Source organism: Buttiauxella sp., from assembly GCF_049686335.1.
Classification (GTDB): Bacteria; Pseudomonadota; Gammaproteobacteria; order Enterobacterales; family Enterobacteriaceae; genus Buttiauxella.
This window is the reverse complement of sequence record NZ_JBAVHX010000015.1, coordinates 115,344-173,014: the sequence shown is the minus strand read 5'-3', so window position 1 is coordinate 173,014 and position 57,671 is coordinate 115,344. Positions and strand designations below refer to the sequence as shown.

The 57,671-nt window shown below is 51.1% G+C and carries 55 protein-coding genes, 1 pseudogene and 1 other annotated feature (2 of these 57 cut by a window edge); of the genes and pseudogenes, 20 read left to right on the top strand and 36 right to left on the bottom strand.

What is annotated here, in order from left to right:
• Positions 1 to 442, bottom strand: the 5' portion of a protein-coding gene (gene dapB / locus WBL83_RS13160; RefSeq protein ID WP_424589571.1) for a 4-hydroxy-tetrahydrodipicolinate reductase. It extends 380 nt beyond the left edge of the window; 442 of the gene's 822 nt are visible here — the first part of the coding sequence; the start codon lies at positions 440 to 442; the stop codon falls past the left edge of the window.
• Positions 443 to 590: 148 nt separating this feature from the next.
• Complete coding sequence (locus WBL83_RS13155; RefSeq protein WP_424589570.1) at positions 591 to 1,646, bottom strand: LacI family DNA-binding transcriptional regulator; 1,056 nt, start codon at positions 1,644 to 1,646, stop codon at positions 591 to 593.
• A 214-nt stretch (positions 1,647 to 1,860) separates the two neighbouring features.
• On the opposite strand from WBL83_RS13155, the gene WBL83_RS13150 reads away from it, so the two are divergent.
• The 5 genes from WBL83_RS13150 (at position 1,861) to WBL83_RS13130 (ending at position 7,833) form a co-directional block, all read left to right on the top strand.
• A complete protein-coding gene (locus WBL83_RS13150) occupies positions 1,861 to 3,036 on the top strand; it encodes a Gfo/Idh/MocA family protein (RefSeq protein ID WP_424589569.1) in 1,176 nt (391 codons plus the stop codon).
• Positions 3,033 to 4,103, top strand: a complete 1,071-nt coding sequence (locus WBL83_RS13145) for a Gfo/Idh/MocA family protein (RefSeq protein ID WP_424589568.1) — start codon at positions 3,033 to 3,035, stop codon at positions 4,101 to 4,103. The genes WBL83_RS13150 and WBL83_RS13145 overlap by 4 nt, the downstream gene beginning before the upstream one ends.
• Positions 4,103 to 5,119 carry a Gfo/Idh/MocA family protein gene (locus WBL83_RS13140; protein ID WP_424589589.1) on the top strand — a complete coding sequence of 339 codons (1,017 nt, stop codon included), beginning with the start codon at positions 4,103 to 4,105 and terminating at the stop codon, positions 5,117 to 5,119. The genes WBL83_RS13145 and WBL83_RS13140 overlap by 1 nt, the downstream gene beginning before the upstream one ends.
• A gap of 85 nt (positions 5,120 to 5,204) precedes the next feature.
• Positions 5,205 to 6,746: an MFS transporter gene (locus tag WBL83_RS13135; protein WP_424589567.1), complete on the top strand. Its 1,542-nt coding sequence runs from the start codon at positions 5,205 to 5,207 to the stop codon at positions 6,744 to 6,746.
• Positions 6,747 to 6,756: 10 nt separating this feature from the next.
• Positions 6,757 to 7,833: a cellulase family glycosylhydrolase gene (locus WBL83_RS13130; protein WP_424589566.1), complete on the top strand. Its 1,077-nt coding sequence runs from the start codon at positions 6,757 to 6,759 to the stop codon at positions 7,831 to 7,833.
• On the opposite strand, the gene WBL83_RS13125 is transcribed toward WBL83_RS13130, so the two are convergent.
• On the bottom strand, positions 7,828 to 8,838 hold the full coding sequence (locus tag WBL83_RS13125) for a LacI family DNA-binding transcriptional regulator (RefSeq protein WP_424589565.1): 1,011 nt from the start codon (positions 8,836 to 8,838) through the stop codon (positions 7,828 to 7,830). The genes WBL83_RS13130 and WBL83_RS13125 overlap by 6 nt on opposite strands.
• Before the next feature lie 198 nt (positions 8,839 to 9,036).
• Here WBL83_RS13125 and WBL83_RS13120 point away from each other — a divergent pair, with 198 nt between their 5' ends.
• From WBL83_RS13120 to WBL83_RS13100, 5 genes are read left to right on the top strand one after another with little or no spacing between them, the layout of a single operon-like run.
• Complete coding sequence (locus WBL83_RS13120) at positions 9,037 to 10,785, top strand: class I mannose-6-phosphate isomerase (RefSeq protein ID WP_424589564.1); 1,749 nt, start codon at positions 9,037 to 9,039, stop codon at positions 10,783 to 10,785.
• Positions 10,786 to 10,787: 2 nt separating this feature from the next.
• Positions 10,788 to 11,216 (top strand): PTS sugar transporter subunit IIA, encoded by a 429-nt coding sequence (locus WBL83_RS13115; protein WP_424589563.1) that lies wholly within the window; start codon positions 10,788 to 10,790, stop codon positions 11,214 to 11,216.
• A gap of 9 nt (positions 11,217 to 11,225) precedes the next feature.
• A complete protein-coding gene (locus tag WBL83_RS13110) occupies positions 11,226 to 11,720 on the top strand; it encodes a PTS system mannose/fructose/N-acetylgalactosamine-transporter subunit IIB (protein WP_424589562.1) in 495 nt (164 codons plus the stop codon).
• Between the two features lie 11 nt (positions 11,721 to 11,731).
• The gene (locus tag WBL83_RS13105) at positions 11,732 to 12,529 is read left to right on the top strand and encodes a PTS mannose/fructose/sorbose/N-acetylgalactosamine transporter subunit IIC (protein ID WP_424589561.1); all 798 of its coding nucleotides are present in this window, start codon (positions 11,732 to 11,734) and stop codon (positions 12,527 to 12,529) included.
• On the top strand, positions 12,529 to 13,344 hold the full coding sequence (locus WBL83_RS13100) for a PTS system mannose/fructose/sorbose family transporter subunit IID (RefSeq protein ID WP_424589560.1): 816 nt from the start codon (positions 12,529 to 12,531) through the stop codon (positions 13,342 to 13,344). Before WBL83_RS13105 ends, WBL83_RS13100 begins: the two co-directional genes overlap by 1 nt.
• Before the next feature lie 81 nt (positions 13,345 to 13,425).
• On the opposite strand, the gene WBL83_RS13095 is transcribed toward WBL83_RS13100, so the two are convergent.
• The 8 genes from WBL83_RS13095 to ribF form a co-directional block, all read right to left on the bottom strand.
• The gene (locus tag WBL83_RS13095; protein WP_424589559.1) at positions 13,426 to 14,208 is read right to left on the bottom strand and encodes a glucose-6-phosphate isomerase family protein; all 783 of its coding nucleotides are present in this window, start codon (positions 14,206 to 14,208) and stop codon (positions 13,426 to 13,428) included.
• Complete coding sequence (locus WBL83_RS13090) at positions 14,201 to 14,764, bottom strand: glucose-6-phosphate isomerase family protein (protein ID WP_424589558.1); 564 nt, start codon at positions 14,762 to 14,764, stop codon at positions 14,201 to 14,203. The genes WBL83_RS13095 and WBL83_RS13090 overlap by 8 nt, the downstream gene beginning before the upstream one ends.
• A 104-nt stretch (positions 14,765 to 14,868) precedes the next feature.
• Entirely contained in the window at positions 14,869 to 15,786 is a 918-nt protein-coding gene (gene rihC, locus WBL83_RS13085; RefSeq protein WP_424589557.1) for a ribonucleoside hydrolase RihC, read from the bottom strand.
• Between the two features lie 76 nt (positions 15,787 to 15,862).
• A complete protein-coding gene (gene ispH, locus WBL83_RS13080) occupies positions 15,863 to 16,813 on the bottom strand; it encodes a 4-hydroxy-3-methylbut-2-enyl diphosphate reductase (RefSeq protein ID WP_424589556.1) in 951 nt (316 codons plus the stop codon).
• Positions 16,794 to 17,264: an FKBP-type peptidyl-prolyl cis-trans isomerase gene (fkpB, locus tag WBL83_RS13075; RefSeq protein WP_424589555.1), complete on the bottom strand. Its 471-nt coding sequence runs from the start codon at positions 17,262 to 17,264 to the stop codon at positions 16,794 to 16,796. Before fkpB ends, ispH begins: the two co-directional genes overlap by 20 nt.
• 3 nt (positions 17,265 to 17,267) lie before the next feature.
• Positions 17,268 to 17,774 (bottom strand): signal peptidase II, encoded by a 507-nt coding sequence (gene lspA, locus WBL83_RS13070; RefSeq protein ID WP_424589554.1) that lies wholly within the window; start codon positions 17,772 to 17,774, stop codon positions 17,268 to 17,270.
• Entirely contained in the window at positions 17,774 to 20,590 is a 2,817-nt protein-coding gene (gene ileS / locus WBL83_RS13065) for an isoleucine--tRNA ligase (RefSeq protein WP_424589553.1), read from the bottom strand. Before ileS ends, lspA begins: the two co-directional genes overlap by 1 nt.
• Positions 20,591 to 20,618: 28 nt before the next feature.
• On the bottom strand, positions 20,619 to 21,551 hold the full coding sequence (gene ribF / locus WBL83_RS13060; RefSeq protein WP_424589552.1) for a bifunctional riboflavin kinase/FAD synthetase: 933 nt from the start codon (positions 21,549 to 21,551) through the stop codon (positions 20,619 to 20,621).
• Positions 21,552 to 21,877: 326 nt separating this feature from the next.
• Between ribF and rpsT the strand changes: the two genes are divergently transcribed.
• Complete coding sequence (gene rpsT / locus WBL83_RS13055; protein WP_034459390.1) at positions 21,878 to 22,141, top strand: 30S ribosomal protein S20; 264 nt, start codon at positions 21,878 to 21,880, stop codon at positions 22,139 to 22,141.
• Positions 22,142 to 22,210: 69 nt separating this feature from the next.
• Here the strand turns inward: rpsT and nhaR are convergent, their stop codons facing one another.
• From nhaR to WBL83_RS13030, 5 genes are all read right to left on the bottom strand, one after another.
• Entirely contained in the window at positions 22,211 to 23,104 is an 894-nt protein-coding gene (nhaR, locus tag WBL83_RS13050) for a transcriptional activator NhaR (RefSeq protein ID WP_424589551.1), read from the bottom strand.
• 65 nt (positions 23,105 to 23,169) lie between these two features.
• Entirely contained in the window at positions 23,170 to 24,348 is a 1,179-nt protein-coding gene (gene nhaA / locus WBL83_RS13045) for a Na+/H+ antiporter NhaA (protein ID WP_424589550.1), read from the bottom strand.
• 220 nt (positions 24,349 to 24,568) lie between these two features.
• A complete protein-coding gene (gene dnaJ / locus WBL83_RS13040; protein ID WP_424589549.1) occupies positions 24,569 to 25,708 on the bottom strand; it encodes a molecular chaperone DnaJ in 1,140 nt (379 codons plus the stop codon).
• A gap of 85 nt (positions 25,709 to 25,793) precedes the next feature.
• Positions 25,794 to 27,713 (bottom strand): molecular chaperone DnaK, encoded by a 1,920-nt coding sequence (gene dnaK, locus WBL83_RS13035; RefSeq protein WP_424589548.1) that lies wholly within the window; start codon positions 27,711 to 27,713, stop codon positions 25,794 to 25,796.
• A gap of 14 nt (positions 27,714 to 27,727) precedes the next feature.
• Positions 27,728 to 27,886 (bottom strand): hypothetical protein, encoded by a 159-nt coding sequence (locus WBL83_RS13030; RefSeq protein WP_424589547.1) that lies wholly within the window; start codon positions 27,884 to 27,886, stop codon positions 27,728 to 27,730.
• Positions 27,887 to 28,009: 123 nt separating this feature from the next.
• On the opposite strand from WBL83_RS13030, the gene satP reads away from it, so the two are divergent.
• Positions 28,010 to 28,579, top strand: coding sequence for an acetate uptake transporter (gene satP / locus WBL83_RS13025; RefSeq protein WP_424589546.1), 570 nt, complete (start codon positions 28,010 to 28,012; stop codon positions 28,577 to 28,579).
• A 56-nt stretch (positions 28,580 to 28,635) separates the two neighbouring features.
• On the opposite strand, the gene WBL83_RS13020 is transcribed toward satP, so the two are convergent.
• From WBL83_RS13020 to tal, 3 genes are all read right to left on the bottom strand, one after another.
• Entirely contained in the window at positions 28,636 to 29,961 is a 1,326-nt protein-coding gene (locus WBL83_RS13020) for an MFS transporter (RefSeq protein ID WP_424589545.1), read from the bottom strand.
• Between the two features lie 125 nt (positions 29,962 to 30,086).
• Entirely contained in the window at positions 30,087 to 30,674 is a 588-nt protein-coding gene (gene mog / locus WBL83_RS13015) for a molybdopterin adenylyltransferase (RefSeq protein WP_424589544.1), read from the bottom strand.
• Between the two features lie 110 nt (positions 30,675 to 30,784).
• A complete protein-coding gene (gene tal / locus WBL83_RS13010; RefSeq protein WP_424589543.1) occupies positions 30,785 to 31,738 on the bottom strand; it encodes a transaldolase in 954 nt (317 codons plus the stop codon).
• Positions 31,739 to 31,954: 216 nt separating this feature from the next.
• Between tal and WBL83_RS13005 the strand changes: the two genes are divergently transcribed.
• Both WBL83_RS13005 and yaaA read left to right on the top strand, forming a co-directional pair.
• The gene (locus WBL83_RS13005; RefSeq protein ID WP_424589542.1) at positions 31,955 to 33,400 is read left to right on the top strand and encodes an alanine/glycine:cation symporter family protein; all 1,446 of its coding nucleotides are present in this window, start codon (positions 31,955 to 31,957) and stop codon (positions 33,398 to 33,400) included.
• A gap of 86 nt (positions 33,401 to 33,486) precedes the next feature.
• On the top strand, positions 33,487 to 34,260 hold the full coding sequence (yaaA, locus tag WBL83_RS13000; RefSeq protein WP_424589541.1) for a peroxide stress protein YaaA: 774 nt from the start codon (positions 33,487 to 33,489) through the stop codon (positions 34,258 to 34,260).
• Positions 34,261 to 34,349: 89 nt separating this feature from the next.
• Here yaaA and WBL83_RS12995 read toward each other — a convergent pair whose 3' ends face one another.
• The 7 genes and pseudogenes from WBL83_RS12995 to yjjY form a co-directional block, all read right to left on the bottom strand.
• Positions 34,350 to 34,646 carry a DUF2502 domain-containing protein gene (locus WBL83_RS12995; protein WP_424589540.1) on the bottom strand — a complete coding sequence of 99 codons (297 nt, stop codon included), beginning with the start codon at positions 34,644 to 34,646 and terminating at the stop codon, positions 34,350 to 34,352.
• A 270-nt stretch (positions 34,647 to 34,916) separates the two neighbouring features.
• A complete protein-coding gene (thrC, locus tag WBL83_RS12990) occupies positions 34,917 to 36,203 on the bottom strand; it encodes a threonine synthase (RefSeq protein WP_424589539.1) in 1,287 nt (428 codons plus the stop codon).
• Between the two features lie 3 nt (positions 36,204 to 36,206).
• On the bottom strand, positions 36,207 to 37,136 hold the full coding sequence (gene thrB, locus WBL83_RS12985) for a homoserine kinase (RefSeq protein ID WP_424589538.1): 930 nt from the start codon (positions 37,134 to 37,136) through the stop codon (positions 36,207 to 36,209).
• 1 nt (position 37,137) lies between these two features.
• Entirely contained in the window at positions 37,138 to 39,600 is a 2,463-nt protein-coding gene (gene thrA / locus WBL83_RS12980) for a bifunctional aspartate kinase/homoserine dehydrogenase I (RefSeq protein WP_424589537.1), read from the bottom strand.
• A gap of 26 nt (positions 39,601 to 39,626) precedes the next feature.
• Positions 39,627 to 39,744: a sequence feature (Thr leader region), on the bottom strand.
• A complete protein-coding gene (thrL, locus tag WBL83_RS12975) occupies positions 39,683 to 39,751 on the bottom strand; it encodes a thr operon leader peptide (protein WP_072009468.1) in 69 nt (22 codons plus the stop codon). (Overlaps the previous feature by 62 nt.)
• Before the next feature lie 184 nt (positions 39,752 to 39,935).
• A complete protein-coding gene (locus WBL83_RS12970) occupies positions 39,936 to 40,637 on the bottom strand; it encodes a tRNA/rRNA methyltransferase (RefSeq protein WP_424589536.1) in 702 nt (233 codons plus the stop codon).
• Between the two features lie 403 nt (positions 40,638 to 41,040).
• Positions 41,041 to 41,182: pseudogene (gene yjjY / locus WBL83_RS12965) on the bottom strand (protein YjjY).
• A gap of 96 nt (positions 41,183 to 41,278) precedes the next feature.
• On the opposite strand from yjjY, the gene arcA reads away from it, so the two are divergent.
• Entirely contained in the window at positions 41,279 to 41,995 is a 717-nt protein-coding gene (gene arcA, locus WBL83_RS12960) for a two-component system response regulator ArcA (RefSeq protein WP_034459438.1), read from the top strand.
• A 70-nt stretch (positions 41,996 to 42,065) separates the two neighbouring features.
• On the opposite strand, the gene creD is transcribed toward arcA, so the two are convergent.
• The 4 genes from creD to creA form a co-directional block, all read right to left on the bottom strand.
• Entirely contained in the window at positions 42,066 to 43,424 is a 1,359-nt protein-coding gene (gene creD, locus WBL83_RS12955) for a cell envelope integrity protein CreD (RefSeq protein WP_424589535.1), read from the bottom strand.
• A gap of 87 nt (positions 43,425 to 43,511) precedes the next feature.
• Positions 43,512 to 44,939: a two-component system sensor histidine kinase CreC gene (gene creC, locus WBL83_RS12950; protein WP_424589534.1), complete on the bottom strand. Its 1,428-nt coding sequence runs from the start codon at positions 44,937 to 44,939 to the stop codon at positions 43,512 to 43,514.
• Entirely contained in the window at positions 44,939 to 45,634 is a 696-nt protein-coding gene (creB, locus tag WBL83_RS12945; RefSeq protein WP_424589533.1) for a two-component system response regulator CreB, read from the bottom strand. Before creB ends, creC begins: the two co-directional genes overlap by 1 nt.
• 13 nt (positions 45,635 to 45,647) lie before the next feature.
• Positions 45,648 to 46,118, bottom strand: coding sequence for a protein CreA (creA, locus tag WBL83_RS12940; RefSeq protein WP_424589532.1), 471 nt, complete (start codon positions 46,116 to 46,118; stop codon positions 45,648 to 45,650).
• 207 nt (positions 46,119 to 46,325) lie between these two features.
• Here creA and robA point away from each other — a divergent pair, with 207 nt between their 5' ends.
• Positions 46,326 to 47,195, top strand: coding sequence for an MDR efflux pump AcrAB transcriptional activator RobA (gene robA / locus WBL83_RS12935; protein ID WP_424589531.1), 870 nt, complete (start codon positions 46,326 to 46,328; stop codon positions 47,193 to 47,195).
• A 142-nt stretch (positions 47,196 to 47,337) separates the two neighbouring features.
• On the opposite strand, the gene gpmB is transcribed toward robA, so the two are convergent.
• The gene (gene gpmB, locus WBL83_RS12930) at positions 47,338 to 47,985 is read right to left on the bottom strand and encodes a 2,3-diphosphoglycerate-dependent phosphoglycerate mutase GpmB (protein ID WP_424589530.1); all 648 of its coding nucleotides are present in this window, start codon (positions 47,983 to 47,985) and stop codon (positions 47,338 to 47,340) included.
• A gap of 51 nt (positions 47,986 to 48,036) precedes the next feature.
• On the opposite strand from gpmB, the gene yjjX reads away from it, so the two are divergent.
• Entirely contained in the window at positions 48,037 to 48,552 is a 516-nt protein-coding gene (gene yjjX, locus WBL83_RS12925) for an inosine/xanthosine triphosphatase (RefSeq protein ID WP_424589529.1), read from the top strand.
• Here yjjX and trpR read toward each other — a convergent pair.
• Positions 48,549 to 48,878: a trp operon repressor gene (gene trpR / locus WBL83_RS12920; RefSeq protein WP_424589528.1), complete on the bottom strand. Its 330-nt coding sequence runs from the start codon at positions 48,876 to 48,878 to the stop codon at positions 48,549 to 48,551. The two genes, yjjX and trpR, sit on opposite strands and share 4 nt — an antisense overlap.
• 178 nt (positions 48,879 to 49,056) lie before the next feature.
• Positions 49,057 to 50,991, bottom strand: coding sequence for a murein transglycosylase (sltY, locus tag WBL83_RS12915; RefSeq protein WP_424589527.1), 1,935 nt, complete (start codon positions 50,989 to 50,991; stop codon positions 49,057 to 49,059).
• 231 nt (positions 50,992 to 51,222) lie between these two features.
• On the opposite strand from sltY, the gene ettA reads away from it, so the two are divergent.
• The gene (gene ettA, locus WBL83_RS12910) at positions 51,223 to 52,890 is read left to right on the top strand and encodes an energy-dependent translational throttle protein EttA (protein WP_424589526.1); all 1,668 of its coding nucleotides are present in this window, start codon (positions 51,223 to 51,225) and stop codon (positions 52,888 to 52,890) included.
• A gap of 97 nt (positions 52,891 to 52,987) precedes the next feature.
• On the opposite strand, the gene nadR is transcribed toward ettA, so the two are convergent.
• From nadR to serB, 3 genes are read right to left on the bottom strand one after another with little or no spacing between them, the layout of a single operon-like run.
• The gene (nadR, locus tag WBL83_RS12905) at positions 52,988 to 54,220 is read right to left on the bottom strand and encodes a multifunctional transcriptional regulator/nicotinamide-nucleotide adenylyltransferase/ribosylnicotinamide kinase NadR (protein WP_424589525.1); all 1,233 of its coding nucleotides are present in this window, start codon (positions 54,218 to 54,220) and stop codon (positions 52,988 to 52,990) included.
• 36 nt (positions 54,221 to 54,256) lie between these two features.
• Positions 54,257 to 55,648, bottom strand: a complete 1,392-nt coding sequence (radA, locus tag WBL83_RS12900; protein ID WP_424589524.1) for a DNA repair protein RadA — start codon at positions 55,646 to 55,648, stop codon at positions 54,257 to 54,259.
• Entirely contained in the window at positions 55,648 to 56,625 is a 978-nt protein-coding gene (serB, locus tag WBL83_RS12895; RefSeq protein ID WP_424589523.1) for a phosphoserine phosphatase, read from the bottom strand. Before serB ends, radA begins: the two co-directional genes overlap by 1 nt.
• A gap of 178 nt (positions 56,626 to 56,803) precedes the next feature.
• Between serB and WBL83_RS12890 the strand changes: the two genes are divergently transcribed.
• Entirely contained in the window at positions 56,804 to 57,454 is a 651-nt protein-coding gene (locus tag WBL83_RS12890) for a YtjB family periplasmic protein (RefSeq protein WP_424589522.1), read from the top strand.
• Positions 57,455 to 57,473: 19 nt separating this feature from the next.
• Positions 57,474 to 57,671, top strand: the start of a protein-coding gene (gene lplA, locus WBL83_RS12885) for a lipoate--protein ligase LplA (protein WP_424589521.1). It continues 819 nt past the right edge of the window; only the first 198 of its 1,017 coding nucleotides appear in the window; it begins with the start codon at positions 57,474 to 57,476; its stop codon lies beyond the right edge, outside the window.

The window sequence follows — 57,671 nt, the reverse complement described above, 5'->3', positions numbered from 1 at the left end:
CCATCACCTTCGCCGCTTTTTCTAATAGTTTGAGCATCACGTTCACGCCCACGCTAAAGTTTGCTGCGAAGACAATCGGAACCTCTGCGGAAGCATCCGTAATCGCCTGCTTGCCCGCATCATCAAAACCAGTGGTACCGATAACCATCCCTTTACCGTGTTGACGGCAAAAGGCCAGGTGATTGAGCGTGCCTTCCGGACGAGTGAAATCAATAAACACATCGAAATCGTTCACCACCGCTTCCAGGCTATCGCTAACGACGACACCTGTTTTAGCCACGCCAGCTAATTCACCCGCATCACTTCCCACTAAGGATGAACCCGTGCGTTCAAGCGCTGCACCCAGTTGTACACCATCCATCTGTAATGCTGCCTGAATCAGTTGTCGCCCCATGCGACCACCCGCACCCGCGATTGCTACACGGACTTGTGACTCATCCATATTCACTCTCTTTATTAATTAATCTGTATTTAAAACATTCTCAGGTTAACCAGCCCTGCTCAGGGCCGCCACTCGAAAACACCGATAATAAGAAATTTATGACAAAACGGGGGAATTATCAGTAAAAGACATTATTCCCATAAAAGAATCATGGAATTGTATGGGATTGATACAGTTCTCTGCGCCGCCAGTTCACATCGGCGACCGAACTCCCTAACTCAATGGACCCCTGGAGCAATAAATTAAATCGGGAGCTAATGTTGCGCGTTAAGCGACTTTGCAGGATACAAACGGCCTCACTCCCCAGCTCGCGGCACGGCTGAAAAGCGGCGGTTAATCCCAACGATTTTATTTCGTCCATTTCATGTGAATAAGCACAACTCATGACGGAAATATCTTCTGGCACCTGGAGCTGAAGGTTTTTCAGTTCACTAAGTACAGCTCGCGCAATCGCTCCTCCTCCACATAAAATGGCCGAAGGCAGTTGTTCTCTGGAACGCTGCTCAAGGTATTTTTTGAAATTCGCCCGCGCTTCTGGCTCGCCGTAACCTTTTGTGACCAGCAAATGTTCCGACTCATCAAAAACAAGATGGTGATCCTGGCAGGCCCGTTTAAACCCTTCGAGGCGCTGGATCATGGTTTCCCGGCGCAAATCGGTAAATAACAGTACCTGTCGATGGCCTTTTTCTAACAAATGTTTTGCCGCACTATAACCAATGGAAGCATGATCTGGCGAAACACAATCAAGCCGCATCTTTTTATCTCTGCCATTAATGGTCACGACCGGTTTATTGCTTTCTGCCGCCAGGCGATACAAAGACTCATCATCAATACCAATAATTATTACGCCATCGACATCTTCCTGGTTGATGTGCTTCATAAATAAAGTTGTGTCCGCTTCGTTAATATCCAGTGAGCACTTTTTAACATGAATATCGTAATGTGAAATTTCTGAAATAATCCCCTGAATCACTTCGTAATAATAATGATCGCCATGTGATGAAAAGGCAGCAGCCGGAGCACAGACTAATAATGAATTCATCAGTAAACGGCTGGCAGGGATGTCACGTAAAATACCCATATAACGTGCGTGGTAAAAAACTTTTTCTTTTGCCTGCGGGCTGACATTATTTTTACCCGCCAGCACTCTTGAGACCGTGCTCGGCGAGAGTCCTGTCAGCCCGGCTATCTCTTTGATTTTCAACTTCCCCGTCATTTTGTGATCGATGCCTCATTAGCGTTTTGACATTATTTTCATGACTAACTCTTTCTCATCACATGCATTTTTCTTTCATCGCTACAGCGCTATTTATACTGTGCAATTCCTGTCATAAATAGCGGTTGTGTGCAAAAAAAACCATAACTATGCTCTCAAAAATGATTCTTGATAAAAATAAACCGTAATAAGGGAGAGCAAAATGCAACGAATCGCTATTATTGGAACCGGTAATATTTCCCACAACCATATCCAGGGCTATCTGGAATTTCCTGATCGCTGCCAGATTGTCGCACTGGTAGATATCTACCCGGAAAAAGCCGAGGCAAAGAAAAAACAATACGGGCTGACTGAAGCAAAAGTTTACAGCAACCATAAAGATATTCTGAATGACCCTTCCATTGATGTGTTTGATATCTGCACCCCGCCGTATGTCCACGCCGCTATATCTATTGATGCACTGAATGCGGGTAAGCATGTTCTGTGCGAAAAACCGATGGCCGCTTCGCTTCAGGAATGTGACGCGATGATTGCCGCCGCGCAAACGAGCGGAAAAACGCTGTCTATCATTGCGCAAAACCGCTTTACCGACGCGTTCTGGCGTTTAAAGAAATTGCTCGAAAGTGACCAAATCGGCAAAGTTTGCCATGCGCAGGTGGATTCATTCTGGTGGCGCGGGCATTCCTATTACGACCTGTGGTGGCGCGGGACATGGGAAAAGGAAGGCGGCGGTTGCACGCTAAATCATGCGGTACACCATATCGACGCCATTCAGTGGATGCTCGGCTTCCCGACTGAAGTGGTGGCCATTACCACCAACGTTTCCCACGACAACGCAGAAGTGGAAGACCTTAGCGCCGCGATTTTCAAATACGATACCGGTGCATTGACGCAACTGACAGCTTCCGTGGTGCACCACGGCGAAGACCAAAAAATCGTGATTCAGGGCGAGAAAGCCCGTATTTCCGCACCGTGGGACAAATTCGCCAGTATCGCCGCCCCCAATGGTTTCCCGATTGAAACTCGCGATACCCCGCTGGAAAACCAGCTTGAAGATAGTTACCAGTCGGTGCCTCGCCTGAAATGGACGCTGCATACCGGGCATATCGACAACTTCCTGCACGCACTGCAAACCGGCACCGCACCGCTGGTCGATGGCCCGCAGGGTAAGCGTTCGCTGGAACTCATCACTGCAATCTATAAATCAGCCATTACTCGCAGCATCGTCTCATTGCCGATTGGTAGCAGCGACCCGTATTACCAGACTGGCGGCCTGCTGAAGCTGGCCCCTCACTTCTTTGAAAAATCAGCCTCGGTGGAGAATTTTGCCAATGAGGATGCCATTCCACTGGGTAAAAATATGGAGGCAGATTCATGAGCATCAAAGACGGAATGAATTACGCGCCAAAAGGCAAACCGCAGCCAGTGGTTCAACCGGGGGATTTTGTTTTTGCCGCCGCCGCACTTGATCACGGCCACATCTACGGCATGTCCAACGGCCTGATTGAAGCGGGTGCGACGTTGAAATGGGTTTACGACCCTGATCCGCAGAAAGTGCAGCAGTTTGTTAAGCAATATCCGCAGGTAAAAGTCGCCCCCTCGCTTGATGTGATTCTTAACGATGACAGCGTAAAACTGGTTGCCGGAGCGGCGATCCCTGATGAACGTTGCGCCCTTGGCCTGAAAGTGATGGATGCCGGGAAAGATTATTTCACCGATAAAGCGCCGCTGACCACACTGGATCAACTGGCTGCTGCTAAAGCGAAAGTCACCGAAACCGGGTGCAAATACGCAGTCTATTACAGCGAACGGTTACACGTTGAAAGCGCAGTATTTGCCGGGCAACTGGTGCGCGACGGCGCAATCGGACGAGTCATCCAGACGCTGGGCATGGGGCCGCACCGCGAAGGCCAGGGGCGTCCGGACTGGTTCTACTTTAAAAAGCGTTTCGGCGGCATTCTTTGCGATATCGGCAGCCATCAAATCGAACAATTCCTTTTCTATACCGGAAACAGCGAAGCTCAGGTTGTGGCGGCGCAAACAAACAACTTTGCCCATCCCCAATACCCTGAATTTGAAGATTTTGGCGATGCGATGCTGAAAGGCGAGAACGGAGCCAGCGGCTATTTCCGTTGTGACTGGTTTACCCCACAGGGTCTAAGTACCTGGGGCGACGGGCGCCTGACGCTGCTGGGCACCGATGGCTATATCGAAATCCGTAAATACGTCGATATCACCCGCCAGGAGCAAGATGTGGTGTATCTGGTGAATAAAGAAGGGGAATTCCGCTATCCGGTCGCCGGTAAAGTCGGCTTTCCATTCTTCGGCGAGCTGATTCGGGACTGTATGAATCGCACCGAAAATGCCATGACTCAGACGCATGCCTTCAAAGCCGCCGAACTGTGTGTACGCGCGCAAATGCTGGCTAACGGGGTGAAAGAATGATGAAGACGACGCAAGCCGCGGTCGTCGGGTGTGGAGCCATCCACACCTTGCACGTGGAGGCAATTCAGTCCAGTCCCGCCAGCCAATTACGGGCGATTGTCGACATCGACCCAGTAAAAGGCCAGGCACTCGCTGAACGTTACGGCTGCGATTATTATGCCGATTACCGCGAAATGCTGAGTGATAGCGAGATTGAGGTGGTGCACGTTTGCACCCCGCACGCCGCGCACAAAGCGATCATCATCGCCGCACTTGCCGCCGGGAAACACGTATTCACAGAAAAACCGGTGGCGCTAAATCCTGGTGAAGTCAAAGAGATCAAACATACGCTGGCAAATACGGCTGCCCGGCTTGGCGTTTGCTACCAGAATCGCCTGAACCCCAGCAGCCAGAAGATAAAAACGCTGCTGGAAAACCATCGCTACGGAAAAGTGTTGAGTATTAAAGCGATGCTGACCTGGAGCCGTTCCCACGATTATTACACCCATAGTCCATGGCGTGGGAACTGGGCAAGCGAAGGCGGGAGCCTGTTAATCAATCAGGCGATTCATACGCTGGATTTAATGCAGTGGTTTGCCGGAGGCGTGACATCGCTCAAAGGCGTGGTGGAAAGCAGTTTTCTGGGTGCAGCGACTGAGGCTGAGGACACAGCCATCGCCAATATGGAATTAGCCAACGGTGCGCGGGGGATTTTTTACGCCACCAACTGTAATACCACTGACTCGGCGCTGCTGTTGGAGATCCACTGCGAAAAAGGTTTACTGCAACTTCATCACAATGATTTGTGGTTTATTTCAGGCGAAGACAAAGAATTACTGATCAGTGATGAAGCACCTAATGCAGCGCAAAAATGTTATTGGGGCAACAGTCACCAGCAGGCCATTAATAATTTTTATCACTCTATAAATAATGCCGACAACCATAATTACGTTGATATTCATCAGGCGGAAATATCACTTCGGATGGTCGAAGCTATTTATCGGTCGTCGATAACCAGGAACTGGACAGATATTTAAACAATCATTTTCCTATTCACCTTACCTTTACCCGAAATAATTCTAGTCATATGAAGCATGACGGGTATAGAAACGGAATAATAATATGAAACCTACAGAACGCAGAGTTGGTTACGGAAGAGCCATAGGATATGGTGTTACTGATTTATTTGGCGGCGGAGCATTTGCTATTATTGGCACCTGGCTTCTATTTTTCTACACCACTTATTGTGGATTATCGGTACTGGAAGCCGGTTCTATATTTGCCATTGCCCGCGTAATAGACGCAGTATTAAGTCCGATTATGGGTTACATCACCGATAACTTCGCCAATACCTGGTTGGGAAAACGCTTCGGTCGCCGCCGCTTCTTCTTATTACTCAGCGCCCCACTGATGTTTTTATACGCCCTGCTTTGGGTGACCGATATGGGCTACTGGTATTATCTCGGCACCTATCTCTCCATTGAACTGCTATCAGCTATGGTGCTGGTCCCATGGGAAACACTGGCTGCCGAGATGACCAACCGTTATGCCGAGCGTGCTCGTTTATCCGGCGTAAGAATGATCTGCTCACAGTTAGGCGGGTTCCTCGCGGTGTCTGTTCCAGGCGTTATCATGCAATTTACTGGCAAAGATAACCCGATGACGTACACCTACACAGGCCTGCTTTTCTCTGTGATTTTCTGTCTGGCCGTCTTTACTACCTGGATGTGTACCTGGGAGGCAAAAGATGTGCGAGAGGAGTTCGAACCGGAGCCTGAAGGCGCAAACAGTGGCAATCTTTGGCATCATTTAAAAAGCCTCGTGTTAGACCTTCTGTCCTCATTTAAAATTAAAATGTTCCGCCAGCACATCATTATTTATATCGCATCATTTACAGCGATGGATGTATTTGGTTCGGTATTTACCTATTACGTAATTTATGGATTACATCAGGATGCCGCTGCGGTATCAGGTTATTTAAGCGTCGCGGCATTTGTTTCGGTTCCCGGAACATTTGTCTTTATGATGATGCTCAGTAAATTTGATTTCACGCCATCCGCAGCGCTTCGTATCTCGTATAGTTGTATACTCGCCGTATTAGCCTTCCTGTTTTACGCCTATATCACTGACCTGGCAGTCTCAGTCATTGTATTCTCCGGCGTATTTGTGGTGCTGGGTGTGGCGCGTGCGGGTCTTTATTTTATCCCGTGGAATATCTACAGCTTCATTCCCGATGTTGACGAAATCGTCACCAAAAAACGTCGCGAAGGGATTTTTGCCGGCGTCATGGTTTTAACCCGTAAGAGCACCGTCGCACTGGCGATTATGATGATTGGCCTGGTACTGGAAGCAAGCGGCTTTGTAAAAGGCCAGGGCGCACAACCTATCGGAGCATTACATGCGATTGTCGGTTTGATGGTCTTTGCCACCGCAGCCTTGCTGTCCATCAGCTTCTATATGACATTCAAATTTAAGCTCACCCGCGAAACCCATAAAACGCTGATTAAAGAAGTCGCCCGGTTGAAACTAGGCGGAAACCTGGAAGACTGCGATATGGAAACCCGCAAAGTGATTAAAGACCTGACCGGTTACGAATACGACAAAGTCTGGGGTAATACGCCAGGGCGTAAACCGGTATCAGTCTTAACGCCGGAATCGCCTTAGGAGCCAAAACATGCGCACACAATGGAGCAAACAACAGGCCACAGAGTGGCACAAAAAACAGGGCTGGATTTGTGCATTTAACTACCTGCCGCGCACTGCCGTGAACTGGACGGAACTTTGGCAGCGCGAAACCTTTGATGCCGAAACCATCGATCAAGAACTCGGTTGGGCACATGAAAGCGGCTATAACCAACTGCGCATCAACCTGCCGTTTATTGTCTGGCAGCATGACCGCGCCGGGCTTCTGGCACGGATTGAACAGTTTCTGGCGATTGCCGATCGTCACCAGCTAAAAGTGATGTTAACGCTGATGGACGACTGTGGTTTTTCCGGCGACGAACCCTTTTTAGGGCCACAAAAAGCCCCCGAACCAGGAAAACATAACAGCCAGGCGGCGGCGAGCCCTGGGCGCGAAACGGTATGCAACCGCGACAGGTGGCCGGAGCTTGAACGCTATATACGTGACATTGTTCGCCATTTCAGAACCGACTCGCGTATCGCCATCTGGGATTTATATAACGAACCAGGCAACCGTGGCACCTTTGCAACAGGTCTGGAAGAAACGTTCTTCGATGAAAAGCTGGAAGTGTTTGCGCTTGAATTGCTGCATCACGTTTTCGAGTGGGCGCGGGATGAAGATCCGCAGCAGCCGCTAACCGTGTGCGCGTGGCATATCTCGCAGGATCCTGATGAACCGGAGGCGGAGTATTTCGCGCACCCGATCGATAAGGCAGCCGCCGAACTTTCGGATGTGATCAGTTTCCATGCTTATCTCGCCACGCCGAAAATGCTCCAGGTTTTGCGCTTCTGGCAACAATACCAGCGCCCGATTTTGTGTACCGAATGGCTGGCACGCCATGTTGGCAGCATGATGGAAGAACAACTGCCGCTGTTTGCTGCCCTGAACGTCGGTTGTTACCACTGGGGGCTGGTGCGTGGCAAAACACAAACCACGCTTCCCTGGCCGTCGGTGCGCAAAAGTGGCGTGGATTACGCGCATCTGTGGTTCCACGATGTGCTGGACGAATACGGAATTCCGTTTCGCCACAGCGAAATGGCGCTGGTGCGCCGCTTAACTCGTTTATAGCCCGAAACCGCAAGACTCCCGCACCACCAGCGTGGGCGGGAGAATAATGCGTTTTGGCGGCTCGTCATTGCCCTGAATGCGGCTAAACAATAACTCCCCGGCTTTGCGGCCAATCTCTTTCGCGGCTACCGAAACAGTGGTCAGCGCGGGCTGGACGAGAGAAGCTTCGGTAATATCATCAAATCCTACCAACGCAAAATCCGCGCCCGGCTGGCGGCCCATTTTGCGCAGCGTCTGCATCACACCCAATGCCACGATGTCCTGATAACAGACTGCTGCCGTGATTTCCGGGTAACGCCGGAACAACTCTTCAGCCACGCGTGCGCCGTCACTTTGGCTGGCGAGTGATGAAATCACCCATTCGCGTTTCGGCTGGATACGATGCTCCAGTAATTTACTGCTGTAGCCACCAATACGCTGGGCGCGGCTGATGGAGTTTTCGCTGCCGCCGATAAAAGCGATGTGACGGTGGCCAAGACGCAGCAGATGTTGGGTCGCGAGCTGAGTGCCGAGGAAGTTATCGGTGCCGACAAAATCGAAATCGACATCGTCCATTGGTCGCACCACCATGATCGCAGGAATGTTACGTCGCTTGAGGGTTTCGAAAAACAGCGGCGGCGTCTCCCTTGCCGCGCACAACACCATTCCGCAGGCGTTATTACGCATCAGAGAATCAACAAACTTTTGCTGGCGTTCACCCGACTCCTCGCTGTTTGCGAGAAATAGCAGCAAGTCGTGGCGCTCCATTTCCTGGCTCAAACCCGCCGTCATTTCGCCATAAAACGGGTTGGTGATGTCGTGCAATAACAACCCGACCTGGTTGCTGGTGCGATTGCGTAGATTCGCGGCCGTCTGGTTATACACATAACCCAAATCGTCCAATGCCTTGAGTACGCGCTGGCGAGTAGCGTCAGAAATTCGGCCTCGATTACGCAGCACCATCGAGACGGTCGCGGTTGAAACTGCCGCCTGTTTTGCCACCTGGGCAAGGGTAACTGTGCTCATCGGTACTCCTCACAATTAAGCATTTCCCAATAGATTAATCGAATAACCCAATATTTGCTTAAAACCCTGTGAAAGCCATCACAGATAACTCAGGTTTAGGCAACATCTTGCTAAAACTGGTGGGTTAATCGCGTTTACCACCCTGTTCAAAGTGGGTTAATCGATTAATCTTAATCTATCAGAAACAGGGAGAATATTATGCATCCGGCATCATACGATAAGTATCCCGAAGTCAGGGTTTCAGGGTTTGACCATCAGGCATGGCAAGGCTGGTCTGCTATCAAGCAAACCATCAGCGCCCCTCTCACTCGCAGCGCAAAAACGGTGCTGGTGATTGACTGCTATCCCGGCGTTCAACTCGACGAGTTGCACACACAACTGATTACGCAACTGAATCCTGAACTTGTTATCAATGCAGAATCTGCACGGTTGAGCGAGCAGCATCTGCATGACTTGCTGGCGCATAACCTTACCGATGACCGCGTGTTTGGCGTGCTTTCCTGCCACGAGCTGACCGAATTTTTCTGCCCGGACAAACTGGCGGCATTGCAACAGCAAGTGGCAGAAACAACGCAAGGCCTGGTCGTGATTTACGGCCCTGGCGCGGCCTTTGTTCATCCGGGTGATGTACTGATTTATGCCGATCTCGCCCGCTGGGAAATTCAGCAGCGTTTTCGCCGTGGCGAACTGGGAAACTGGGGTGCGAACAATACCGATGAAGATATTCTGCGCCGCTATAAACGGGCCTTTTTTATTGAATGGCGGGTGTTTGATCGCCATAAAACACCCCTGCTAAAGCGGGCAGACTTCCTGCTCGATACCAATAATGCAGAGCAACCGGTGATGATCAGCGGTGAAGCGCTACGCCATGGCCTGCAACAAACTACGCAGCAACCTTTCCGCGTGGTGCCGTTCTTCGACCCTGGAGTATGGGGCGGACAATGGATGAAAGACAAATTCGATCTCGATCCCTCAAAGCCAAATTACGCCTGGTGTTTTGACTGTGTGCCCGAGGAGAACAGCCTGTTACTGCGTTTTGGTGATGTGCGGATCGAGATCCCCTCTCAGGATCTGGTGTTGCTCTACCCACGCCCGCTACTTGGTGAGCGTGTGCATGCCCGATTTGGTGCGGAATTCCCGATCCGTTTCGATTTCCTCGATACCATCGGTGGGCAGAATTTAAGCTTCCAGGTGCATCCGGTGACCGAATACATCCAGCAGCATTTTGGGATGCATTACACCCAGGATGAGAGTTACTACCTGCTGGAAGCGGAGCCGGGTGCAGAAGTTTACCTCGGAACAAAAACCGGCATCACACCGCAACAGATGCTCGACGATTTGGCGGCCGCCCAACGTGGTGAGAAAGCCTTTGATGATGATAAGTTTGTGAACCGCTTTCCGGCACGCAAACACGATCACTTCCTGATCCCTGCAGGCACCGTACACTGCTCAGGATCCGGCGCGATGGTGCTGGAAATCAGCGCCACACCGTACATTTTCACCTTTAAATTGTGGGACTGGGGGCGCTTAGGTCTTGATGGCCTGCCACGCCCGGTACACCTGGAACATGGCGCACAGGTCATTGACTGGCAACGCGATACTCAGTGGGTGACTGAACATCTGGTGAACCATTTCGAGCCCATCGCCGCTGGAGATGGCTGGCGCGAGGAGCGCACCGGCCTGCACGAACGGGAATTTATCGAAACTCGTCGTCACTGGTTTACGCAGCCTGTGACACACCATACCAACGGCGGAGTCAACGTGCTGAACCTGGTAGAAGGCGATGAAGCGTTGGTCGAAAGCCCGAGCGGCGCATTCGAACCCTTTGTCGTGCATTACGCCGAAACCTTCATCATTCCCGCAGCCGTTGGGGAATACCGCATTTCACCGTACGGTCGCGGTGCTAGTCAGCAACTCGCCACCATGAAAGCCTGGGTAAGGGGATAAAAATGATTAATGTGATTCTGGCAACACACGGTTCACTGGCAGATGCACTGCTCACCAGTTCGCGCATGGTATACGGCGAATTGCCGCATGTGTTCCCCATCATGCTCACGGAAAACAAGGGCATCAACAGTTTTGCGGATGAGTTTGCCGCCGTGTTGAAACAGGCCAGCAAAGGCGCCGATGGCGTGTTGGTGTTGTGTGATTTGCAAAGTGGTACGCCATGGAACATCGCCTGTCATCACGCGTTTGATCCGCAAACACAGCCGCCTGTGGCGGTTCTGGGAGGAGTGAATTTCCCCATGCTGCTGCTGAGCGATGAGATAAAAGATCTGCAAGATGTTGAGCAGGCCGCCGCGCAATTGCTGGAGCAAACACAAGAAACACTGGTACAGGCACGCCTGGCTGAAGCTGCGCAATCGGATGATTTCTAAGGGGGCACGATGAGTATTTCATTTGTACGTATCGACGATCGGGTGATCCACGGCCAGTTAGTGACTCGCTGGGCAAAAGAGCTTCCGTGCGATGGGATCATTGCGATTGACGACGCGGTCGCCGCGGATCCTCTGCTCTCTTCAGTCATGAAAGGTGCGGTGCAGGACATCAAAGTCTGGCTGTTTGATACCGCAACGGCTATCGAAAAACTGCCCAGGATCATCGCCAGCGAAAAACACTATTTCGTAATCGGCAAATCCCCCGTCACGCTAAAACGCATCGAAGAAGCAGGGATCAGCCTGCAAAACAGCAATAAAAAAATCAACGTTGGCCCGATGAGCGCACGTGCCACTACGACGACAATTGGCCCTAATCAGTCTGTAAACCCGGAAGAGATAGCCGCGTTCGACTACCTCCTGCAGCGCGGGCACCAGATTGAATTTCGTCTGGTTCCCGATGCCAGCAGCTATAGCTGGCAGGACGCGCGCCTAAAACTCAAATAAAGGAGTGCATTATGGCTTTTGAAGCGGCTTTGATCGGCATTCTCTGTTACCTCGGTGCCTTGAGCAGCCCATGGCTGCTGGGGCTTACCGGCGGCTGGTATCTGATTACCCGCCCGTTGGTTTCAGGAATGTTGGTAGGATTTATTCTCGGCGATGTTCAAACCGGGATTATCATTGGCGTGGCGGTTCAGGCCGTGTACATCGCGATGGTAACCCCCGGCGGTTCGATGCCAGCCGACCTGAACTTTGTTGCTTTTCCGGCCATCGCGCTGGGTATTCTTTCCAATAAAGGCCCGGAAGTTGCCGTGGCGTTAGCCGCCACAATCGGGATTGCGGGTACGGTGTTGTTCAACGCCATGATGGTGCTGAACTCCTGGTGGAATCACCGCGCGGATATCGCGCTGGAAAAGGGCGACGAGCGCGGCGTATATCTCAACAGCGCTATCTGGCCGCAAGCGACCAACTTCCTGATGCGTTTTATTCCGACGTTTATTGCCGTCTATTTTGGCGCGCAGTACATCAATGCCTTTATGGACAGCCTGCCGCAAATCGTCCTTTCCACCATGAACGTGCTGGGCGGCATTCTGCCAGCGGTGGGTATCGCGATTCTGCTTAAACAAATCATCAAAAATTACAGCATGCTGATTTACTTCCTGGTGGGGTTTATCTGCATCGTTTTCCTGAAGTTAAACATGGTGGCGCTGGTGATTGTCGGGGCGCTGCTGGCGTTGATTCACTACAACTACAAACCCGAGCCGCAGGCTGAACGCGTAGCCTCAACCACTACTGATGATGAGGATGAATTCTGATGGAAGAACGTAAACTCACTCGCCAGGATTTACGCCGCTGCTGGCGCAGCTGGATGATGTACAACCTCTCCTCCATGAGCTTTGAACGCCTTGAATCATTCGGTTTTTGTTTGAGCATGCTGCCGGTGGCGAAAAAGCTCTATCCCGATGAGCAACAGCGTAAGGAGATGCTCAAGCGCCACGCGTCGTTTTATAACACCGAGCCGCAATTGGGGGCGATTGTGAACGGCATGGTGCTGGGGCTGGAAGAAAAGCGCGCCAATGGCGAACCGATTGACGGCGAAACCATCAACACCCTGAAAGTGGGACTGATGGGGCCGGTGGCGGGAATTGGTGATTCGATGATCCCCGGTATGCTTATCCCGATTTTGCTCAGTATTGGTATGGCGTTGGCGGCGGGCGGTAATATCCTCGGGCCGCTGTTTTATTGCGTAGCATGGCTTGGGATTATCATCCCCGGCTCGTGGTTCCTGTTCCTCAAAGGCTACCGCATGGGGTCGACGTCGGTAGAAATGCTGGTGAGCAGCAAATCAACCCGCCTGCGCGAGGCGCTGTCGCTACTCGGCGTATTCGTGATGGGCGGCGTGGCGGCAAGCTACGTGAAGCTTGGCACCGGGCTTGAGTTTGTCACCAAAGATGGCGTGAATATCCATGTGCAGCAGATGCTGGATGGAATTTTCCCGAATCTGCTGCCGCTGCTGGTGGTGATTGGCACCTGGTACTTGATGGCTAAGCGCGGAGTTTCGCCGGTGAAAGCGATGCTGTTGCTGCTGGTGTTGGCAGCGGCGGGAGTGGCGGTGGGGTTGTTTTCTTAAAAAATGGTGGATGACGCTGCGCTTATCCCCCCTACCACACCGAACCCGTAGGTCGGGCAAGCGCAGCGTCACCCGACTTCATTAAGGATGGAAACCCACCCACTTCTGACTCACCATCCCCGGCTTCGATATAAACTGAAACCGCGCGGGCTCATCAATAAATTGCTGATACAACGGCTCATCGGTAATGCCAAACTCGCTGTAGCAACGCGGTGACGTCACCTGTAATCGCCCCGGCATATAATGGCGATTATGTTGCCAGGCAATGTGTTCATCCTGCAAAAGTGGATACCACGCCAGGCCTTTGTAGGCGCGGACTGCCTCGTATTCAAAACCGTATTCTCTGTCGCACCATGCGCCAAAGGTTAGCGGCTCATCAGGCGAAGCGGAAATCGTGGCATGTGCCCAGCCCGGCGGCACCAGCACTTTCTCCCCAGGCCCTGCGAGCACAGCAAAACAGCGCCCCGGATCGTCAGCAACATATTCCTGCATATAGATGATCGCTTTGCCCTGCCAGATTTCATAGAGCTCTGGCGGCGACCAACCGCTATGGCTGCTGATGCGGTGAATATGCCCCTGACTGCGGATCGGTTCATCACCCAGCCGCCCGGAAGCGTAAGTCACCACACCAAACAGCAACATCCGTTTTTTGAGTTCCTCGCGATCCTGTAAACGCGCCACATCCATAACGATGGCATAAACATCTTCCGGCCCTTCACAATGCGGATCGCGTAACGATGCGCGGATGCTGTCAAGTTTGCGGATCTCCGGCAACGGCCCAATCACCTCTTCGCCGTAGCTAAAGCCCATTGGCTGGTGGTGCACCTGCATATCCAACCCAAAGTTGAGACACGAGTCAGCCATTTTGCACCTCTTTTGCCTGAATTTTTCCGTCTTGTTCTACGACGCGTATGGCAAAACCTTTTTCCAGCGCGGCATAGTCATGCCCGGCAACCGAGGGCCAGACAGCCAGTGCTGAGAGGATTTCGGTACCGGTGTTTATAAGACGGTGTGCAGTAAATCCAGGAATGATGTGGACAGAACCCGGCGACACTTGTTCAAGATGCGCTTCGCCCTGCTCGTTTTGCAGCAATAACAAGCCGTTACCACACAAGCCAAAATAAACCTCGCCTTGCTCACGTCGCTGATGGAAATGCCCACGTGTCATATAAAACTCGTCGCCGACACGCCCCGGATTCAAATGGGTGGTCCCGACGAAAAGCTCACCTTCCCCTTGCGCAGACGACAGCATTTCGACCTGGTAAATGACCGTATTAGATGGCAGTGCTTGCCAGGACGCCTCATCGTGAAACACCCCCACAAGAGAGCTGCTATTTGTCACTTTAGTAATGATATTTTCGGCCGTGAAATGGCCGTTCAGGAATGCCACACCCGGTGGCATGTTGACAGGAATCTTCATCTTTTTTCTCCGGCCCAAGGAGAACTGCTTAATCAGCATAGCAAGGTTAATCGATTAACCCTACGTCCAGGCGGGAGAACTTCGATCTGCGTCGCGTTAAATATTTAAGGCGCTAGCGCTAATACCTCGGCGACCCAGCGCTGGAAACCGACGACGTCTAAATCCAGCGCCACTTGCGCGTTAGGTTCACGCTGATAACGCCCTTCGATATCCACCGCTGTGGTGCCTGCGGTAAATTCACCGTGGGTTTCCACCGCAACAAAACACGCTTTCGTCTGGAACAGTTCAGGCTTCACAAGCCAGGCGATGGCGCACAAATCATGCATTCTCAGGCCCGTCGTCATGCTGCCGCTCCGGTAATGACTAAAGAGCGCATGCAACATTTTCCCGGTTTGATTCAGTTCAGGAAGGGTTGCGAGATACGCCGGAGTGAGCATCGCCTGGTTGGTCACGTCGAGACCGCACATCACTATCTCCAGTCCGCTTTCAAAGACTCGCGCCCCCGCTTCCGGATCGATGGCCAGATTAAACTCAGCATTTGGCGTGAAGTTACCGCGCCCTGCGGATCCCCCCATGATCACCAGACGTTTGATCTTCGCTTTGCAGTCTGGGTACTGAGTAAGCAGCAAAGCCATGTTGGTCAGAGGGCCAATTGCCACCAGCGTGATGGGCTCAGGACTTGCGTTTAAACAGTCATAGATAGCCTGGAAAGCAGGCTTATCCAATGGCTTACGTTGGTGTTCAACAAAGGCATAGCCCTCCATGCCTGACTCGCCGTGAACATAGGCGGCATCACGTAATTTACGGACTAACGGTGTGGCGGCACCTTGTGCAACAGGAATATCCTGCTGCCAGAAATGCATCAGTTGCAGCGCATTACGCGTTGTTTTCTCAACACTGACGTTCCCTGCCACCGTGGTCAGAAGCTTCAAATCGAGCTGTGGGGCAAAAAGGGCTGCGGCTATCGCGACTGCATCGTCAATACCTGGATCGGTATCGAGAATGATTGGGGTTCTGCTCATGCGTACTCCATAAAAAAATGCCAGACGATGTAAACCGGCTGGCATTTTCTCATTTTCGCTAATTGTTTGCGTTGCGTTACCCGACTTCTTTCACATCCAGTCGTAGTTCACGCGGCACTTCAAATACGATGTTTTCTTCACGGCCAGTCAGCTCACGGGCCTCACTGCCGCCCAAATCACGCAGACGTGCCAGAACGTTTTGCACCAGAATATCTGGCGCGGACGCTCCTGCGGTGACTCCCACACATGCGGCACCTTTGACCCACTCTTCCTGAATATCGGTCGCATCATCAATCAGATACGCCGCTTTCCCCATACGCTGCGCAAGTTCGGCAAGACGATTAGAGTTAGAGGAGTTTTTCGAGCCAACAACCAGCACTACATCGGCTTCATCAGCTAACGCACGTACGGCTTCCTGACGGTTAGTGGTGGCGTAGCAAATGTCGTCTTTACGTGGGCCGATAATTTTCGGGAAGCGTTTACGCAGCGCGTCAATCACATCAGAAGTGTCATCCACAGAGAGCGTGGTCTGGGTCATAAACGAAAGCTTTGCTTCGTTTTTCACATCCAGTTTACTGACATCTTCCGGTGATTCGACCAGGTACATTCCGCCTTTCGGGTTGTTGTACTGGCCCATGGTGCCTTCCACTTCCGGGTGGCCGGCATGGCCAATCAGAATGGACTCTTCACCACGACGGCTGGCGCGAGCCACTTCCATATGCACTTTGGTGACCAGCGGGCAGGTTGCATCAAACACCGTTAAATCACGGCCTTTGGCTTCGCTACGTACCGCCTGGGAAACACCGTGCGCCGAGAAAATTAGGATTGCGCCATCTGGCACTTCACTGATCTGCTCGATGAAAATAGCCCCACGTTCACGCAAGCTGTCGACCACGTAGCGGTTATGCACCACTTCGTGACGGACATAAATCGGCGCACCGTAAATGGCCAGCGCGTTTTCAACAATGCTGATAGCGCGGTCTACCCCGGCACAAAAACCGCGTGGGTTAGCCAACAGGATCTGCATTCAACGCCTCCAGTACCGGGTCAATTTCCAGCACTTCGATATCAAAATGAATGGTTTGCCCGGCAAGTGGGTGATTAAAATCAACAGTGATGGAATCGCCGTTAACCTCACGCACTACACCTGGCATCTCGCTGCCATCCATTGCGGTGAACAACATAATTGCACCCGGCACCGGCTCGCCCGCGTCAATAAACTCACGACGCGAGAAATACTGGATCATGTCAGGGCTTGGAATACCAAACGCCGACTCAGGTGCCAGAGAGAATGCTTTCTTGTCCCCTGCTTTCAAACCGACAAGCTGGTCTTCCATGCCTGGCGACAGTGTGTCGTCGCCCAGCGTGAAGAGTGCCGGTTTGCCATTATTGCGGGTCGACTCGGCAGTGGAACCATCTTCAAGTTTCAGCGTGAAATGCACCAAAACTCTGCTATTGGCCTGGATAGACTCAGCCATGGATTACCCTTTTTGCTTTACGGGCTTGTCGGAGGAGACAAAGAACCCCTCCAGAACAATCAGCGCCGCACCGATACAGATTGCCGTATCGGCCAAATTAAACGTGGCGAAGTGCCAGTCACCGACATAAAAATCGATCATGTCGACGACAAAACCGTGCCACAAGCGATCAAACAAATTGCCAAGTGCACCGCCGATAATTAAAGCATAGGCGATGTTATGCAGTTTCTGTGTCGCTTTGGAACGGTACATCAGCACTGCCAGAATCACGCAAATACCGATGGCAATACCCGCAAAGAACCAGCGCTGCCAACCGCCTTTATCCGCAAGGAAACTGAACGCAGCACCATAGTTACGGGCGTAATGCAGATTCAGCGATGGGAACAGCGATACGGTGTCCCCCAGCATGAAATGCTGGAGGATCAGGTATTTGCTGCCCAGATCGACAATCAGGACTACGACCACCAGCCACAGCCAGCGCAAACCAGTCGAACTAATCGATTTACTCATCAGGCAAATTTACGCTTTTCGCCGTCACCGGCTACGTTAGTTACACAGCGGCCACAGATTTCTGCGTGTTCCGCTACCTGGCCGACGTCGGTGGTGTAATGCCAGCAACGCGGGCACTTGTCACCGTCAGCTTTACGCAGCGCCACTTTCAACCCTTTAAGGATTTCGCTTTGCTGCGCGTCTTCAGTTGCCTGCGCATAATCGGTAACTTCGGCACCTGAGGTCAACAGGACAAATCGCAATTCCTCGCCCAGGCTGTTGAGCTTCGCTGCCAGTTCGCTGTCAGCGTACAAAGTAACTGCCGCTTCCAGTGAACCGCCCACACGCTTGTCAGCACGCGCTTGTTCGATAACTTTGTTCACTTCGCCACGCACGGTTAACAGCGTGTCCCAGTAATCATTGTTCATCGTTTCGCTATCAGCCAGGCCGAACAAACCTTCATACCATTCGCCCGTGAAGACATATTTCTCACGGTCACCTGGCAGGTAAGCCCAGATTTCGTCAGCGGTGAAGGACATGATCGGAGCCATCCAGCGAACCAGCGCTTCTGCGATATGGAACAACGCAGTCTGGCAGCTGCGACGTGCAACGCTGTCAGATTTCGCGGTGTACTGGCGATCTTTGATGATGTCGAGATAGAACGAGCCCATTTCGATGGAGCAGAAACGCATCAGGCGTTGCACCACTTCGTGGAAATCGTAGTTTTCGTATGCCGCAAGGATATCGGCCTGGGCTTCTTGCGCACAGCCTACTGCCCAGCGATCCAGTTTCACCATCTCTTCTGGTTTCACCATGTCAGTTTCTGGGTTGAAACCGTTGAGGTTTGCCAGCAGGAAACGGGCGGTGTTACGGATACGACGATAAGCGTCAGCAGCACGTTTCAGGATTTCGTCAGAAACCGCCATTTCACCGGTGTAATCGGTCGATGCCACCCACAGACGCAGAATATCAGCGCCCAGTTTGTTCATCACATCTTGCGGAGAAACGGTGTTACCAATGGATTTGGACATTTTGCGGCCCTGACCATCAACGGTGAAACCGTGAGTCAGTACCTGGCGGTAAGGCGCTTTGCCTTTCATTGCTGTCGAAATCATCAGTGAAGACATGAACCAACCGCGATGCTGATCCGAACCTTCCAGATACATGTCTGCCGCGTGGCCGCTGAATTCAGGACGCACATCAACCACAGATGAATGCGTTGAACCGGAGTCGAACCACACGTCTAAAGTGTCTGGCACTTTGGTGTAGTTATCAGCGTCGTCACCCAGGATGTCGCGCGGGTCGAGATCCCACCACGCTTGAATACCATCTTGCTCAACACGTTTGGCGACTTCTTCCATCAACTCCAGCGTGCGCGGGTGCAGCTCTTCTGTGTCTTTGTGTACGAACATGGACATTGGCACGCCCCAGGTACGCTGGCGAGAGATACACCAGTCCGGGCGGTTCGCCACCATCGATTCGATACGCGCCTGGCCCCAGTCTGGGATCCACTGCACGCCTTTGATCTCTTTCAGAGACTGGGCGCGCAGGCCTTTTTGATCCATGCTGATGAACCACTGAGGTGTGGCACGGAAGATGATTGGCGTTTTGTGGCGCCAGCAATGCGGGTAGCTGTGCAGCAGTTTTTCAACGTGCAGCAGAACGCCTTTGTCACGCAGGATATTGACGATAAGGTCGTTCGCTTTGAACACCTGAACGCCGTCCAGACCTTCGTAAGTACCAGGCAGATAGCACCCATCCGGGCCAACTGGGTTAGCGATTTCAAGATTGTATTTCTGGCTGATGACGTAGTCATCGGGGCCGTGGCCGCCAGCGGTGTGAACCGCACCGGTACCGGCTTCAAGGGTTACATGCTCACCCAGAATAGCTGGCACGTCGAAATCTAAGAATGGGTGTTTGTAGCGAGTCAATTCCAGGTCAGCGCCTTTGGTTTCGCCAAGCACTGTCCACTCGGTGATACCTGCACTTTTCATTACGCCTTCGAGCAAGTCTTTGGCGACGATCAGCGCCTGACCATCCACCTGCACCAGCACGTAGTCGAATTCTGCATTCAGAGAAACCGCGCGGTTAGCTGGAAGAGTCCACGGAGTCGTGGTCCAGATAACCATCGAAACTGGGCCATCAACTTGGGTTGCGCCAAACTTAGCTTTCACCGCGTCAGCATCAACAGCCTGGAAGCTGACGAAGATAGATGGAGAAGTTTTGTCGTAGTACTCAACTTCTGCTTCAGCCAGCGCTGAACGACAGTCGACACACCAGTGAACCGGTTTAGCCCCTTTATGCAGGTGGCCGTTACCAACGATTTTACCCAGCGCACGAATGATGTTCGCTTCGGTTTTGAAATCCATAGTCAGGTATGGACGTGACCAGTCACCCAACACACCCAAACGGATGAAGTCAGCACGCTGCCCATCAACCTGCTCTGCAGCATATTTGCGGCACGCAGCACGGAACTCAGCCGCAGAAACTTTCTCGCCTGGCTTGCCGATGAGTTGTTCTACTTTCAGCTCGATAGGCAGACCGTGGCAGTCCCAACCTGGAACATACGGGGAGTCAAAACCGCTCAGCCCTTTGGACTTCACGATAATGTCTTTCAGAATCTTGTTTACTGAGTGACCAATGTGAATGTTGCCGTTCGCGTATGGAGGGCCATCATGCAGAATGAAGGATTTTTTGCCTTTCTTTGCATTACGGATGATGCCGTACAGGTCATCATCATTCCAGCGAGCCAGCATGCCCGGTTCACGTTTAGCGAGATCGCCACGCATCGGGAACCCTGTTTCCGGTAAATTCAGGGTAGATTTAAAGTCACTCATTAGATTCTCGGTTCCGTAGTTAGCTTGCTCAGGTATTAGGCCCAAAATATTCGCGGGCGGTTACCACATCTTTGGCGATTTGCGCTTTCAGTTCATCAAGCGAAGCAAACCGTTGTTCATTACGTATTTTTTTACGTAGCACCACATCAATATGGTGCCCATATAAGTCCATTACAACGTCCAGCAAATGGACTTCTAACTGTTGGCGCAGACCCGCCACTGTTGGGCGCGTACCAATGTTGGCAACACCTGGCAGCAGTTTGTCGCCAGGGCCTGCGACCTCTACCGCAAATACCCCTTTAACTGGGGATACTTGACGACGGAGCGGTAAATTCGCCGTTGGGAAACCAATGGTTCTTCCCAGTTCATCACCATGCACAACACGCCCGGAGATGCTAAAAGGATGACCCAGTAAACTCTCGGCCAACGCTAAGTCGTCTTCTGCCAGAGCCTGACGCACCGCGGTGCTGCTAATGCGCACGCCACCTTCGCAGAAAGTTTGCGTACTGGTGACGTCAAAGCCATATTCCTGGCCAGCCTTCTGTAATAACAAGAAATCCCCCTGGCGACCAGCACCAAAGCGGAAATCATCCCCCACCGCGAGAAATTTTACCCCGAGGCGGTCGACCAACAGATCGCTGACGAAGTTTTGCGCAGTAAAGGCTGCAAAGCGACGATCGAACCGCACGCACAGCACGTAATCCACACCACATTCGGCCAGATAACGAAGCTTTTCGCGCAGTCGCGTCAGGCGAGCGGGTGCTTTATCGCCTGCGAACAACTCAAGCGGTTGCGGTTCAAAGATCATGACCATCACCGGCAGATTGCGCGCGCGCCCTTGCGCGCACAGCCCTTTTAACAGGGACTTGTGGCCTCGATGAACGCCATCGAAGTTACCAATGGTGAGGACACACCCGTGGTGGTTCTGGCGTAGATTATGTATGCCGCGTATCAGCTTCATGGCTGGCTCAAAACAGTGGAAATCGGCGGATTATATCAATTACCACGGTGAAGGTTAACCGGCGATTGTTCCCTTTGACATAAAGCGTTAAGGATTTCATCGCGCTGGCGTCTGGTTTCTATGTGGATGCGCATCACTGGACGATTTTTGTTGCGAAAAGCTGTATTCATGACCGTGAAGCTGGTAGAATCCGCGCCATCACAACGTAACAAGCTCCGGAAATTTAACGGCGCTTATTTGCACAAATCCATTGACAAAAGAAGGCTAAGAGGGCATATTCCTCGGCCTTTGAATTGTCCACATAGATCATATTTGGGAGTTGGACCTTGGCTAATATCAAATCAGCTAAGAAACGTGCTGTACAGTCTGAAAAGGCTCGTAAGCACAACGCAAGCCGTCGCTCTATGATGCGTACTTTCATCAAGAAAGTATACGCAGCGATTGAAACTGGCGACAAAGCTGCTGCACAGAAAGCATTTAACGAAATGCAACCAATCGTGGATCGTCAGGCTAGCAAAGGTCTGATCCACAAAAACAAAGCTGCGCGCCATAAGGCTAACCTTGTAGCGCAGATCAACAAACTGGCTTAATCGCCTCTTCGTTGGTAGCTTGAAAAAAACCGGCTTATGCCGGTTTTTTTATACCTGAAATTTGTCGAATTAAGCTTCTTTAAACAACGCCGAGTAATCCCGGTTACATACACGCTGAACAGCCGGATGCTGAATCATACGTTCTGCAAAAATCGCGTGATACTCTTCCATAACGTTCTCAATGCGCCCAATCTCAACAATGTTCTTATCATTATAGATGTCCTGCCCGTAGAGCGTCGGTGCGACGAATATCGCATTGTGTGCTGCACCAAAAGCTTTCATCAGCGCGGCATCATCAAACTCCCCAAGGATCTCAACGTTCAATCCCTGAGTGTGTATCCAGTTGAGAATTTTGCGCCCAAGCATCGAGCGACGGCCAGGAATCAACAAACGTCGGGTTTCAAGGCATGCCGGGAAAGGCAAATCTGGCACTGGATTCTGAGACCAGAAGCTAATGCCACACTCGCCGATTTTCACCGAGAACAACCCTTCTTGCTGTGTCGAGTCAATGGGGCAATCGGAGATGATCATGTCCAGTTTGTGTTGGCTCAATTGTTCGAGCAACATTTCGTGAGTCGACTCAAAACAGCGCAGGTGGATTTGTTCATCTTCAACGACTGCCGCATCGAGTACGCCGCTGACCAGGCGTTTAGACAATGCGTCCGCGATACCGACATCAAACAGCAAACTGGACTCTTTGCGATAGTTGACGATATCCAGCATTTCCTGGCTTAAAGTAAACATGCGATCCGCATAGCGGAAAACCAGTTGGCCCAATTCAGAAGGTACCAGACCACGCCCCTGGCGACGGAAGAGTTTACCTTGCAGACGCTCTTCTAATGCTTTGATCTGGCCCGTGATAGTTTGCGGCGTTAAGTAAAGTGCTTCAGCGGCACCAACAACCGACCCTTCTTTGCAAACATGCCAGAAGTAGTAAAGGTGATTGTAATTTATGTGCGACATGCGTTTTCGCTCCCTGAGAAATATTCCATAAGCTAACGGCTCCAGAAGAGCCGTTAGTCGGTTAATTAATTATGCTGGAGTTGCTGGCTAAAACGGCTTCTCAACATGCAGTACCCCACCACTGCTGAAAGCAGCGACCCTAACAATATACCCAGTTTTGCCCAGGTAATCAGCGCAGGATCCGCACCATCAAACGCCAGTGATGCGATGAAGATAGACATGGTGAAGCCAATGCCGCACAGCACGCCCACCGCCATAATTTCTTTGCAGGTGGTTCCTTCTGGCAAGGTCGCCAGCTTCAGCTTCAGTGCAGCCCAACAGAACAAGCTAATTCCAAGCGGCTTGCCAATGAACAGACCTGCCATAATCCCCATCGGTAACAATGAAGTTAAGCCCGCAAAGGTGACACCATCCAGCGATACGCCCGCATTGGCGAAAGCGAACAAAGGCAGAATCAAGAACGCGACCCAAGGATGAAGCACGTGCTCCAGTTCTTTTGCCGGTGAACGCCCTTTCACTTCTTTCAGCGGGATCAGGAAACCGATGATGACCCCTGCCAGCGTGGCATGAACACCGGATTTCAGCACCGCAGTCCACAACACCACACCGACCAGAATATACAAACCGGTACGGCGCACGTTGCAGATATTCAGCAATGCCAGCACCGCAATTGCCCCGGCGGCAACCGCCAGCGAAAGCACAGAAAGGTCGCTGGTGTAGAACAGAGCAATGATAACAATCGCGCCCAGGTCATCAATAATCGCCAGTGCCATCAGGAACACTTTGAGTGCCACCGGTACACGATTCCCCAACAATGCGAGGATACCCAACGCAAAGGCAATGTCCGTTGCTGCCGGGATTGCCCATCCCTCACGGGTGATTGGGTCGTGGAAATTGAACAGCAAATAGATTGCTGCAGGGATAACCATGCCACCCAATGCGGCAATTACCGGGAACGACGCCTGACGCATACTGGCAAGCGAACCGCTGACCATTTCACGTTTTACTTCCAGACCAATCATCAGGAAGAAGATGGCCATCAGTGCATCGTTAACCCATAACAACAGGTTTTTACTGATATCCAGAGAACCGATACGTACTTCTACCGGTGTATTCAAGAACGATTGGTACAACTGACTGGTGGCATCCAGATTAGCCAGAACCATTGCCAGCACTGCGGCAAGGATTAAAAAGATGCCGCTAGAGGCATCGCTATGGAAAAAGCGTTTTAGTTTTTTGGTCATTCTTTCATCCAACCCATTCAAGAGCCTTAAAAATTTAGGGCTTTAATTTGTCTTAAGCATAGCCTGCCTGACACATCGAGAAAAGTAGATTATATTGCGAGAATAACTCGGTTAAAACGAAATGAAAGAGCTGTTAAGCGGATCCAGATTAGGCGCATAAAAAAGCCTGAATCCAAATTATCCGATTCAGGCTTTTGTATTACACAAAGAAGTGTGGAGTTTAGCGGGTCAAATCATCAAAGAATTTCTTCACGCCATCAAAGAAGCTCTTTGAACGCGGACTGTTCTTTTCGCCACTTGGCCCACCAAAACTTTCAGCCAGATCGCGCAGTAACTGCTTCTGCTTTTCGTTCAGGCTGACAGGTGTTTCCACCACAACGCGGCATAACAGGTCGCCCTGAGCCCCGCCACGTACTGATTTCACCCCTTTGCCACGCATTCTGAACAGTTTGCCAGTTTGCGTTTCGCCAGGCACTTTCAGGTTTACACGACCATCCAGTGTTGGCACTTCAATCTCGCCACCCAGTGCCGCCATTGCAAAGTTAATTGGCACTTCGCAATACAGGTTATTGCCTTCACGTTCGAAGATTGGGTGCTGCTTGACCTGCACCTGAACGTACAAATCACCTGATGGAGCGCCATGCTCACCGGCTTCACCTTCACCAGCAAGACGAATACGGTCACCGGTATCAACGCCCGCCGGGATTTTCACCGACAGCGTTTTGGTTTTTTCTACCCGGCCATGACCATGACAGGTGTTACACGGATCTTTAATAATCGAACCGCGACCCTGACAGTGTGGACAGCTTTGCTGCACCGTGAAGAAGCCCTGGCGCATTTGCACCTGGCCTTGTCCATGACACGTCGGGCAAGTTTGTGGTTTGGAGCCCGCTTTCGCGCCGCTACCATGACAAACGTCACACTCTTCAAGTGTTGGAATGCGGATCTCTTTGGTGACGCCACGAACCGCTTCTTCCAGCGTTAAGTCCATGTTGTAGCGTAAATCGGCACCACGGGAAGCGCGTTGACGACGGCCACCACCGAAGATATCGCCGAATACGTCGCCAAAGATATCGCCGAAATCAGCGCCACCGCCACCAAATCCGCCGTGACCGCCGCCGCCCATACCGCCCTGCTCAAACGCAGCATGTCCGTACTGATCGTAGGCTGCACGTTTTTGCTCGTCGGTAAGGATTTCGTAGGCTTCTTTAATTTCTTTAAACTTCGCCTCAGACTCTTTGTCACCCTGATTACGATCCGGGTGGAACTTCATTGCCAGGCGTTTATAGGCTTTCTTGATTTCACGCTCTTCCGCGTTTTTCGGAACGCCTAAAACCTCGTAATAGTCTCTCTTCGCCATCTTTTTTGTCTGCCCCTAACATGCGTGCACGGGCGTAGAGGAAAACCTCGACGCCCGTGCCAGTTACAAACCGCTCAAAGGGCGATTATTTTTTGTCTTTAACTTCTTCGAACTCAGCATCAACAACATCGTCGTCTTTGCCAGCAGAGTTGCCAGCATCAGTCGCGTTGCCTGCTTGTTGTTCAGCGTGCTGTGCCTGAGCCAGTTCCATCAATTTCTGAGAAACTTGCGCCAGTGCCTGCATTTTCGCTTCGATGTCAGCTTTGTCTTCGCCTTTCAGAGAAGATTCCAGCGCGGTCAAAGCAGACTCGATTGCAGTTTTGTCGTCAGCTGGCAGTTTGTCACCGGCTTCTTCAACTTGCTTACGAGTGCTATGCAGCAGGTGGTCACCCTGGTTACGGGTCTGAACCAGTTCTTCGAACTTACGGTCAGACTCGGCGTTAGCTTCTGCTTCACGCACCATTTTTTGGATCTCTTCTTCATTCAGACCAGAAGAAGCCTTGATGGTGATTTTCTGCTCTTTACCGCTATTTTTGTCTTTCGCGGAAACGTGCAGAATGCCGTCAGCATCGATATCGAAGGTCACTTCGATTTGCGGCATGCCGCGTGGTGCTGGGCTGATACCATCCAGGTTGAACTGACCCAAAGATTTGTTATCAGAAGCACGTTTACGCTCACCCTGAATCACATGGATGGTCACTGCAGACTGATTATCTTCAGCTGTAGAGAACACCTGGCTGTGTTTAGTCGGGATAGTGGTGTTTTTGTTAATCAGTGAAGTCATGACACCGCCCATGGTTTCGATACCCAGAGACAGCGGGGTAACGTCCAGCAGCAGTACGTCAGTCACATCACCCGCAAGTACACCACCCTGGACAGCAGCACCGATTGCAACAGCTTCGTCCGGGTTAACGTCTTTACGTGGCTCTTTACCGAAGAACTCAGTAACTTTTTTCTGCACCATTGGCATACGAGTCTGACCACCAACCAGGATGACATCCTGGATATCGGAAACAGACAGGCCAGCATCTTGCAGTGCAACTTTCAGCGGCTCGATAGAACGGTTTACCAGGTCTTCGACCAGGGATTCCAGTTTCGCGCGAGTCACTTTGATGTTCATGTGTTTTGGACCGGAAGCGTCTGCAGTGATGTACGGCAGGTTCACGTCGGTCTGCTGAGCTGAAGACAGCTCAATTTTCGCTTTTTCAGCAGCTTCTTTCAGACGCTGCATAGCCAGTGGATCGTTACGCAGATCGATACCTTGATCTTTCTTGAACTCTTCCACTAAGTAGTTGATCAGACGGCTATCGAAGTCTTCACCACCCAGGTGGGTATCACCGTTGGTTGCCAGAACTTCGAAGGTTTTTTCGCCATCAACTTCATCAATTTCGATGATAGAGATATCGAAAGTACCACCACCCAAGTCGTAAACCGCGATAGTACGGTTGCCAACTTCTTTATCCAGACCGTAGGCCAGAGCCGCTGCGGTTGGTTCGTTGATGATACGTTTTACTTCCAGACCTGCGATACGGCCAGCATCTTTAGTTGCCTGACGCTGAGCATCGTTGAAGTATGCAGGAACGGTGATTACCGCTTCAGTAACTGGCTCACCCAGGTAATCTTCAGCAGTTTTCTTCATTTTCTTCAGCACTTCAGCAGAGATCTGCGGAGGTGCCATTTTCTGGCCTTTAACGTCAATCCATGCGTCGCCGTTATCAGCGCCAATAATTTTGTACGGCATGATAGCTTCATCACGCTGTACTTCTTCGTCCTGGAAGCGACGGCCAATCAGGCGTTTGATCGCGAACAGTGTGTTCTGCGGGTTAGTCACTGCCTGACGTTTAGCCGGCTGACCAACCAGAATCTCACCATCCTGGGTATAAGCAATAATTGAAGGAGTGGTGCGGTCGCCTTCGGCGTTTTCCAGAACGCGAGCAGTAGTACCATCCATAATCGCTACACAAGAGTTGGTAGTACCCAGGTCGATGCCAATAATTTTACCCATCTAAACGTCTCCACTTAAAATTTGTCGTCATATGGTCGTGAACCTGTTATGCGGGCAAACAAGAGTCTTTCAACTGCCCAAACACGCTTTTTTTCAGGTCCATCAACTGCGGTTGCATACAAGATGGGGTCAGTAAGCTCGCCATCAAGGGGCAAGCTAAAAAAAATTTTCATCTTCACACCTGTTTAGATCATAGACTCGCGACCTGCGCCTGATTATGATGCCGCGCCCCGCTGCCCTTTCGCGGCTGTGCGGCGCTTACATATATCCATTTTTAGACGAATTTTAGAGGAACTATGGGCAACACTAAGTTGGCTAATCCAGCTCCCCTGGGCTTGATGGGCTTCGGCATGACCACCATTCTGCTCAATTTGCATAACACCGGCATCTTCCCTTTCGATGTCAATATTCTTGCAATGGGTATTTTCTACGGTGGTATCGCACAAATTTTTGCCGGCCTGTTGGAATTTAAGAAAGGTAATACTTTCGGCCTGACAGCATTCACTTCTTATGGCTCTTTCTGGCTGACTCTGGTCGCCATTCTGATCATGCCTAAGATGGGTCTCGCAGACGCGGCAAACGCACACTTCCTTGGCGCGTATCTTGGTCTGTGGGGCGTATTCACGCTGTTCATGTTCTTCGGCACTTTGGCTTCTGCGCCACGCATGCTGCAGTTCGTGTTCGCAAGCCTGACGGTCTTGTTTGCTCTGCTGGCTATCGGCCATCTGGCTGACAACGAAGGCATTGTGCGCATTGCAGGTTGGGTGGGTCTGGTTTGTGGTTCATCTGCCATTTACCTGGCAATGGGCGAAGTGCTCAACGAGCAGTTCGGCCGCACCGTTTTGCCAATCGGTGAAAAACACTAATTAGTGTCTTCACTGCGGTAAGAAACAAAAACGCGGAGCCAGGCTCCGCGTTTTTTTTATGAATGTTGTAGCGGCCTTTGAACCACTTTATCTTCATGCGTTAAGTCATTTCGCAGCCAAATCCCCAGCGCCAAACCCACCAGCGCCAGTGCCAGCACATACCAGGCGGGCCCCATCGGTGAGACAGCCGATAACATGGTAACGAAGATAGGCGTCAGACCGCCGAAAATCGCATACGACATATTATAAGAGAACGAGATCCCACTAAACCGCACTTCTGCCGGGAATGCTCTGACCATCACATACGGCACAGCACCGACCACACCAACACTTAAACCGACCAGGCCATATAAAAAGAACAGATATTCTGGGTGGCTGGCTGTCAGGTGATAGAACATCCAGCTGCATACGGCCAGTAGTGAACTGCCGATAATAAAGGTTTTACTGGCACCAATTCGGTCGATAACCAGCCCCGCCACGATACAACCAATACACAGCATGACAATCGCAATACTGTTGGCCTGAAGCGTCAGCGCGGGAGCGATACCCAACTGTTTTTGTAACCAGGTTGGCGCCATTAATATGACAACCACAATTCCTGCGGACAGCAACCAGGTCAATAGCATCGAAACCACTACGGCTTTTTTATGGTTTACGATGACTGATTTCAACGGCAACTCTTCTGCCAACGCTTTACGTTGCTGCATCTCAATAAAGACTGGAGTCTCTTGCAACCAGCGGCGCAGGTACATCGCCACCAGCCCGAAAATACCGCCGAGGAAGAACGGAATACGCCAGCCGCCATCGTGAATGGCCTGCTGCGTCATCGAGGTATTAATGATGGTCGCGACAACGGAACCCAGCAAAATCCCAGCGGTTAAGCCTGCGGTTAACGTACCGCACGCAATGCCGATGCGTTTATAGGGGACGTGTTCTGCAACGAAGACCCAGGCGCCTGGGACTTCACCGCCAATCGCCGCGCCCTGGAGCACACGCATCAGCAGCAGTAAAACGGGTGCGGCGATACCGAGCGTTTCGTAGGTTGGCAACATACCAATAGCCAGAGTCGGCAACGCCATCAACAAAATGCTCAGGGTGAACATTTTCTTACGGCCAACCAAATCACCAAAGTGCGCCATGATGATGCCGCCGAGCGGGCGCGCCAGATAACCCGCAGCAAAAATGCCAAAGGTTTGTAGCTGGCGTAGCCATTCAGGAATATCCGCCGGGAAGAATAGCGCGCCGACAACAGTGGCAAAGAAAACGAAAATGATGAAGTCGTAAAACTCGAGGGCGCCACCGAGAGCGGCAAGGGTCAGGGTTTTGTAATCCTGACGATTCAGAGGTCTTGTGCGTTGTGTTGAATGTAGTTGTTGTGACATAAGAACCTGCGCATGAAAATGAGTGTGGTTTTAAGTTTCCATTTTGCTGTAAAGCAAAACTTACTATAACCATCCCTACATGACATACCATAGCCACTACATCTTATGTCACAAACAACCTATTTTTAGAGCTTTATTTCTCGGATTGCACTTTTAGGACGAAAAGATGCTACTACAGCCGCATCAGTTTCAATATAAGGGCCGTCAAGCAACTGTATACAATACGGTACACTTGCAAAGATCCCCGGCACCACAACTTTGCCATCAGCATCTTTTACGCCTTCGAGCGTCTCCTGGATCGATTTTGGCTGGCCTGGCAAGTTCAGGATCAACGCCTGCTTACGGATAACCCCCACCTGGCGTGAAAGGATAGCCGTTGGCACAAACTGCAGGCTTATCTGGCGCATCTGTTCGCCGAAACCAGGCATCACACGGTCAGCTATGGCAAGCGTTGCATCAGGTGTCACATCACGACGTGCAGGACCAGTGCCTCCCGTGGTTAACACCAGGTGACAGGCCATTTCATCCACCAGTTCACACAGCGCTTGTTCAATAAGCGGTTGTTCATCAGGGATTAAACGGGTTTCAATTTGAAAAGGAGTGGTTAAGGTTTTTTCCAGCCAGTCAACGAGCGCCGGAATGCCTTTATCTTGATAGACACCGCTTGAAGCGCGGTCAGAGATGGAAACTAAGCCAATGCGTAAGGTATTCATATCATTCCCGGGAAATCAGCAAACTTAACGGAATGATACACGGCGAAGGGAGTTGCAGACAGGGTGAAACACTAAAAAGCGTGGCCGGAATACACCGGCCACGTTAATGATTACAGCAGGTCGCCGATCATTTTTTCCAGTTTTTCCTGGTCGATAGCAAACTTACGGATGCCGTCAGCCAGTTTATCAACTGCCATTGGATCCTGGTTGTGGCTCCACAGGAACTGGGATTCAGTCATACGCTCTGGACGCGCTTTCACTTCACCGGTGTAAGACAGTTTACGCTCAACCGCACCTTCGCTTTCAGCCAGCTCTTTGAGCAGAGCAGGTGCGATGGTCAGACGGTCACAACCAGCCAGTTCGATGATCTCGCCCAGGTTACGGAAGCTTGCACCCATCACCACGGTTTCGTAACCGTGTTCTTTGTAGTACTGGTAGATTTCAGAAACAGAAACCACACCTGGATCTTCCTGCGGTGCGTACTCTTTCTTATCAGTATTCGCTTTGTACCAGTCGAGGATACGGCCTACGAATGGAGAGATCAGGAACACGCCAGCTTCAGCACAAGCACGCGCCTGAGCGAAGGAGAACAGCAGAGTCAGGTTACAGTTGATGCCCTCTTTTTCCAGCTGCTCAGCAGCACGAATGCCCTGCCAGGTAGAAGCCAGTTTGATCAGGATACGGTCATTGCTGATACCCGCATCGTTGTACATTTTGATCAGACGTTTTGCTTTAGTGATGCTGGCATCGGTGTCATAAGACAGACGAGCATCAACTTCAGTAGAGATACGACCTGGGATCAGTTTCAGGATTTCCAGACCAATATTCACCGCCAGCTTGTCAGTTGCATCCACAACCTGTTGTGCATGATCGCTGCTCTGCTCACGCGCCCAGGCCACCGCATCATCAATCAGTTTACGGTATTCAGGGATCTGCGCTGCATTCAGGATCAGAGATGGGTTAGTGGTAGCATCTTGCGGTTGATACAGCTTCATTGCCGCAATATCCCCAGTGTCCGCAACAACTGTAGTTAGCTGACGCAGGGAGGTCAATTTATCCGTCATGATAGTGTTTCTCGTTAGATGTAACTTGTTAGGGGGATGTAACCAGTCTGGCTTGATGATATCACGACGTAATTCAGGCGCAACCGCAGTGACACATCGGTACGAACTGAACGCGGAACTGATAAATACCGTGTATTATTTGCCTGCAATCTAATGGAGCATGCGCGACAACAGCGCATTAGCCGTGCACACAACGCATGCAAACGAGGGATGTTAATGGCAGATTTTTTTCTGTTTATCAATGAAATACTGTGGGGGTCTATCCTCATTTACTTATTAGCCGGGGCAGGTATCTGGTTTACCTGGCGCTGTGGCTTTGTCCAGTTCCGCTACCTGACTCAACTACGAAGTCTCATTCTGACGAATAAAAGCGAAGATACTTCCGGACTTTCCTCATTTCAGGCTCTTTGCACAAGCCTCGCCGCACGCGTCGGCAGCGGCAATCTTTCAGGCGTAGCGCTTGCCCTGACTCTCGGCGGCCCAGGGGCTATTTTCTGGATGTGGGTGGTCGCCATGCTTGGAATGGCGACGTCGTTTGCCGAATGTACCCTCGCCCAACTCTATAAAACCCGTGATAGCGAAGGCAATTACCGTGGTGGCCCGGCCTGGTATATGGAGCGCGGGCTAGGAATGCGTTGGATGGGGGTGATGTTTTCCGTCTTCCTGATGCTGGCCTTTGGATTAATTTTCAACGCGGTACAAGCCAACTCCATCGCCAGTGCGGTGAATCATGCTTTTGGCATCCCTAAAACCTGGATTGGTATCGCTCTGGTGGTACTGACAGCTGGGGTAATCTGGGGCGGAATGCGCGGCACCGCACGAGTTTCCCAATGGTTAGTGCCGTTTATGGCGTTTATCTGGGTGTTGATGAGCCTGGTGGTCGTGGCCATGAATATCGAACGCCTGCCTGAAGTCATTTCACTGGTATTCAAAAGCGCTTTTGGCTGGCAAGAAGCGGCATCAGGCGCTATTGGATTTACCATCAGCCAGGCCATCACCACCGGTTTTCAGCGGGGCATGTTTTCCAACGAAGCGGGAATGGGCTCTTCACCCAATGCCGCAGCGGCGGCCGCAACCTGGCCTCCACACCCAGCCTCTCAAGGGTTGGTGCAAATGTTTGGCGTGTTCATTGATACCATGATCATTTGTACTGCCACCGCGGGAATTATACTTTTCTCGGGCATTCTGGATACCGCAAACCCGGAGATGAATGGGATTACTCTGGTGCAACAGGCACTTAGCAGTATGGTGGGTTCATGGGGAACAGGATTTATCGCGCTGATTGTGATGCTTTTTGCCTTCACATCGATTATCGCTAACTATGCCTACGCAGAAAACAACCTGCTGTTTTTGCAAAGCAAAAGTCCATTCGCGGTGGTGTTATTCCGGTGCATGGCACTGGTGATGGTGATGTTTGGTACGCTGTCTCCTTTGCCGCTAGTCTGGCAGATGGCAGATGTAGCGATGGCGTTTATGGCGGTCACTAATCTGACGGCGATTTTATTGCTATCGCCTGTCGCTCACGAATTGAGCGCCGATTACGTGCGCCAGTTGCGCCTCGGTGTCACGCCGGTTTTCGACCCAAATCGTTTTCCAGAAATAAAAAGCCAGCTGGATCCCGGCATCTGGGACAATCCCAAGCCACCTGAAACCAGGCGCTAATCGCAACCATTGGCGGATACTTTCAATAAATTTGCTACCATGTAGCCAAAATATGTCGAGTTACATCGCGGCGGCAAGGAACAGATATGCTTATTCTAATTTCACCTGCAAAAACTTTGGATTATCAAAGCGATCTTCCTACTGATCGCTTTACCCAGCCGGAACTGCTGGATCATTCGCAGCAGTTGATTGCAGTCGCGCGCAAACTGAGCGCTCCGCAAATTTCATCACTGATGCACATTAGCGACAAACTGGCATCGCTCAATGAAACCCGTTTTCATGAATGGCACCCTGATTTCACGCCACAAAATGCGCGTCAGGCTATTCTGGCCTTTAAAGGTGATGTGTATACGGGATTACAAGCTGAAGAGTTTAGCGATGCAGATTTCGATTATGCGCAGCAGCATTTGCGGATGCTCTCCGGTTTGTATGGGGTGTTGCGTCCGCTGGATTTGATGCAGCCTTATCGTCTGGAGATGGGCATTAAGCTTGAGAATCCAAAGGGTAAAAATCTGTATGACTTCTGGGGCGATACCATCACCGACAAGCTCAACCAGGCGCTGGCGGCTCAGGGCGATAACATCGTGATTAACCTGGCATCAGATGAGTATTACAAATCGGTCAAACCGAAAAAGCTCAATGCGGAAATTATTAAGCCCGTCTTCCTTGATGAGAAGAATGGCAAATTCAAAGTCATTAGCTTCTACGCCAAGAAAGCGCGCGGATTGATGAGTCGCTACATCATCGAAAATCGAATCACGAAACCGGAACAGCTTAAAGGCTTTAATACTGACGGTTATTTCTTCGATGAAGCAGCGTCTGAAAAAAATGAGTTCGTATTTAAGCGTCACGAGCAGTAAGCCTCTTCGTAGGTCGGAAAGGCTTGCGTCATCCGGCACCACTGCCGTAAATGGTGGATGACGCTAACGCTTATCCACCCTGGCCCCGTTTAGCGATGTTTGTTTTGGCCATAGTGATGACCATTGTCATGATGGTCTTTGTCATGATGATCGTGGTCATGGTGATCGTTGTGATGATCATGCGGATGCCATCTGTTATCACGCCATTCATAATGATCATTCCACCAGCCATGGTCGCGCCAGTTACCACCATCCCAATAGTTTCCGTGATTATCCTGATCGCCAATTTGTAATTTAACTGCCGGAACTAATGTGATTTCTGATGCTTGCGCAGCTAACGGAGCGATGACCAGCATCGATAACGCAAGAATAATTGATTTCAACATAAGTGACTCCTTACCGCATTCATACCCCATATGGGTCGTTAAGGAGAGCATATGCCTTACAGCACGGGGTTGTTATTCTCCGCAATCCTAATCTCTAAGCGCCCGCATTTATTGGGAATTCCTACATTTTCCCTCCTTGTTTCCTGCACATTTCCTCCATGATTCACACGTCACTCACCATACTGAGTAAATCGTAGGGTGGATAAACGAAGTGTCATCCACCCTATGTCGGATGACGCAAGCTTATCCGACCTATGAAAGCCTCAGGTATTACGCTTTGTTCATCATCAATGCACGCAGCGCGGCGAAATCAGCGGGCAGATTATGAGAAAGCAGCGGCAAATCAGCGCGTTCAGCCAGTTCTGCTGGCAGCGGTAGCGTTTCGCCCAGGATCTCTTCCACGCTTTCCTTGAACTTCGCCGGGTGTGCCGTTCCGAGGAACAAGCCGTATTCGCCAGGCTGGAGCTGGTCACGCAGCGCACGATAAGCAATGGCCGCATGGGGTTCAGACACGTAGCCCACCGCTTTCAGCTCTTTCATGGTGGCTTTGGTGGTTTCGTCGGTCACGGCCGCATAACCCAGATCGGTCAAACGCCAAATCTTACGGCGGAACAGCTCTTCCACACGCGGCCAGTTGTTTGGCTGACTGACGTCCATAGCGTTAGAAAGCGTCGCAACGGTCGTTTTCGGTGCCCACTCGCCATTGGTTAAGAAGCGTGGAACGGTGTCATTCGCGTTGGTCGCCGCAATAAAACGTTTGATCGGCAGGCCGAGCGATTTTGCCAGCAAACCCGCCGTCAAATCGCCAAAGTTGCCGCTTGGTACGGAAACCACCAGCTGATTGCGCGCCTCCTGAGGCAGCTGTGAAACCGCTTCAAAATAGTAGCAAATCTGTGCCAGCAAACGGCTGATGTTAATGGAGTTCGCCGAGTTTAAACCCAACGCGACCTTCAGTTCTTCATCATCAAATGCTTGTTTCACCAGCGCCTGGCAAGCATCGAAATCACCATCGATAGCCACGGTTTCGATGTTTCCACCCAGCGTACAGAACAGTTTTTCCTGCAGTGGGCTGATTTTGCCGCGTGGATACAGAATCACAACGCGCACGTTTTTCAGGCCGTAGAACGCATGTGCAACAGCCGCGCCGGTATCACCAGAAGTTGCGGTCAGAATCGTCACCGGTTTGTCGCCGCTGATATGCGTCAGCATTTGCGCCATAAAGCGGCCGCCAAAATCTTTAAACGCCAGCGTCGGACCGTGGAACAGCTCAAGGCAGCCAATATCAGGTTCAACACTTTTCACCGGCGCCGGGAAAGCAAAGGCCGCACAAACACGTTCTTCGAGAATTTCTTGCGGGATTTCATCACCAATAAAAGCAGACAGAATTTTGCTGCTGCGGGTGACAAAATCCATCTTCAACATGTCGTCGATTTCAGTCAGTTCAAATTCCGGCAAATCGTGTGGAAAAAACAGCCCTTGCTGTTTACCCAGCCCCTGTACGATTGCCTGGGAAAAATTGACCTGCTCGTTATGATCTTTAAGGTTATACAGTTTCATGCGTTATCCCAGAACTCGTGCGCCCGCCGTGTCCAGACGGCAAATATGTACAAAACCTTCCTGGTTCTGCAAATAGTGTTGGCTGAGCCAGTCAGCCACACGTTGTGCGGTATCAGTGTTATCGCACAACGCAAACAGTGTTGGGCCGGAGCCCGAAATACCACTCGCCACCGCACCAATATCCGCTGCCGCCTGACGTGCCTCGTTAAAGCGTGGCAGCAGTTTTGCGCGGTACGGCTCGGCAATCACATCCCGCATCAGTTTTGCCGCAAGCTGTGGCTGGCGGGTGTGACAGGCGTGAATAAAGCCCGCCAGATGGCGACCATGGCTGATGCAATCCTGGCGGCGATACTGCGCAGGAAGAATGGCGCGCGCTTCCGCGGTCGAGACTTTAATCCCCGGATACGCCAGCACCCACAGCCATTCATCAAAACCCGGAACAGACTGGCTGATGATGCCATTTTCTTCAATCATCAATTGCATGCCGCCCAGGAAGCAAGGGGCAACGTTGTCATAATGAACGCTACCCGAAATGCGCCCTTCCAGCTCGCCCATCAGGCTCAACAAACGGTTGTCACTAAGTGGTTTGCCGCAGTATTCGTTCATCGCCATTAAACCCGCAACCACAGAACACGCGCTCGACCCAAGCCCTGAGCCAATTGGCATACTTTTTTCGAGCGTCATAGCGACCGGAATATTTTTGCCAATTTCCTGGCAGAAGCGTTCCCAGCACTGATAGACGATATTCTCGCGCGGCTCGTCAGGCAATTTGCTGGCAAAGCGACCAATGTTATTCAAACTAAATGTGTCTGCCGCTTCAACAGTCACATAATCCCCAAGCAGCGAGCCATCAATCGGTGACACTGCCGCGCCCAGCACATCAAACCCGACACTCATATTGGCACTGGAAGCCGGGGCGTATACTTTAACCATCTTAAACTCCTAACTTCCATGACAAAGTGCGCAGTAAGTCGGCGAACACGCCGGCTGCAGTCACATCATTTCCGGCGCCATAACCGCGAAGCACCAGCGGTAACGGCTGATAATAGTGGCTGTAAAATGCCAGGGCATTTTCGCCGTTTTTAACTTTATACAGTGGGTCGTTACCATCTACCGCATCAATTTTGACGTGGCAGCTTCCATCCGCTTCAATCACACCGACATAGCGCAGCACTTTTCCTTCTTCGCGGGCTTGTGCTACACGTGCGGAGAACTCATCGTCCAGTTGCGGTATGCGTGCCATGAATGATTCAACATCACCTGTGGAATCAAATGTCTGCGGTAACACGGGCTCAATGACAATGTCGGAGAGCTCAAGATTGCTGCCGGTTTCACGCGCAAGGATCAGCAGCTTACGCGCCACATCCATACCGGACAGGTCATCACGCGGATCGGGTTCGGTATAACCCATTTCGCGAGCCACACTAGTCGCTTTTGACAGGCTCATGCCTTCATCAAGTTTGCCAAAGATAAACGACAGCGAACCAGAAAGAATGCCGGAGAAACGTTGTAATTCGTCACCCGCATTCAGCAAATTCTGCAGGTTTTCGATAACCGGTAAACCTGCACCCACATTAGTGTCATAGAGGAATTTACGACGGGATTTTTCCGCAGCGTTGCGCATTTGATGGTAGTAATTCATGCTCGAGGTGTTCGCCTTTTTGTTCGGCGTCACGACGTGGAAACCTTCTCCCAGGAAATCTGCATATTGATCGGCAACCGCCTGGCTTGAAGTACAGTCGACAATCACAGGGTTCAGCAGGTGATACTCTTTCACCAGACGGATCAGGCGTCCAAGATTGAATGGCTCTTTAGCCGCCGCAAGCTCTTCTTCCCAGTTCTCTAAATTCAGGCCGTGAATATTTGTCAGCAGCGCTTTGGAGTTCGCCACACCGCAAACCCGCAGATCGATATGCTTTTTCTTAAGCCATGCCTGCTGGCGTTTAACTTGCTCAAGCAACGCCGCGCCCACACCACCGACTCCAATAAGGAATACTTCGATGACCTGGTCGGTATTGAAAAGCATCTGGTGCGTAACGCGAACGCCGGTTACCGCATCGTCATTGCTGACCACCACAGAGATAGAGCGCTCGGAAGAACCCTGAGCAATCGCCACGATATTAATGTTTGCCCGAGCCAGTGCGGCAAAGAACTTGGCGGAGATGCCACGCAGGGTACGCATACCGTCACCCACTACGGAGATGATCGCCAGGTGCTCCATGATAGCCATCGGCTCAAGCAGCCCTTCTTTCAGCTCGAGATAAAACTCATCTTCCATCGCTCGACGCGCACGGACGCAATCTGCCTGCGGCACACAGAAACTGATGCTGTATTCAGAAGAGGACTGAGTAATCAGCACCACTGAAATGCCCGCACGAGACATCGCTGCAAACACGCGCGCCGCCATGCCAACCATGCCTTTCATGCCTGGACCTGAAACGTTGAACATCGCCATATTATTCAGGTTGGTGATGCCTTTAACCGGTAAGCCATCTTCATCGCTTTCCCCACCGATTAAGGTGCCAGGTGCTTGAGGATTTCCGGTATTTTTAATCAGGCAAGGGATTTGGAACTGAGCGATTGGGGTGATAGTGCGTGGGTGAAGGACTTTAGCGCCGAAGTACGAAAGCTCCATGGCTTCCTGATACGACATCGATTTCAGCAGCCTGGCGTCCGGTACCTGGCGCGGGTCACAGGTATAAACACCGTCAACGTCAGTCCAGATCTCACAACAATCCGCACGTAAACAGGCGGCCAGCACGGCAGCTGAATAATCAGAACCGTTACGACCTAATACGACTAATTCGCCTTTATCGTTTCCGGCAGTGAAACCTGCCATCAGAATCATATGGTCAGCCGGAATGCGGCTGGCAGCGATACGGCGAGTAGACTCGGTAATATCGACAGTGGACTCAAGGTAATGCCCAACGGCGAGCAGTTTCTCTACCGGATTAATCACTGTCACGTTGTGCCCGCGAGCTTTGAGCAGTTCAGCCATGATAGCGATGGAGAGCTTTTCACCACGGCAAATGATCGCGGCGTTGATGCTGTCCGGACATTGGCCCAGTAAGCTGATGCCATGCAGCACATGCTTCAGTTGAGCAAACTCCTGGTCAACCGTTGCTTTGAGTTGTTCGAGTGGGAAACCAGGTTGTGCTTCAGCAAGGCCTTTCAGGAGCTCGCTAAAAATACGTTCTGCGTCGCTGATATTCGGTACTGCATCCTGGCCGCCGATGGTTTTTTCAATCATGGCAACGAGGTGATTGGTAATTTTCGCCGGGGCAGACAGCACGGTCGCAACCTGCCCCTGTTTGGCATTGCTTTCCAGGATATCGGCAACACGGAGAAAACGCTCCGCATTTGCCACTGAAGTACCACCGAATTTCAACACTCGCATTTATTATTACCCTTGAGTTTTTAGTCCAAAAAAAAGCCCGCACTGTTTAGGTGCGGGCTTTTTTCGTTTTTCCTGGTATGCGTCAGCCCGCACCGTTACCTGTGGTAATGGTGGTTGTAATAATTGTGGTCATTGGGCTGATGCGAATCATGGATGTTGTGTGCTCGAAATATGATTTACCTATATTGACTAAAGTATCCGGCAGGCTAAGTCAATTTATTTTTAATTTTACCCATAGGAGTAAGGCTATGGGTGAACGCTGATAAATCCTCAGAAAACGTGCTCATTGCCCTGAGAAAAGTGGGACATCACATCCCACATTCACTAGTTTTAATTCAGTTATCAGCATTTTTCTCTGGCAGTTTTTTTTCAATATCATGCAGCAAACGATGCAACATTGCCGTGTCACGCTGAGCCAGAAGCCCAAGACGTTGCTGTAACCAGTCGACCATTTTTTGGTCATTACTGGCTTCCACACGTTCCAGAAGTATCGTGATTCGCGAACGCAGCGCATTCAATTGTTGAGCGTCAACCACATCCTGCTCGGGTGCATCTTGCTGCATCAGCGCCGACAGTTGATAGCAATAAACCATGACCGCCTGGCCGAGATTGAGCGACGGATAATCAGCCACCATCGGCACACCAGTTAACACATCGGCCAGTTCCAGTTCTTCGTTGGTTAATCCTGAATCTTCGCGACCAAACACCAGAGCCGCCGTTCCTACCCAGTTACGCTTCTCTTCAAGTAACGGAACCAGTTGTTGTGGCGTGGCATAGTAATGGAATTTTGCGCGGCTACGCGCAGTTGTCGCGATGGTAAAATCGACGTCATGCAAAGCGTCCGCCAGCGTGTTGAAATGCAGCGCATTATCCAGCACATCGCCAGAACCATGAGCGACCCAACGGGCTTCCGGTTGACGGTCGGCTTCACTGTCAACAACACGCAATTCCGCGAAACCCATGGTCTTCATCGCACGGGCGGCTGCACCCACATTTTCAGCTCTGGCTGGAGCGACCAAAATAATTAAAAAACGCATGAAAAATCTCTTTTAAAAAAATATCCAAAAACGGACAGTCACAAAACCCAAATGATAATACGCGGCAAAAATTTACATTAAAGTAACATTCACCTATAAAATACATGTAATGCGAATCATAAACACATTGAATATTTTCACGTGGTTAGACCAGCATCATAAGACCTACTAAACCGCACTATTACCTTGTTTTAATTCATTAAAAATAGGTATACCTGCTATCAACAATCAGATTTACACTGTTTAATAATCAATTGACGTAACTATATTGATTATTAGAAAAATGTGACGCAAGCTCGCAAAACGCTACGATGATTTCATCAAACTGTTAACGTGCTACAATTGAATTTGATATATGTCAACGAAGCGTAGTTTTATCAGATGTCTGAAGCGGTCCTGCCTGTTATGTTGCTGTTAAAATGGTTAGGATAACAACCGTTTTTGACACCGTCGGGTCCAGAGGGAAAAGTACCCACGACCAAGCTAATGATGTTGTTGACGTTGATGGAAAGTGCATCAAGAACGCAATTACGTACTTTAGTCATGTTACGCCAGACATGTTAATTTATGGCATGTATTAGGCAGGTCAGGGACTTTTGTACTTCCTGTTTTGATTTAGTTGGCAATTTTAGGTAGCAAACATGCAGACCCCGCACATTCTTATCGTCGAAGACGAATTAGTAACACGCAATACGTTAAAGAGCATTTTTGAAGCAGAAGGTTATGATGTTTTTGAAGCGACAGATGGCGCCGAAATGCATCAGATTCTTTCCGATAATGACATCAACCTGGTCATTATGGATATTAACTTACCAGGCAAAAATGGCCTGCTGCTGGCACGTGAATTGCGTGAGCAAGCCAACGTCGCATTGATGTTCCTGACTGGCCGCGACAACGAAGTGGATAAAATTCTTGGCCTTGAAATCGGCGCAGATGATTACATCACTAAGCCATTCAACCCACGCGAATTAACCATCCGTGCGCGTAACTTGTTGTCTCGTACTATGAACCTGGGTGCTATCAGCGAAGAGCGTCGTTCCGTTGAAAGCTACAAGTTCAATGGTTGGGAACTGGATATCAACAGCCGTTCATTGGTTAGCCCAAATGGCGAGCAGTATAAGTTGCCGCGTAGCGAATTCCGCGCGATGCTGCACTTCTGTGAAAACCCTGGGAAAATTCAGTCTCGTGCTGAATTGCTGAAAAAGATGACAGGCCGTGAGCTGAAACCACACGACCGTACCGTTGACGTCACTATTCGTCGTATTCGTAAGCACTTCGAGTCGACCCCAGATACACCTGAAATCATCGCCACGATCCACGGCGAAGGTTATCGCTTCTGCGGCGATTTACAGGAATAAACCTGTAATCAAACATGATTTGAAAGGGCGGATTTTTAATCCGCCCTTTTCTTTTGCCCCAGCTAACCTTCTATTTCCACAATCTGAAGCGATCTGAGTCTTGCTGCTTGTCATCTACAGCCGGTGTTTGGGCTTTATTCCCCATGCGATACCAGTCGATATTTCGGGTCAGCAGCATGACGGCTGATAGCGAGGCAAAAAGAACCCCCGTGCCCAGCAGCAACGCACTATCTTCTGACTGAAGGAGCTGCCACAGCACCGCATCCAGTATTAATAACCCCGCAGTAAACACCGCACTCGCCTTCCAACTTTGCAGCACCGCTTTCAGATAGAAGCCATTAATCCCGGCACACACCAGACTCGCCAACAGCCAGGCGCGGTTAAATCCGATGTGTTCTGACACCGCCAGCAGAACGAGATAGAACATCACTAGCGACAGCCCGACCAGCAAATATTGCATCGGGTGAACACGTATCCCGGTAAGAGTTTCCATCAAGAAGAAGCTCATAAACGTCAGACCAATCAGCAAGATGGCATATTTTACGGCGCGATCGGTCAGCTGATACTGGTCGACAGGATTCGCTACCGTGACACTAAATGCCGGAAGACGATTTACATCAACGAGCTGGGCATCACTAAAACTGGCATTAAGATTGTTGGCAAACCATGTGCTTTGCCAGTTGGCGGTAAAGCCATTTTCCGTCACGGTGCGCTGCTGCGGCAGAAAATCGCCCATAAAATTAGGATGCGGCCAGTTACTGGTTAAGCTGAACTGGCTGTTACGTCCAATCGGCACGACAGCGAGTTGTTTCGTTCCCATCAAGTCCAGATTAAAACGAAGTGTCAGCTTCTCATCCTGAAGACGTTCTGCGGGGAGAATGGCATGTAGCCCCTGTTCAACGCCTGGCAGATTACTGCCGGGTTCAATAGGATAGGATTTGCCGTTGATATTCAGCTCCCCCACTTTCCCGATACCGCGAGAATCCCCTACCGCCAGCACCACATATGGCGTGCCAAACTGGGTATTGTCATCGGTATCGCGATTGAGCAATTGGCGGTTAAACGTGGCATCCACGGTGACCGCCGTACGCCAGATTTGCCCCTTATAAATACCGATATGACGAGGTTCAACGCTCTGCTTTCCCACGATATTCAAGCTTTCCGGCAGGTAATAGCGAATGAAACGGCGCTCTTTTTTCACCTCTTTATTCTCTTCTATCACGGTGGTCAGCTCCGTTACCGGAATGGCGATAAGCGGGCCAGTGAGGGTTTGCGGCCCACTGGCACTTTGACGCAGCGACTGCTCAACATCGTCCCGATAATTGCTACGTTCATTAATCAGCGAATTGAGCATGCTTAACGGAACCAACAGAACCACCATACAACCCAACAGAGTCATCACTTTCCAGAACAACGCAGATTTCAACATAATCCCCTCCATTTTTGATATGGCGAGGATAGCGAGCGTCTGTGGGGGTTAAATGAAGTTATGTGAAGGGACGGTGAAGTGGTGAAATTATTTTCCCGGCAGGACGAGCCTTGCTTGCGCGCCCCCTTCGGGGCGATTTTCCAGAGTAATGGTTCCACGATGCAAACGTGCAACTTCCTGGACAAACGCCAGCCCTAAGCCACTGCTTTTCTGGCCATTACTGCGCGGTAATGAGTAAAAGCGCTCGAACAAACGATCTTGCGCGTAATCCGGGATGCCACTTCCGTTATCTGAAACCACAATGATGGTCTGCCCAGTCTGTTGCTCAACGCTCAAAACAATCTCACCGCCTGGAGGGGTAAAATCGAGAGCGTTATCCAGCAAATTCCCGACTGATTGTTCAAGCAAAGCTGCATCGCCTTCAACGGAAATGCCGGCTGGGATATTTTTATCGATGCGTAACGCTATCTGTTTACTGCTGGCGACGACTTCGCGGCTATCGCATAACGTGGCGAAGAGTACGGGCAGATTGATGGTCTGGGTGGTGATTTCTACACGGCTTTCTAACTTAGCCTGGCGTAATAAATGATCGACCAGTTGCTGCATACGCTGATTTTGCTGAAGAATATTAGCGGAGAATTTCTCTACCACCTCCGGCGGCGGGCCTTCACGCAGAATCTCTGCCGCACCACGAATCGCGGCCATCGGGCTTTTCAGTTCGTGAGTCAAAGCATGAACGTACTGCTCGATGTAGCTTTTGCCTTCGAGTTTCAGCCGCATGCTTTCCAGTGCTAACGCCAGGCGACGTAATTCACTGCTTGCCGGTTTAGGCAGCGGTAAAGGATGTTCCGTTGTGACTGAGTCCGCATAGTGAACCAGCTTGCCGATAGCCCGGTTAATCCATAGCACAAAGCCGAAACCAATCATCAATGCGATGCCCAACAGTGCGACGCCCGCCCATAAAATACGCCGCTCGCTGCGACGGATCACCGGCTCCATTGCACTATTGGGTTTACCGACGCTCAGCACACCAATAATGTTTTGCCCGTCGCGCACGGGAGCGGCCACATACATCACGGTGCTTTCAGGATGGTTTGCGTTAATCGGCGTACTACGTGCACCGTATTTCCCGTGAAGGGTGAGCCACACATCGTTCCAGCGCGAGTAGTCCTGACCTGTGGCGTTGCCGATGGAATCAAACAAGACAATGCCTTTCGCGTCCGTCAGATAGACACGGTATTCATTTTTTGACTTGGTAATACCACTAATATTGGCCTGGAAATGATGCTGATTGAGTCGCGAAAATGCCTGTGCGAGCTGCCCATTTTGCGCATTGCCCTCAAGCATGTCGGCTCTGGCAAATTCAGCAAGCAGGGTAGCGGTATCAATTAAGGTGCCTTCCGTTGCGCGTCGCACGCCGGGTTTCACCTCTTGCAAAAAGATGGAGAGAACAAACCAGGCCGCAATCGCCACTATCAAAAAATAGCCCAGCAACAGACGCATTCCGATGCGCATTAACTCACTCCAAGGCTGTAGCCTAAGCCACGATGGGTGTTGATTGGTGACAGATCGGGGTTGATTGTACGCAGTTTGGCGCGCAAGGTTTTGATATGCGTATCCACCGTTCGATCAAAACTCTCCTCGGCTGAACTCCACACCAAATCCATCAGTTGTTGGCGGGAAAATACGCGTCCTGGCCACTGCAAAAAAGTCTTCAGTAACAAGTATTCATAGCGCGTCAGCAGTAAAGGCTGCTGACACCATGAGATTTGCGCCGCCATTTCATTAAATTCAAACAGGCCAATCCGCTGCACATTTCCCACCAGCCCTTGCCGTTGTTTTTGCAACCGACGCAGCACGGTTCGAACTCTCGCACACACTTCACGAGGTGAAAACGGCTTGGCGATGTAATCATCTGCGCCGATCTCAAGGCCGATCAACCGATCGACCTCTTCACTGCGCGCAGTAAGAAACAGCAACGGAAGTTCCGGATAATCAGTGAGTAAGCGGCGACAGAGCTCGAAGCCATTAATATCTGGCAAGCCGACATCCAGAATAGCCAGATCTGGACGTTCTTCGCGCGCCGCATCCAGCACAGGCAAGCCGCGATTGAAGGCGCGCACGGTGAACCCTTCCTGCTGCAACGTATAGACCAACGTATCAGCAATAGTGGTTTCATCTTCAACCAACCAGATAGTGGCCTGGCTCATTACATACTCCCTGTTATTTCCACGGCATAATCGGCACGGCGCTTACCGCATTTTTAGGCGAGCCTTCGACCACTTTGTCTGAATAAGCCAGATAGGCCAGGGTGTTACGTTTCGCATCATAAAAACGCACGACCTGAAGCTTTTTGAAGACCAAAGAAGTCCGTTTCTGGAACACCACATCACCCTGCGCTTTCCCGGCTTTAATCTTCTCGCTTAACTCGACCGGCCCAATTTGTTGGCAGGAAATAGCCGCATCAGAGGTATCTTCTGCAAGACCCAACCCACCTTTAATGCCGCCGGTTTTCGCGCGACTGACATAGCACGTCACGTTATTTACATCCGGGTCATCAAACGCTTCGACAACAATTTTGTGGTCCGGGCCAACCATCTTAAAAACGGTGTCCACTGAGCCGATTTGTTCGGCTTTGGCGCACAGCGAAACAAGCAGTAATGAACTTAGCGCAGCTAAAACTTTATATTTCATATTGTTACCATTGGTTAAGATTACCTTTAGGGACTATTAACTCTTCGTGCTAAAAAATCGTTTAATATCACGTTATTAATAAAATTGTCGGAATGAGTAACTGATTTTGGCACGTCTTGTTAAAAAAAACTCTGAATGTCAAAACTACAAAAAGTGCTATCATCGCCGACATTAACGGCACTCACCGTGTCAGGATGAGGATATTATATGGATCAGGCAGGGATCATTCGCGATCTATTAACCTGGCTAGAAGGCCATTTGGATCAACCTCTGTCACTGGATAATGTGGCGGCTAAAGCTGGTTATTCCAAGTGGCATCTACAACGGATGTTTAAAGAGGTAACCGGTCATGCCATTGGTGCATACATCCGGGCTCGCCGGCTTTCGAAATCTGCTGTGGCGCTGCGTCTGACTGCGCGACCTATTCTTGATATTGCCTTGCAGTATCGTTTTGATTCGCAACAAACTTTTACTCGTGCCTTTAAAAAGCAGTTTGCTCAAACGCCTGCACTGTATCGCCGATCTCCAGACTGGAGCGCATTTGGTATGCGTCCACCGCTGCGTTTAGATGCGTTTACGCTTCCGCTAGCACAATTTATCACGCTGCCCGAAACCCATCTGGTCGGTGTCACACAAAGTTACAGCTGTACGCTTGAGCAAATCTCTGATTTCCGTAATGAAATGCGTATCCAGTTCTGGACACAATTCCTCGGCAATTCCCCGACTTTGCCACGGGTGTTGTACGGCTTGCATGAGCCTCGCCCAAGCATTGAGAAAGATGACGAACAAGAAGTGTTTTACACCACTGCGCTGACGCCAGAAATGGCGAACGGGTTCTTACCAGACTCTCATCCGGTCAGGTTGGAAGGCGGTGATTATGTGCAGTTCGACTACGAAGGTCCGGGCACAGGTTTGCAGGAGTTTATCCTGACGATTTACGGCACTTGCATGCCATCGCTGAATCTGACACGTCGTAAAGGCCATGATATTGAACGCTTCTTCCCACAAGAAGAAGCGCGTGTTCAAGACCGACCAATGCAAATCAGATGTGAATATCTGATCCCAGTACGTCGTTAACCCCCTATACAATACCCTTTAGCATTCGAGTTGCAGGTAGACGGTAAGGGAACTTATCCCCAGGAGCTTACTTGAGTAAGTGACTGGGGTAAGTGAGTGCAGCCAACACCCCTGCAGCTTGAAGGATGATGGGTATACGTCGTTAACGCTGCAATTCGTCTAACGCAGGGGCGTCCAGATGCGAGATGTCCCCTGCCGTTTCAACCACCCAGCCGGAAGCTAACCACGGGCTTTGCTGGTGATCAACACGGGAAATCGAACAGTTTCTTAAACGTAAGCGACGTTCAGCCCAGGCCGGTAATCCCAGAATCGTACTCACCAGGCAACCTAAAGCCATACCATGGCTGACCAGTAATGGACGGCTTCCAGACGGTAAATCCAGGCAGGCATTCAGCGCCGCGTGCATACGCTCGCTCATTTCCAGCATGCTTTCTCCTTCAGGAATGCGTCCATCAGCGGTGCCATTCACCAGTTGTCGACGCCAGCCTTCCTCCTCTTCGTTGAGGGTGTCCAGATTGCGGCGTTCTAACACGCCCATATCCAGCTCACGCAAACGCGCATCCAGCGTCACATCTACGCCACATGCCAGCGCGATGATCTCAGCGGTGCGGCGGGTACGCCCCAAATCGCTGGAGATCACGTGCGTAATATCTAACGTTTTGACACGCTCAGCCACCTGCTCGGCCTGACGTTCCCCTTTTTCAGTCAGCGCACTGTCTGACTGGCCCTGAATGCGACGTTCTGCATTCCACTGCGTTTCGCCGTGGCGAACAAGGTATACCTGTAACATGCGTTTTTTCCGTTATACTGCGGCAACAATTTCTTGAGAGTTTCACTGATTATGTACCATGTCGTCTGCTCGACAACCAATCCAGCTAAAATTCAGGCAATTCACCAGGCTTTCGACGACATCTATGGTGAGGGATGCTGCCATATTGAACCTGTCTCCGTCGATAGTGGTGTGCCGGAACAGCCCTTTGGAAACCATGAAACGCGAACTGGCGCACGATGCCGGGTGATGAATGCCCGTCAGGTTCGTCCAGAAGCAGATTTTTGGGTGGCGGTTGAAGCAGGGATTGATGATGACAGTACATTTAGCTGGGTAGTCATTGAAAACCAGAGTCAGCGTGGTGAAGCCCGTTCAGCCACTCTCCCGCTACCCGCAATTATTCTGGAAAAAGTACGCGCTGGAGAAGCGTTAGGGCCTGTGATGTCGGCCTATACCGGTATTGATGAAATTGGCCGTAAAGAGGGTGCGATCGGGGTGTTTACCGCCGGGAAGCTAACTCGCAGTAGCGTTTACCACCAGGCGATTATTTTGGCGCTCAGTCCATTTCATAACGACGTTTATCTTTAGTTTTTGCCGCCTAACAATTCTTGCTCCAGCCAGGCACGTAATGCTGGGGGAGCAGATTTCAGGCTATTTGACCCACGCGTAATCGTCGCAATCCCCGCACCTAATTCATTTTTAAGTTCACGCTGGCTCATCTCACCACGTAATAACTCTTCTACAATGCGGACGCGAGTCCCGAGGGCGGTACGTTCGTCTGGTGTCAGCAGCAACATCAACAGCGGCATATGCAACTGCTTATCGAACGATTGCTGTAGCAACTCCACAAAGCGGAGCCACTCTTGATTGCTTTGCTCGGCATGCTCTGCCGAGTATTGAGAGTGCTGAGTCATGTTGCCGCCATACTATTCAACTAGTACGACAGCATAACATATCCCCGTCATCCTTCAAGCCGCAGGGGCGTTGGCTTCGCTCGCTTACCCCAGTCACTTACTAAAGTAAGCTCCTGGGGATAACCTCTCTTGCCGCCTGCCTGCAACTCGAATACGAATGGGGATAGCGCCCTTAAAATCAATAACGGCGTTGCCACTCCGCATCAGTCAGTAGTGGAGCTGATTTACCCATGAAGTATTTGTAGTACGCGTCATAAGCCAGCACGTTTTTCACATATCCGCGCGTTTCCGAGAAAGGAATACTCTCGACAAACGCCACTGCGTCAATGCGTCCAGCGCTATTACCAAGCCAGGTTCTGACTCGTCCAGGTCCGGCATTGTAGGCAGCAGAAGCGAAAATACGGTTATTTTCAAATTGCTGAGAAACGTACTGTAAGTAACTGGTACCAATGTTGATATTGGTTTCCGGATCTAACAATTGGTTAGTACTGGTGTAGCCCGGAATATTAAACATCTTCACGGTATGCGTTGCGGTTCCCGGCATGATTTGCATTAACCCGCTGGCACCCACAGGCGATCGCACTTTCGGGTTCCAGGCGCTTTCCTGACGTGCAATCGCCATGGCATAGCTTTGAGAGATATCTTTGTCGCTCACATAGCGGGAGAAAATGTCTTTGTAAGCCAGCGGGAAGCGTTCCTCCAGATGATCCCAGAGTTTACCGGCGATCGTCGCCTGCACGCTGAGATCCCACCAGTTTTGATCAAATGCGTAACGCGCTAATCCTTCCTGCTCAGGTTTGCTGCGACTGGTGATCAAGTTCGCCCATTCGCTTCGCGCAGTGTTATCCAGGTTCCAGTACATCAGCTCGCGAACTCGCGCCATTTCAGGCCCCTGTACCAATGCCGGATTCACCGCAACCGCTTTATCGACACGCAACGGATACTCTTCCCCTAAACGCTGAGCGGCCACCATCGGATAGAATCCACGTTGCTGCATTAGCGAGCTGAGGATCTCTTTTGCTTCGTCATTACGGCCACGTTCAAGCAACAAATCCGCCTGCCAGTAACGCCATTCATCTTTCTCTTTGGCTTCCATTGGCAAACGCGCAAGCCAGGTATTCAGACCGGTACGATCACCATTTCCCAACGCCATACGCACACGCCGTTCCACCAGACTTGTCGACTCCGAACGCATGATTGCATCGTCGCGCCAGGCAGCCTGGTCTGTCGTGACATCATTCCCCATTAAACGCCAGGCGACGGTGTCTCTGAGCTCTTGCGCCTGAGCGTCGTTAAGCTGCTGCGCCTGAACAAGTGACGGGATCATCATGCGAGCATTTTCTACATCATCACGTGCAACACGTGTAAACGCGACCGCCGCTGCCTGACGGGTAAAGTCTGTGGCACCAACAGTGCGGGCAAACGACAGCACTGTATTCGGGTCATTTTGCAGGCTTATCAGCGCGTTAGAAATAGTCTGGTATTCCACAGGCATTTGGCTTGCGAGATTCGTCACCAGCGAAGTATTGCCTTCTTTCATCCCCAGACGAATGCGTTCCAGATAAGCTAAAGGATCTTGTGTACCTGAAGAGCGCCATGCGGAGAACAGACGATCGCAGCTCGAAGGCAGATTTTTCCCGGTTAACCAGAGATCTTTCGCCCCTGCCCACGCGGCATCCGTCTGCCCGGTATTCCATTTTGCGTAGTAATAGTTGCATTTAGATTCAGTGGTGCCCGGTTGTTCCGGGCTAAATGACAGCAAGCCACGCCAGTCTTCACGACGTGCCAGTTCATTCACGAAGCGGGATTTCAGCGTACGCGCTGGAGGCAGTGTTGGGTTGGCTTCGATAAAGCGACTGACGACGAGCGTTGGCTCATTCATTAAGTCATCAGTAATCTGGCGATACTCGAGATAGGGATACAGCGGATAATCTTGCAAGGTGGGCATTATTCGCGCCACCACATCCATTTGCTTGTTATCCCACGCTTGTTTGATTTGCGCATATCTGCTGCGTTGCTCATCGAGCGAATCCGCGCGAACTGCATGAGTTAATGCCGTAAGGCCTACAACTGCTACCAGCAATTGCCCCACGACTTGTTTGGCTTTCCCCACAAGTTCTCCTCACATGTTCACGGGCAGCATCATGCCGCCATTAATTACTTCATGCTAACCCTGGTATTGCAGTTTCGCCACGCCAGAGGGCGTTATTTTGTCTATAAAAGCGTTAAGGCTGTTTCGGGTAACACATCCCACTTCCCCTGCTGGGATTAACTGCCGAAAACGGCTACACTTCGCCACTGATATGTACCATCTTACATCACGAAAAAGAGGCGAAGTCGCACTGTGGCTCAATTCGTTTATACCATGCATCGTGTCGGCAAAGTTGTTCCGCCGAAACGTCATATTCTGAAAAATATCTCCCTCAGTTTCTTCCCTGGCGCCAAGATTGGCGTACTGGGTCTCAACGGTTCCGGTAAATCCACGCTGCTGCGCATTATGGCCGGCATTGATACCGACATCGAAGGCGAAGCTCGTCCACAACCTGGACTGAAAATCGGCTATCTGCCGCAAGAACCGCAACTCAACCTGGAACATACCGTTCGTGAATCGGTTGAAGAAGCCGTGGCTGAAGTGGTTAATGCCCTGAAAGGCCTCGACGAAGTCTATGCTAAATATGCTGAGCCGGACGCTGACTTCGACAAACTGGCTGCCCAACAGGGCAAGTTTGAAGAAATCATTCAGGCGCACGACGGCCATAACCTGAACGTGCAACTGGAGCGTGCTGCTGATGCGCTGCGTCTGCCAGACTGGGATGCGAAAATCGCTAACCTGTCAGGTGGTGAGCGTCGCCGTGTGGCACTTTGCCGCCTGCTGCTCGAAAAACCTGACATGCTACTGCTCGACGAACCAACGAACCACCTGGATGCTGAATCCGTGGCATGGCTCGAGCGCTTCCTGCACGACTTCGAAGGCACCGTTGTGGCAATTACCCACGACCGTTACTTCCTCGACAACGTTGCGGGCTGGATCCTGGAACTTGACCGCGGTGAAGGTATTCCGTGGGAAGGTAACTACTCTTCCTGGCTTGAGCAAAAAGATGCTCGTCTGGCTCAGGAAGCCTCAACGGAAGCGGCTCGCCGTAAATCCATTGAGAAGGAACTGGAGTGGGTTCGTCAGGGCGCTAAAGGCCGCCAGTCTAAAGGCAAGGCTCGTCTGGCTCGCTTTGAAGAACTGAACAACACCGAATACCAGAAACGTAACGAAACCAACGAACTGTTTATTCCACCAGGTGCACGTCTGGGCGATAAAGTTGTTGAAGTAACCAATCTGCGTAAATCCTACGGCGATCGCCTGCTGATTGAGGACCTGTCCTTCTCCGTACCGAAAGGCGCGATTGTGGGTATCATTGGTCCGAACGGCGCGGGTAAATCAACGCTGTTCCGTATGATGTCCGGTCAGGAACAACCTGATAGCGGCACCATTGAGCTGGGCGAAACCGTGAAACTGGCTTCCGTCGATCAGTTCCGTGACGCGATGGATAACAGCAAAACCGTGTGGGAAGAAGTTTCCGGCGGCCAGGATATTATGCGTGTCGGTAACACCGAAATGCCAAGCCGCGCTTACGTTGGCCGCTTTAACTTTAAAGGCGTTGACCAGGGTAAACGTGTTGGTGAGCTGTCCGGTGGTGAACGTGGCCGTCTGCACCTGGCGAAACTGCTGCAAGTTGGCGGTAACGTATTGCTGCTCGATGAACCAACCAACGACCTGGATATCGAAACCCTGCGCGCGTTAGAAAACGCCCTGTTGGAATTCCCAGGCTGTGCAATGGTTATCTCGCACGACCGTTGGTTCCTTGACCGTATCGCCACGCACATTCTGGATTATCAGGATGAAGGCAAAGTGGAGTTCTTTGAAGGTAACTTTACGGAGTACGAAGAGTACAAGAAACGCACCCTGGGTGCGGATGCGCTGGAACCTAAGCGTATCAAGTACAAGCGCGTAACGAAGTAGTTGTTGTAAAGCCCTCACCCTAACCCTCTCCCCCAGGAGAGGGAACCGCCCGGTTAACGCCCTCCCCCTCAGGGAGAGGGCCGGGGTGAGGGTTGTTTTACTGGCGCTCGCCAATCAAGCCCTTCACCAAATCCACACAGCGCAAGAAGCGGGAATCGTAGTCAGACTCCTCCACATGCACATAGCTGATGTTGTTTTCATCAAGCATCGACACCAACAGATTCTGGAATGATTTCCGGTCTGTATCGCTTCCAAGGCTACGTAAACCATCCGCCACCCACGGCGTATTGTTCTCCAGCAAAATCACCAGATCAAAACGGTATTCGTCGATCAACGCCTGCACGAACGGGTGTTCACGCCCCTCATACTTTTTGCAAAACGCCTGAGTAGTCACAAAATCGGTGTCGATAAACGCCACTTTATTAGCATATTTCACTGCAAAATCAACGTACTGAGCATGGCCAATAGCAATCTTATCGTAGTCAGAATATTGCAGCGCCATCTCATCACCGCCCAGGTGCGAGAAGACGTAATCACGACCGTATTCCCAGGCGCTGGTGGTATTAAAAATGTTGGCGAGCTTATTCACCATCCACGACTTACCGCTCGATTCGCCGCCGAGAATAGCGACGGTTCGGACGAAGAACGGTTTTACTTCCGTTGGAATGTATTCCCAGTAGCGGAACGGGTTTTCGCGGATCTGCCCACCGCTGATATTCATGAACGTGCGCTTCGGATCGATCAGCACCGTTTCAATACCCAGCTGTTCGATAAAGCGCGGCGCATCACTTTCTTCGGAAGTGTAAATACAGTCGGGGTTGATACCTTTGCTTTCCATGAAAGCTTTGATCCCGCGGCTCCAGACATCCCAACCGTGCGGATACGGCTCCATCCCTTCTTCGTTAAACGAATGAATGCGGATGTTTTTCTGATATTTGAAGGTCTGTAGCAGCCAGCGCAGACGGTCACCGGTTGTCGGTTGCTGGGACATAGCGCTGTCTTCAAACAACAAACGGTCGCGGGTTTCGTCATAGCCCATGATGATATGAAGCTCATCAACCTGGCTTGCAGCCCGCTGAATCAAATAGATGTGGCCGGTATGTAGTGGATAAAACTTGCCGAACACGACGCCGATTTTTTTCTCGCGACGGGGAAATTCCAGCCCGAGAAAACGGTGTAATGCTTCCAGTTTCTGTGCACTTGGACTTTTGATTTTGGCATTCAGTAACTGGCTAAGATAACCCTTGGTCATACCGCAGGCTTCTGCAACTTGCTGCAGAGTCACGCTCTGCTGACGAATAGCGGTCTTCAGGTACTCAAAAGACGACATGTTGCCTGCCTCCTGCAAAATTGGGCGATTATTCAATTATAAGTCTTGTAAGTCGTCAAACACTGAGAGTGCATCAGCCAATTTTTTCACACCGAAGACCTGCATCCCTTCCGGTAGTTTTTTCGGCACGTTCGCCTGTGGCACAATGGCACGTTTAAATCCGTGTTTTGCCGCTTCAGAAATACGTTCCTGGCCGCTTGGCACTGGACGAATCTCACCCGCCAGTCCGACTTCACCAAACACCACTAAATCTTGTGGCAATGCACGGTTGCGCAGGCTGGAAACCATCGCCAGCAGTAATGCCAGGTCAGCACTGGTTTCGGTGACTTTCACACCGCCCACCACATTAACAAACACATCCTGGTCGGCCATTTGCAGGCCACCGTGACGGTGCAAAACAGCCAGCAAAATAGCCAGGCGATTTTGTTCAAGCCCTACCGCGACACGGCGCGGATTGGACATCATGGATTGGTCCACCAGCGCCTGAATCTCAACCAGCAATGGGCGCGTACCTTCCCACACCACCATCACCGAACTACCGGGAGTGACTTCATCGCCGCGACTCAGGAAGATGGCAGAAGGATTGCTCACTTCGCGCAGACCTTGCTCCGTCATGGCGAACACGCCCAGCTCATTCACCGCGCCAAAGCGGTTTTTGTGGCTGCGCAGAGTACGGAAACGGGAATCGGCATCACCATCGAGCATCACCGAGCAGTCGATACAGTGCTCAAGGACTTTTGGCCCGGCAAGCGAACCGTCTTTGGTTACGTGACCGACCATGATAATCGCCACACCACGCGTTTTGGCAAAACGCGTCAGGTAAGCGGCAGATTCACGCACCTGCGCCACGCTGCCCGGCGACGACTGAACATCAGCCATGTGCATAACCTGGATGGAGTCGATAACCATCAGTTTTGGCGCTTCTTCTTCGGCAATCATGCAGATTTGCTCGATGCCAGTTTCCGAAAGCATATTGAGGTTATTGGTCGGCAGCCCCAGACGGTGAGCACGCATCGCCACTTGTTGCAGCGACTCTTCGCCTGTGACGTACAACGTTTTCATCTGTTCGCTGAGTTTGCACAGGGTTTGCAGCAGTAGCGTCGATTTACCGGCACCAGGGTTACCACCAATCAAAATGGCACTACCCGGCACCACACCGCCACCCAACACACGGTCAAACTCTTTAAAACCGGTAGAGAAACGCGGCAGTTCTTCAAGGCTAATATCAGAAAGTTTTTGGACTTTACTGACGCCCGCACTGCCGGCATATCCTGACAAACGCTCGTTACGCGCAAACGTCGGAGAGGCGGCAATGCGCACCTCTGTGATCGTATTCCATGCATGGCAGGCACTGCATTGCCCCTGCCAGCGAGGATAGTCTGCACCGCACTCATTGCAGACAAATGCACGTTTTGGAGCTTTCGCCATTAGCGTTCTTCCTGGATAAGACTACCGGACAGAATGCAGAATACGCCCATCAAATCAGCATGACGAATGGTGACTTCGGTTTTCTCATTCACTTTAGGTTTCGCGTGGAAAGCAATCCCCAGACCAGCCGATTGAATCATCGGTAAGTCATTCGCCCCATCGCCAATGGCGACGGTTTGCGCGACCGGAATTTCATATTTATCGGCCAGACGCATCAACGTTTCGGCTTTGAATTTTGCATCAACAATTTGACCGGTGACTTCGCCCGTCAGCTTGCCGTCGCAGATTTCCAGTTCATTGGCGACGACCGCATCCAGATGCAGTTTGTCGCGTAAATACTCGGCAAAGAAGGTGAAACCACCGGAAGCAATCGCGACTTTCCAGCCCAGTGATTCGAGTTTTAGCACCAACGACGTCAGCCCTGGCATTAACGGCAGTTCATCACGAACCTTGCGCAGAATAGTGGCATCCGCACCTTTGAGCGTGCCAACGCGTTGTTTCAGGCTCGCAGCAAAGTCCAGCTCGCCACGCATCGCACGTTCGGTAACTTCGGCCACCATTTCGCCAGTGCCAGCAAGTTTCGCGATTTCGTCGATACATTCGATTTGGATGGCGGTGGAGTCCATGTCCATGACCAGCAAACCTGGGGTACGCAAATGCGGGATTTTACCCAGTGGGGCGACATCCAGGCCGGCGTCATGGGCAAGTTTTGTCGCGCGTGGCGTTAATGAACCGGCCAGGCGAATCACCTGATAGTCTTCAACACACCATGCGGTCACGATAACCATTGCTGCGCCCAGCTTACGTTGGTAGCGATTCAGGCACGCTTTATCCAGATTCCGACCATACAGCAGCCAGCCACTGCGGCCAGCACGGTAATCGAGTGGCATAACTTCATCACCACTTAACGATAGCGGCAAACCAGGCCAGAGAGATACGTCGGTCGGCAAGTCGCACCAGGTCAGACTATTTGGCATCACAGCTCCAGAATAAAGATAAAGGCCAGAGTATACCGATTAGCCTTCGAGTTGCCGGGGTGTTGGCTGCAGCTTGAAGGATGATGGGTATAAAACAACGCATGAGGCTACCTTGTCAGCACAGCTTCTGGCAACATTAAACTGTGCAGTAAAACCGGCAATTTTTCTAAGGTGCATTATGGCTCGGGCAAAAATGAAATTTAGGCTGCATCGTGCAGTGATTGTGCTTATCTGCCTCGCACTTTTAGTCGCGCTGATGCAGGGCGCATCGTGGTTTAGCCAGGGGCATCAGCAAGCCCGAAACGTACAACTTGAAGAACTGGCAAGAACACTGGCGCGCCAGGTGAGCTATAACCTGATTCCGCTGATGAAATCTGAAAATCCCGATGAGAAAAAGATCACAACAGTGCTGAAATTATTGACTGAGGACAGCCGGATCCTGGATGCCAGTGTTTATGACAGTGGCGGCAGCCTCGTGATACGCGCAGGTGAAGGGATCGAAGTACGTGACCGGCTCGCCCTCGATGGCAAAAAAGCCGGCAGTTATTTTAATCAGCAAATTGTTCAGCCAATTGAAGATAAAGATGGTCCCGTCGGTTACCTGCGGATCACGCTCGATACCCACACGCTGCCCACTGAAGCGAAACAAGTGGATAACACTACGAACATTCTGCGCCTGATGATGTTACTGGCGCTGGCCATTGGCATTGTGCTGGCGCGCACGCTATTGCAGGGCAAACGCACGCGCTGGCAACAGTCTCCTTTCCTTCTGACGGCGAATACCGAAGTTAAAGAAGACGAAGAAGAGCAGAGCGCCAATAAACCCTAAGTAAGAAAGGATTTCTACCATGTCTACATTACGTCTGCTGATTTCAGACTCTTACGATCCCTGGTTCAATCTGGCGGTGGAAGAGTGTATTTTCCGCCAGATGCCAGCCACTCAACGCGTGCTGTTTTTATGGCGCAATGCGGATACGGTGGTTATTGGTCGGGCGCAAAACCCGTGGAAAGAGTGTAATACCCGACGCATGGAAGAAGATAACGTG

What these genes read in the sequence shown, in the direction of transcription:
- WBL83_RS13150 (WP_424589569.1), top strand. Translation starts at nt 1,861, where the DNA reads ATGCAACGAATCGCTATTATTGGAACCGGTAATATTTCCCACAACCAT.
- WBL83_RS13145 (WP_424589568.1), top strand. Translation starts at nt 3,033, where the DNA reads ATGAGCATCAAAGACGGAATGAATTACGCGCCAAAAGGCAAACCGCAG.
- WBL83_RS13140 (WP_424589589.1), top strand. Translation starts at nt 4,103, where the DNA reads ATGAAGACGACGCAAGCCGCGGTCGTCGGGTGTGGAGCCATCCACACC.
- WBL83_RS13135 (WP_424589567.1), top strand. Translation starts at nt 5,205, where the DNA reads ATGAAACCTACAGAACGCAGAGTTGGTTACGGAAGAGCCATAGGATAT.
- WBL83_RS13130 (WP_424589566.1), top strand. Translation starts at nt 6,757, where the DNA reads ATGCGCACACAATGGAGCAAACAACAGGCCACAGAGTGGCACAAAAAA.
- WBL83_RS13125 (WP_424589565.1), bottom strand. Translation starts at nt 8,838, where the DNA reads ATGAGCACAGTTACCCTTGCCCAGGTGGCAAAACAGGCGGCAGTTTCA.
- WBL83_RS13120 (WP_424589564.1), top strand. Translation starts at nt 9,037, where the DNA reads ATGCATCCGGCATCATACGATAAGTATCCCGAAGTCAGGGTTTCAGGG.
- WBL83_RS13115 (WP_424589563.1), top strand. Translation starts at nt 10,788, where the DNA reads ATGATTAATGTGATTCTGGCAACACACGGTTCACTGGCAGATGCACTG.
- WBL83_RS13110 (WP_424589562.1), top strand. Translation starts at nt 11,226, where the DNA reads ATGAGTATTTCATTTGTACGTATCGACGATCGGGTGATCCACGGCCAG.
- WBL83_RS13105 (WP_424589561.1), top strand. Translation starts at nt 11,732, where the DNA reads ATGGCTTTTGAAGCGGCTTTGATCGGCATTCTCTGTTACCTCGGTGCC.
- WBL83_RS13100 (WP_424589560.1), top strand. Translation starts at nt 12,529, where the DNA reads ATGGAAGAACGTAAACTCACTCGCCAGGATTTACGCCGCTGCTGGCGC.
- WBL83_RS13095 (WP_424589559.1), bottom strand. Translation starts at nt 14,208, where the DNA reads ATGGCTGACTCGTGTCTCAACTTTGGGTTGGATATGCAGGTGCACCAC.
- WBL83_RS13090 (WP_424589558.1), bottom strand. Translation starts at nt 14,764, where the DNA reads ATGAAGATTCCTGTCAACATGCCACCGGGTGTGGCATTCCTGAACGGC.
- rihC (WP_424589557.1), bottom strand. Translation starts at nt 15,786, where the DNA reads ATGAGCAGAACCCCAATCATTCTCGATACCGATCCAGGTATTGACGAT.
- ispH (WP_424589556.1), bottom strand. Translation starts at nt 16,813, where the DNA reads ATGCAGATCCTGTTGGCTAACCCACGCGGTTTTTGTGCCGGGGTAGAC.
- fkpB (WP_424589555.1), bottom strand. Translation starts at nt 17,264, where the DNA reads ATGGCTGAGTCTATCCAGGCCAATAGCAGAGTTTTGGTGCATTTCACG.
- lspA (WP_424589554.1), bottom strand. Translation starts at nt 17,774, where the DNA reads ATGAGTAAATCGATTAGTTCGACTGGTTTGCGCTGGCTGTGGCTGGTG.
- ileS (WP_424589553.1), bottom strand. Translation starts at nt 20,590, where the DNA reads ATGAGTGACTTTAAATCTACCCTGAATTTACCGGAAACAGGGTTCCCG.
- ribF (WP_424589552.1), bottom strand. Translation starts at nt 21,551, where the DNA reads ATGAAGCTGATACGCGGCATACATAATCTACGCCAGAACCACCACGGG.
- nhaR (WP_424589551.1), bottom strand. Translation starts at nt 23,104, where the DNA reads ATGTCGCACATAAATTACAATCACCTTTACTACTTCTGGCATGTTTGC.
- nhaA (WP_424589550.1), bottom strand. Translation starts at nt 24,348, where the DNA reads ATGACCAAAAAACTAAAACGCTTTTTCCATAGCGATGCCTCTAGCGGC.
- dnaJ (WP_424589549.1), bottom strand. Translation starts at nt 25,708, where the DNA reads ATGGCGAAGAGAGACTATTACGAGGTTTTAGGCGTTCCGAAAAACGCG.
- dnaK (WP_424589548.1), bottom strand. Translation starts at nt 27,713, where the DNA reads ATGGGTAAAATTATTGGCATCGACCTGGGTACTACCAACTCTTGTGTA.
- WBL83_RS13030 (WP_424589547.1), bottom strand. Translation starts at nt 27,886, where the DNA reads ATGAAAATTTTTTTTAGCTTGCCCCTTGATGGCGAGCTTACTGACCCC.
- satP (WP_424589546.1), top strand. Translation starts at nt 28,010, where the DNA reads ATGGGCAACACTAAGTTGGCTAATCCAGCTCCCCTGGGCTTGATGGGC.
- WBL83_RS13020 (WP_424589545.1), bottom strand. Translation starts at nt 29,961, where the DNA reads ATGTCACAACAACTACATTCAACACAACGCACAAGACCTCTGAATCGT.
- mog (WP_424589544.1), bottom strand. Translation starts at nt 30,674, where the DNA reads ATGAATACCTTACGCATTGGCTTAGTTTCCATCTCTGACCGCGCTTCA.
- tal (WP_424589543.1), bottom strand. Translation starts at nt 31,738, where the DNA reads ATGACGGATAAATTGACCTCCCTGCGTCAGCTAACTACAGTTGTTGCG.
- WBL83_RS13005 (WP_424589542.1), top strand. Translation starts at nt 31,955, where the DNA reads ATGGCAGATTTTTTTCTGTTTATCAATGAAATACTGTGGGGGTCTATC.
- yaaA (WP_424589541.1), top strand. Translation starts at nt 33,487, where the DNA reads ATGCTTATTCTAATTTCACCTGCAAAAACTTTGGATTATCAAAGCGAT.
- WBL83_RS12995 (WP_424589540.1), bottom strand. Translation starts at nt 34,646, where the DNA reads ATGTTGAAATCAATTATTCTTGCGTTATCGATGCTGGTCATCGCTCCG.
- thrC (WP_424589539.1), bottom strand. Translation starts at nt 36,203, where the DNA reads ATGAAACTGTATAACCTTAAAGATCATAACGAGCAGGTCAATTTTTCC.
- thrB (WP_424589538.1), bottom strand. Translation starts at nt 37,136, where the DNA reads ATGGTTAAAGTATACGCCCCGGCTTCCAGTGCCAATATGAGTGTCGGG.
- thrA (WP_424589537.1), bottom strand. Translation starts at nt 39,600, where the DNA reads ATGCGAGTGTTGAAATTCGGTGGTACTTCAGTGGCAAATGCGGAGCGT.
- WBL83_RS12970 (WP_424589536.1), bottom strand. Translation starts at nt 40,637, where the DNA reads ATGCGTTTTTTAATTATTTTGGTCGCTCCAGCCAGAGCTGAAAATGTG.
- arcA (WP_034459438.1), top strand. Translation starts at nt 41,279, where the DNA reads ATGCAGACCCCGCACATTCTTATCGTCGAAGACGAATTAGTAACACGC.
- creD (WP_424589535.1), bottom strand. Translation starts at nt 43,424, where the DNA reads ATGTTGAAATCTGCGTTGTTCTGGAAAGTGATGACTCTGTTGGGTTGT.
- creC (WP_424589534.1), bottom strand. Translation starts at nt 44,939, where the DNA reads ATGCGCATCGGAATGCGTCTGTTGCTGGGCTATTTTTTGATAGTGGCG.
- creB (WP_424589533.1), bottom strand. Translation starts at nt 45,634, where the DNA reads ATGAGCCAGGCCACTATCTGGTTGGTTGAAGATGAAACCACTATTGCT.
- creA (WP_424589532.1), bottom strand. Translation starts at nt 46,118, where the DNA reads ATGAAATATAAAGTTTTAGCTGCGCTAAGTTCATTACTGCTTGTTTCG.
- robA (WP_424589531.1), top strand. Translation starts at nt 46,326, where the DNA reads ATGGATCAGGCAGGGATCATTCGCGATCTATTAACCTGGCTAGAAGGC.
- gpmB (WP_424589530.1), bottom strand. Translation starts at nt 47,985, where the DNA reads ATGTTACAGGTATACCTTGTTCGCCACGGCGAAACGCAGTGGAATGCA.
- yjjX (WP_424589529.1), top strand. Translation starts at nt 48,037, where the DNA reads ATGTACCATGTCGTCTGCTCGACAACCAATCCAGCTAAAATTCAGGCA.
- trpR (WP_424589528.1), bottom strand. Translation starts at nt 48,878, where the DNA reads ATGACTCAGCACTCTCAATACTCGGCAGAGCATGCCGAGCAAAGCAAT.
- nadR (WP_424589525.1), bottom strand. Translation starts at nt 54,220, where the DNA reads ATGTCGTCTTTTGAGTACCTGAAGACCGCTATTCGTCAGCAGAGCGTG.
- radA (WP_424589524.1), bottom strand. Translation starts at nt 55,648, where the DNA reads ATGGCGAAAGCTCCAAAACGTGCATTTGTCTGCAATGAGTGCGGTGCA.
- serB (WP_424589523.1), bottom strand. Translation starts at nt 56,625, where the DNA reads ATGCCAAATAGTCTGACCTGGTGCGACTTGCCGACCGACGTATCTCTC.
- WBL83_RS12890 (WP_424589522.1), top strand. Translation starts at nt 56,804, where the DNA reads ATGGCTCGGGCAAAAATGAAATTTAGGCTGCATCGTGCAGTGATTGTG.